Genomic DNA, 57,671 nt, shown 5'->3' with positions numbered 1-57,671 from the left:
CAGCGACCCTTTGAACCCCACATCGCAGTACACGGTAACCTGGCCGCTTTCCGGCACCTCGGATATCTTTTGGGGAAGCTCTCCGATATAAATATGGTGCGCTCCCGGAATGATCCCGGTGCGGTTGACGTTTTTGATGTCCCTCACATCGAGAAGGAAGATGTCAGATGTCTCCCGTCTTCTGGCCAGTTCATGGACTGTCCAGGCAGCAATCTTTCCGATTGGTGCAGCCGAACTCAGCCATGCCGGAAATCCACCGGCAAGGTATCCTGCAAAGTTATCGTAGCCAAGCCGCATGAAGTGCCTGGTTATTTCTCCAAGATTGCAGTTGAAATCATCAACAAGGATTATTGGATCCCCATAATTCAGGAACCAGCCCATGAACTCCGGGAGACCTTCTCTCCAGATTGAGAGGGATCCAGGGATGTGTCCTGTGGCAAAGGATGTCGGGGACCGGATATCCACGATCTGCGCACTGCTCTGGCTTTCCCGAAGCTCCTCAACCCCGAATGGCTTCGGGTCAGGCAGATGGTGGACGACGGGCGCGCCCTCCTGGTTATACTTCTCCATCATCCTGAAGTAGGGAGGGAGGTAGTGGTGCTCGGTCACCTTTCTCCTGATGAACTCCTCGCGGGAAAGTGCCAGGAGAGGGTTGGCCTTCTTCTCATAGCCAATGGTGGAGAACTCGCGGTCGCTGATCTCCGATCCGCAGATCGAGCCGGCTCCATGGGCAGGGAAGATGACGGTCTGGTCGCCAAGCGGAAGGAGTTTTTGTGTGATACTATCGTAGAGCATCGCTGATACCTGGGGCCGTTTCTTCTCGCCAAAGAAATCGGTCCTCCCCGCATCTCCGGCAAAAAGCGTATCGCCGGTAAAGACCCCGGAGGGGAGCTGGGAGACATCGTGGTCGGTCAGCACCACAGATATGCTTTCCATGGTATGTCCGGGTGTTTCGAGTACCTTCAGTTCGATCGGACCAAGGCGGAAACAGTCCCCCTCCTTCACCGGTTTGCCATAGGCAAAGTCCATCTGGTGCCCATGGAGGATCAAAGCACCGCTCCGGGCGGCAAGTTCGAGCGAGCCGATGACGTAGTCCTCGTTCCGGTGGGTCTCGAAGATATATTCGATCCGCGCTTCTTCTTTTCGTGCGAGATCCAGGTACTCATCGACATCGCGCCTTGGATCGACAACGGCAGCATGCCCCCCGGCACTGATGAAGTAGGAGTTGTGAGAGAGCCCTTCCGAAGTAATCTTTTTCAGAATCATGTGTAAATCCCGATCGGCAATAGCGTTTCCGTGAGCGAAATACCTTTGTTCCTGTTGCCGGGGGGAATAGAACTATGATGTTGTCTGCAAGAGATCATGCCGTATATGCCGGGGGATGGAATCTCGTCGCTCATTTTTGACATGGATAATACCCTTTTTGACCTGGTGGGGGCGAAGATGCGGGCCTGTGGCCGGGTTTCGGAGCACTGCAGGGTGGGTTCTGCCGGAGAACTCTTTTCCTTCTTTCTCCGCAAGGCAGGAGGCTTCGAAGACCCGGAAAACATCAGGGACTTTTTAGACCACCACGGGTGCTATAGCGAAGATGTTTTCCAGCATTGCACGGAAATTTATAAGAGAGAGAAGCTTCGTGATCTCGCCCCCTACCCCGGGGTCAGGGAGACGCTCCGGCTGCTTGCAGATGCCGGGTTCCGGATGGCCCTTGTGACCGATGCTCATCTCCCGGACACGTGTGCCCGGCTGAGTCATACCGGTCTTGCAGAATTTTTCGATCCGGTCGTGACCTACGAAGTTACCCGTGCCCATAAACCAAGCACGCTCCCATTTCTCTCCGCGCTCCTGCAGTTGAGGGCAACTGCACGGGAGACTGTTCTCATCGGTGACAGTCCGGTCCGGGACATCGCCCCGGGGGTGATACTCGGGATGACCACGGTCTATGCCCGGTATGGCGACCGGTTCCCCCGCACCGGGCAGGATGGCGGTGCCCACTATGCTATCGATGACTTCCGGGACCTTGCCGGTATCCTGGGCCTTCCCCTTTATGACACCGGGCATGGCCAGGTCGGGTGATACCTACGTGCGGACGCTTCACCATCACTGTGACCATCGGGCTCCCGGAGCGGTTCGGGGTTGCTGGAACAGAGGTCCAGATTGAGCCCCGTTACAACATCGCTCCCTCACAATCGGTCCCGGTCATTTTTTTTGAGGAGGAGGGCGGGCGGCTCATGGCGGAAATGGTCTGGGGTCTTGTCCCCCACTGGGCGCGTGAACCGGCCGTTGTCCGACGCTCCATCAATGCCCGGTGCGAGAGCCTGGCAGAGCGGCCATCGTTCCGGGATCCATTGAAGTATACCCGCTGCCTGGTCCCGGTAAACGGGTTCTATGAGTGGAAAAAGGCCGGAAAAACGGCGTATCCCTATTACATCCACCGGAAGGACAACCGACTCATGGCGATTGCCGGACTGTACGACATCTGGAAGGCCCACGATGGAAGGACGCTTCGGACCTTCACGATTATCACCACAGAGCCAAACAGTCTTGTCTCCTGTTACCATGATCGGATGCCTGCGCTGCTTCGGGAAGAGGATGAGAGCCGGTGGCTTGAACCCGGCCGAATCCCTGCCGGAACACTCCGGGAACTCCTCAAACCCTATCCCGCAGAGTTGCTTGAAGCTTACCGGGTCTCCGGCAGGGTGAACGACCCGTCAGCTGAAGGTGAAGACCTGGTAAGGAGGATCCCTGACGGCACCCTGCTGGTCTGATCTCATCCTGCCAGCTCTCCCAATCGCCTGCGAGCTACTTCGACCTGCCGGTAAAGATGAATCTTTTCCAGTCAACGGCGGTAATTCCCTTTGAACCGAAGAGAAAAGTGCTTCGCCTGGGTTCCAGTCATAATCAAAGTGCCCTCTTTTCCATGCGCCGTGAGAACTTAGTACATCATGTTTCGGATTGGATCCTGAACCTGGTATCCCAGGTCATCGTCAAATTTTCTATTGTTGTCCACAGTATCCACGCTCGCACTGAGGAACTCTGCTCCAGGTACGGAGAATTCGTCACCGCATCCGAGAAACCATAGGCTTCGCCGGTACAGCCGGGAGTGTTATCCTATTGATAGAAGATAGAGAATAACCCCCTCCTGAAAACAGTCTCTCAGGCATACCCTTTTTCCATGTTGGCATGAGGAATCCAGATTTCAGCCCCCTGAATCCGTAAAAATCCTTCCAAGGGCGACTGCGAGCCGGTGCCATCCGTCAGGTTACGGCGAGGTGGAATCCTACCCGGAGCACTTGCGGTAGAAAAGAAACGGCTCAACCATTGCGGCCCGGTCCTCTCAGGGTTCTCCATACAATGGCGTTTTTCAGTTCCGCGCTGTCATTTTATGGGATGAGTCTGACTATCAAAGAAATTTTTACCGCTAACAATAAGTTTTAATTATTTTGATTTCAATTAAAAACCAAATCTTCCGGGTTCCACAACGGCCATCAAGGGACAAGGACAGCTTCTTCGACAATCCAAACTCTGGCCGGACAGGAACCAGGAGCACCTTTCACAGAGGAGCCAGCCATGAAGAATCCAAAGTATCTTATCAGTCTTGATCAGCTCAAACGGCTTGCGCTCAAAGAACGTATCCGCCTTGAAGAGGTTACCCGGAAATTTGCCTTCAGAACGAATGAATACTATGCATCCCTGATCGATTGGGACGAACCTGAGGATCCTATCAGAAAGATCGTGATCCCGGATACCAGGGAGCTGGAAGAGTGGGGAGCCCTTGATGCTTCATCGGAAAAGACCTATACCGTCGCGCCGGGAGTACAACACAAATACCCGCAGACCGCCCTTTTCCTCGTTGTTGATGCGTGCGGCTCGTTCTGCCGGTTCTGCTTCAGGAAACGACTATTTATGAACAGGGCCGATGAAACTGTCCGCGATTATTCCCAGGGAATCGAGTATGTCAGGAAGCATCCCGAAATCACCAATATCCTGCTCACCGGAGGGGACCCGCTTATCCTTGCAACAAGCCGGCTTTCGTCGCTCATTGGACGTCTCCGGTCGATAAAACACGTGAAAATAATCAGAATCGGGAGCAAGATGGTCGCATTCAACCCGTTCCGGATCCTGAATGACCCTCCTCTCCTTGATATGGTACGGACATATTCCACAAAGGAGAAACGAATCTACATCATGGCCCACTTCAACCATCCCCGGGAACTCACCTCCCAGGCAATCGAAGCACTTGACCGCCTCCGTGACGCCGGGGCTATCATCGTCAACCAGACCCCACTCATCCGGGGGATTAACAGCGATCCGAAAGTCCTCACCGAACTTTTCCGCAAGCTTTCATTCATCGGCGTCCCGCCATACTACGTTTTCCAATGCCGGCCGACACTTGGAAACCGGCATTTCGAGCTGCCACTCGAAAAAGCATACGAAATATTCGAACGGGCAAAGATCGGCTGTTCGGGGTTGGCCAAGCGTGCCCGCTTTGTGATGTCGCATGCATCCGGCAAGATCGAGGTTGTCGGTAAATCGTCCGACGCCGTCTACTTCAAGTATCACCAGGCGGCATACCCCCCGGATGCGGGACGATTCATGGTTTTCCGGAGCAATCCATCAGCATTCTGGTTCGATGACTACGAAGAGCTCATCGATGATTTCCGGATCTCCGGCAACGAGGATGAGGACTTACCGGCCTTCCCGTTCGGGGGAAAAATCTCCGATAACTCCCGCGTGACAGGGTAGCTTGGAATCCCCGCTGTTCTATTTACCCTTCCTGAAGTAACCGAAAGGATCGCGGTAACCAAAAAGGAGGAGAGCCGATCGTTGCTCCGGGAAGATCCCTTCAGCGACTGACTTAACATCTTCAACGGAGTAAAATGCTTTCGGGAGATAATGTCTCACGCCAGTGACAACTTCTTCGAGATCCTGGCGCTTTATCACCGAGAGAATAATCTTTACCTTTCCCTTCGATCCCTCTCCGTCTGCGATCGTGACCCCGAAGCTCCGCTGACGCAGGTAAGCGACCAGCGGGGTGACATCCTCTGGGGATATCACCCGGACTATTACGGTCCCCAGGCGAAGGCGCTCCTCGACCTTCATGCCTATGAACGTCCCTGCGGCAAATCCTCCACCGTAGGCAATGTAGGAGGCGATATTGCTGATATTGGACATCACCTGGCCGATGGCGACCAGCCAGATGATCACTTCGAAAAAGCCAATAACGGGGGCGATGTATTTGAAGCCCCGCGCGATAAAGATGACCCGCAATGTCCCAAGGCTAACATCGCAGATTCGGAAAAAAAAGATCATGGAAGGGAGTACCACCCATGCGAAGATGTCAGCAGACACTGGCGGTGCCGTCATAGTATCCTCTTATACATCGTATTGTATGTAAAATCTCTCAATGAAGTTTCTTTTTCCGCCATTACCCGGGCGGAACAGAGGGGATCCGGCCCCATGCCGCACCAGACCCCCGGTGGTGCATCACCTGGGTCAACCGGCTAACAGTGATTGAAAAGTCCGCCTGGCGCACCGGAACTTGGCCCCAGGATGAGAGTCCCTGCACCGATTGGTAAAAGTCTGTCACCCTCTTTTTGAGCCGGTAAAAGACCTCTTCCTCGTCCCGGTGTTCGAAATTGGCATTCAAATATCGTCTTCTCGGCGATCCGGGAATACGCGTCCATCATCCAGGCCATGGTCCGGGCTTTGGTATACATGTCAGGAGCCGGGACGACACCAACTCTCCATGCTCACCTCTTCTTGTCAAGGATGGCCCGGATTGCCTTCTCACGGTCCGTCCGGGTCAGGCCTTGATGGGGATACTGCTCTTCAAAGACTGGTTTTTCCTGCCTGAAGAAGAGGCCGAATGGAATCGGGGCGTCCCTGTTGTAGTCCCATTCCTGCGCCTTGTGGCATGCAGCTTCAAAATCCGTCGGATCGTGACCGGAAAGAGCATACCCCTGCCGGTCGTAGAGCTCGCTTGCGTTGAAGTAGCTTGCACAGACCTGGAGCACATCGATAAATGCGAATCCCCGGTGCCGCAACCCCTGAGAGATGAGGCCCTCCAGTTCCTTCATCCTCCTGCTGGTACCTCGTGCGATGAAGCCTGCCCCGCTGATCAGCATCAGCGATAAAGGGTTGAAGGGAAGTTCCACGGTCCCTCCCGGAGTGGAACGCCCCTTGAAACCGAGCGGCGAGGTGGGAGTATACTGGCCTGTGGTCAGTCCGTATACGCGGTTGTTATGGACGATGACGGTTATATGGGAATTCCGCTTTGCGGCAAAAACGAGGTGATCCAGTCCTTCGGCATAGGCGTCGCCGTCCCCGGCACAGCAGAGAACGGTGAGCTCGGGGTTGGCAAGTTTGATTCCGGTAGCGACAGGGATGGTCCGCCCATGTATGGAGTAGAAGCTGTTGATGTTCAGGTAATCGGCCATCTTGGCATGACACCCGATCCCGGTCACGAGCACGATGGTCTCGAGCGGGACACCATCGTCCACGAGGCCCTGGATGGCGTTGCGGAGGGCAAACTGGATGGTGAAGTTGCCGCACCCCGGGCACCAGGTGTTCTGTGCATCGGTTATCAGCGTCTGGTTCATTATCAGGTCACCTCCGAAAGCCTGCGCTCCAGCTCTTCTATGGCAAATGGCCGGCCATCATACTTCAGGACGGTCGCGTCAACTCCAATCCCGTTCCGGGCGCAGAGCATTACCAGCTGGCCGAGCGCATTCTCCTCAACCGCGATGATTCGCTCTGATCCGGAAAGGGATTCCCTCAGCTGCTCGCCGGGAAAGGGGGAGAGCACTACCGGTTGGACAACACGGAAGCCCAGGGTTCCGGCAACTTCACGACAGCCAGATAGCGTGGAGCCCCAGCACAGGAGGGTGACAGGATTACGATCGCCGCCGAATACTTCCACGGGCGATAGGGTTGCGGTCCGGGCACGAAGAGTCTCTTCCTTTAAAAGCCGCTTCTCGGTCATCCTGGCGGTGAGATCGGCCCGCTCGGTGGTTATTCCTGCTTCATCGTGAACGTAGCTGTTTACCTTAACCATGGAGCCGGGGACCGGGGGATGAAGCATCGGGGAGATCCCGTTTCCGGTAAAGGAATAGCGGCGATAGGGGCTTCCGGCAGGAACATCCGGATCTTCTTCGGCAGGGAGGGGTGGAAATGCCCCATCCAGGAGAGGGGCTGTCCCTTCGCAGAGCGTCTTGTCTGTCAGGATAATGGCCGGGACCTGGCATGTCCAGGCAAGAGAGAGCGCCCGGGCTGACCAGACACAAGCCTGGTTAATATCACCGGGAGCTACCACCAGCCGGGGGAACTCTCCCTGGCCTGCATGGAGCATGAAATGAAGATCGGTCTGACCGGTGTAGGTGGGAAGCCCGGTGCTCGGGCCGGTCCGCTGCCCCATGACCACCACAACCGGTACCTCGTTTGTCCCGGCCATGGAGAAGCTCTCGGTCATCAGGCAAAACCCTCCGCCGGAAGTCCCGACCGCTGCTTTTTTTCCAGCATAGGCTAGACCATGGGCCATCAGGATGACCGCTATCTCGTTCTCCGGATGTACCACGGTCAGGTGATGCTCTCCTGCCATCCCTGCCAGGAAGTGGAGGAGGTTTGAGGTCGGTGTCATCGGGTAGGCAACAAATGCATCGAGGCCTCCGTGCAGGAGACCGAGGCCGATCGCTTCGTTCCCCGAGACAAGGGGGAGGGGCTCTCCAGCCCCCGGCTCTATGGTATGCACCTGTTTCACCGTATCGTATCCTCTCCGGGCAACCGCGATATTTTTGTCAAGCCCCCGCGGGATCTGTCGCGAAAACACCTCCTCCACCACGGTGAACGGTATACCGGTAACACCGGAAAATGCCCCAATCATGCATGAATTTCCCATTACTGCGGGAGCCTGCTCCTCGCGGAGGATGTCCTGCACCGGAACGCCCTGCCCGTCCGCGGTCGCTCTTCCACTATCGAATACCACCACTGTTTCGTCATGCATGAGATCACGATGGAAATTGATGGTGTCCTGGTTCAGGGCAAGCACAATATCGATCCGTTCCCGGCATGCACCGATCGGCATATCGGCCGCCCGCGTGATGGTAAAGTTGTGCCCTCCCTTGATAAGTGACGGGTAATCGAAATACATGTACGAGAAATATCCCATCCGGTTGAGAAGATGAGAGACGAGCAGCCCGGCACTGTTGATGCCATCCCCGGCCCTGCCCCCTGTGAGAACCGACAGGTCAGCCATAACCTCCTCCTGATCCTCTGGTGTCCGGGAAAGCTGATATATATTCCGGGAAATCGGGATATTTCAGAAAAAAAAGTAAATTAATGGTTTATTTTTTCTTAGCAGGAGCGGTGCGCCTGATCAGGTCTGCCTCACCGGGATCTCGTACCTGCACAAGAAAGGTCCCGTAACATGGCTTGGTATAGGGGAATGTGATTGTGTCCCCGTCAAGGCCGATCGAGATGGGAGGAACACCGATTACCGCTTTTCCAAAGATGCGGAAGCCGGGATCAACATCATAGTGTTCCTTGCAGCGGGTCCTGACATATTCCCTGCACTCCTTGAAGCTGGCGCCCTGCAGGATGACTTCGTATTTCAGAGATTCGAGACAACCCATGGGAGCACCTCGTCTATCTTTTTCTTCAGCGGCATTGGGTTATGCACCGCATGTGCCGCGATCTTTTCGCAGGGGAATTCGATGGCATCCGCCATTTCCTGGAAATGTTCTCCGTAGATTAGCCCGACAACCATGGCGCCGGTCAAGGATTGTACTGTTGCCGCATAGCTGATCCCCGCATCGTTATGAATAAAGATAAAATAGTAGTCAAACCGGCTCTTACCGTCAGCAAGGTCTTCAATGAACCGGTCCAGGTCGATATAAGCCCCGGTATAGCGGCGGTCAGGGTCGGATACCTCTGCATTAAGCCGTGCGGCTCGGTTCCCGGCAATAATTGGGACAATCCCTTTTTTCCGGAGGCTGGCTGCAAGGTAGAGGGAGATACTTGTCTGCACCGGTACCTGCGGACAACCGAGGACAAGGACGGCCTGCTTTCCTCCCGCCACGTTCTCTATGCTCATACCGGTATTCTATTGGACATCGGCCTTCAAGTGTTTTTCCGAAGGTGTTTTGCTCTTACGGGCTATCGGTGGCGACTCCACGGACCCTCCAGGGATGGGTGTAGACCGTAAACCGTTCCTCCCGGGAGAAACAGATCAGGGTGATCCCGAGCTCATCGGCGGTCGCAATACCTCGGTCGGTTGACGCCGCCCGGGAGATAACGATCGGGACCCCGGCATTGGCATACTTGATCACCATGTCCCGGGGCTGCCTCCCGGTGCAGCCGATAACGCATTCAGAGAGATCGATCCCGTTCAGCACGCCGTAGCCGATTACTTTGTCGACGGTGTTATGCCTGCCGACATCACTCGCCCGGAAAAGGATCTCGCCGCCGCGGGCCAGGACCGAGCAGTGGACACCTCCTGTCCTTCGCCAGAGGTCGGTCACGATCTCCCGGGTGATGGAAAAGACCTCGGGGATGGTAATACAACAGGGGGACAGGACCGGTTCTGGAGGCCGGCAGATGAATCCCACGGTCCCGGTTGTCTCGATCTCCCGCTCACAGGACACCTCAAGCGGAGCGGATACCCGGATCTCATTTCCCTCGACCGTTACGGCATCGACCGATCGCGAGAGCCCCTGGCAGAGGACGAACCCTGCCCCAAGCTCGCGCAGGTGTTCACCGCTTGCCACCATGTCCAGAAGCCGGGTCCCGTTCAACACGAAGATGAAGTGTTCTTCCCGCACGATGGTATCGTCAATCCCGGCAACCTGTTCGCCCCTGACCTGGAAACCGGTATGCCGCACTGTTCTCATCGCCGAACCTCATCGCAGAACCATTGGAGATAGGGAAGGTAACCCCCAACCACCGGCAGCAGGATCATCTCCGGAAGATCGTAGGAATGAAGCTCGCGTACCCGGCTTATCGTCGCATCACTCTGGTCCCGGGTGGTCTTGATGATGAGAAGCTGCTCAGGATCCTCGCACAGCTCCCCTTTCCACCTGTAGAATGAAGTGACATCAATGATGTTCACGCAGGCTGCGCAGCCTTCCGAGACAAGGGTCCGTGCGATGGCTGCAGCTTCCTCTCTCCCGGCGGTGACAAGGATAACGACCGGTTCCTGCTGCATACTCCCCATACCGTTTCCATTCCACCATTGTGAGGCCGGAGATTTTATTCCTTCGGTCCCGGGGTTTTACGGCAGGTCACCTTAATGTGTGCCGGAAAAGAATACGTACCCGCATGTACGCGAAACGGATGGGGGAGCTCCCCCCCTACCTCTTTGCGCGAATCGATGAACTCAAAGCCGCACAGATAGCCCGGGGCGTTGACGTGATCGACTTCGGTGTCGGGGACCCTGATCTCCCCACCCCCCCACACATCGTTGATGCCCTGTGCCAGGCGGCACAGGATCCCCGTAATCACCACTATCCATCGTATGCCGGGTTGGAGCGATACCGGGTCGCCGTCTCCGGCTGGTATGCCGCACGGTTCGGCGTGAAGCTTGACCCGAAGAAAGAAGTCCTGGCCCTGATGGGCTCAAAGGACGGCATCGCCCACATTCCCGAGGCATTCATCAATCCCGGAGACTATGTCCTTGCCCCAAGCCCAGGATACCCGGTGTACCGGACCTCGACCCTGTTTGCTGAAGGAAAGATCCATGAGATGCGCCTTTTACCGGAACGGAATTTCCTCCCTGACTTCTCTGCGGTCCCGGGGGATATTGTAAGGAAGGCCCGGCTGGTATTCCTCAACTACCCGAACAACCCCACTTCGGCAATCACCCTCCCGGGCTTTTTTGAGGAGGCGGTCGATTTTGCCCTGGACAAAGACCTGATCATCATCCACGACAACGCATATTCCGAGATCGCCTACGATGGCTACCAGGCACCGTCATTCCTTTCGACCCGTGGAGCCATGGAAGTGTCTGTGGAGATGCACTCCCTTTCCAAGACTTACAACATGACCGGGTGGCGGATCGGGATGGCCTGCGGGAATGCCGAGATTGTCGCCGGTCTCTCCAGGGTCAAGACCAATGTGGATTCCGGTGTGTTTGATGCCGTCCAGCACGCTGCTATTGCAGCGCTCTCCGGCCCGCAGGACTGTGTCCGGGAGGCCTGTCGGATCTATGAAGAACGGCGGGATGCCCTGGTTTCCGGGCTCCGGTCGCTCGGGTATATTGTCAGTCCGCCGAAAGCGACCTTCTATGTCTGGATGCCTGTTGATGATTGCATGCAGTTTGCCGCCAGGCTGCTGAACGAGGCCGGGATCGTGGTCACCCCTGGTATCGGATTCGGGAACGGCGGTGACGGTTATGTGCGGTTCGCCCTTACACGGTCAACTGAGCGGATCCGGGAAGCGATTGAACGGCTGGAGAGGCTTTCCCCATGAACCTTCCACCGCACCTAGCCATCCGGGACGATCATCTCTGGATCGGGGAGCACGATACCGTGGAACTTGCCCGGGAATGGGGCACCCCGCTATTCGTTACCGACCAGGACCGGATTGAAGCCTGCTACTCGGCGTACCGCGATGCGGTTTCTGCAGAATATTCCCGGATGAGGATCCTCTATGCAGCCAAGGCAAACGGCAACCTCGCGGTACTCCGGACCCTGGCGGCACTCGGGGCCGGGGCCGATGTCTTCTCGTCCGGAGAACTCCTCCTGGCACTCGCTGCTGGAATGCAGCCGGGAACCCTCCTCTTCAACGGGAGCTCAAAGAGCCGGTCCGACCTCGCCCTGGCTGTTGAGAGAGGAGTCCCTGTCTCGGTGGACTCTCTCGACGAGCTCAGGCAACTCGAAACCGTTGCCGCAGCAGCAGGGAAAACAGCCCGTATCGCGTTCAGGGTCAATCCTGCAATCGATGTTCCCACCCACCCAAAGATAGCTACCGGCCTTGCCACAAGCAAGTTCGGGATAGCCCATCACCTCATCCCCTCCGCGTACATGGAAGCCCTTGCCTGCGCCCATATCGACCCGGTCGGGATCCACTGCCATATCGGATCCCAGATCCTCGATGTGGAACCGTTTGCACGTGCCTGCGAGGTGATGATGGTGATCGTCGGGGAGATCACCGCGTTGGGGGTCCGGCTGGAATTCGTCAACCTTGGCGGGGGGCTCGGCATCCCCTACCACCGCGGGGAGGGGGAGCGATCTCCCAGCCCTGCAGATTATGCCAGTGCTGTTGTACCGCTGTTCAGGCAGGGCATCCGCGAGGCAGGAATAAGCCCGGAGCTCTGGATCGAGCCTGGCAGGTCGCTTGTAGCCGACTCAACCATCCTCCTTACCGGAGTCAACTCGGTCAAACCGGCACACCGGAATTTTGTTAACGTTGATGCAGGGTTCAACCTGCTCGTGAGGCCGGTTATGTACGATTCCTGGCACGAAGTGATTGCGGCAAACAGGGCCGGACAGGAAAGGACGACCATCTGCACCATTGCCGGGCCTATCTGCGAGACCGGTGATATCCTTGCTCATGATCGGCTGCTCCCAAAACTCGCCGCAGGAGATCTTGTCGCTGTGCTCGATGCCGGCGCCTACGGGTTTGCCATGTCCTCCCAGTATAACAGCAGGCCACGATGCCCGGAGCTCATCCTGAAAGGCCGCTCGGCCGCCCTCATGCGGAGGGGAGAGGATATCGGCGACCTGACCCGGACCATGGAGACCCCCCCCTGGCAGGAGCGGGGTTGCTAGCAGGGGACCACTGGCAGTGCAGTTCCACTACGCGCTCGTGGATGACCTGGTAAGCAGGGAAGAGTTCGAGAGGCGTGTCGAAGAAAAGATGCAGGAATGCGGCGACCTCCTTGACGAGGTCACAGCTGCAATGGTCGTGGTATACGATCTCGGCAGAGAGCATGTCAAGGTCCGGGACCTATCGACCGGATCCACCCTCTCGTCATTTTTTGGCAAGGTTATCACCATCTCCCCTCCACGGGAATTTACCCGTAAAGATGGTGATAAGGGGTGGGTAGCTCACATTATCGTCGGCGATGAGACCGGTCAGGCACGGGCGGTCCTCTGGGATGAGAAGGCTGCCGCGGTCGCAGAGATAGAGATCGGTGACGTGCTTGAAATCATCGGAAAACAAGGAGGGCGTCCAGGGGATATCGTGGTGCTTGCCCTCCGGAAATCACCCATCGAGATATCGTGCGGGACTGCAGTCCAGCCCCAGTATCGCCCTGCGGAGCGGACCGATGTTGAGGGGATTGTTCTTCTCCTTGGCGAGCCTCGTACCATCGTCCGCAGGGACGGGTCAACCGGAGGGATAATCGAGGGCTGCTTTTATGACGGTACCAGCACGGCCAGGATCGTGTCCTGGGACCCTGCCCTCCTGGCCGGCGTGCAGGAAGGGGTATGCATCAGAATTGGGGGAGTGTTGCTGAAGCAGCGGACAACGGGAACTGAGTATGTCATCGATGAACGAAGTACGATCTCCCCCGCGTCCTGTACGTATTCCTTCAGGTTCAGTATCCCGGGTGATGTCCGGGAGGGGGGGGTGTTCTCAATCGAGGGGGTTGTTGCATCCGTCCAGCCGCCCCGGGCATTCACCACCCGGGATGGCCGGCCGGGCCATGTCCGGAACCTCGTGATCACCGTATCGGCCACCGATCTCAGGGTGGTCTTCTGGGGTGACCGGGCCCTCATCCCTATCGTTGCTGGTGACCGCATCACCATCTACCAGGGATCCGGCAGGACCGGCCGGGATGGCGGACTCGAACTGCATGTCGGGGCAGGCGGATTTGTCAGGGTGCAGCCCCCTTCCGCAGGCCAGGAGTTCGAGATGGATGGAACCATCATTGTTACCCGGGAAGGCACATTCATCGATGATGGAAGTGAGAGGTTCCTTCTTTCCGGAGAGCACCCCCATGGGCATGAGGTCCGGGTCCGCGGGTTCCGCTCGGGTGATCGGATCACTGCGGTCGTTGTCGAAGAACGGGAGCCGGATCCTGCAGCGGTCCGGGATCGGATATGCACGGTTGCCGGTATGTCCGCAGACAATACTTTCACGCTGCATGGCCGCCAAGATATATGACAGGGAACACCATGCTCTCTCTGTCAGAGGTGACTATACGATGACCAATGGACCGCTGGACCTTGAAGATCTCCCTGGAGTCGGGCCAACGACCGCGGAGAAGCTCCGCGAAGCCGGGTTCGTTACCGTGGAGAGCATTGCTACAGCCTCTCCCGTCGAACTGGCCGAGACTGTCGAGATCGGAGAAACGGTTGCAAAGAAGATGATCAAGTCCGCCCGCGAACTGGTGAATATAGGCGGCTTTCGGACAGGGAAGGACGTGTTCGAGCAGCGAAAGGAGGTCCGGAAGCTCAAGACCCTCGTCCCCGAGCTCGATGAGCTTCTGGGTGGGGGGATGGAGACCCAGGCCATCACTGAACTCTACGGAGAATTTGGCTCGGGGAAGAGCCAGATCGTCCACCAGATGGCGGTCAACGTCCAACTCCCCGAAGAGGAAGGAGGACTCAACGGGAGCGCTATCTATATCGATACCGAGAACACCTTCCGGCCTGAGCGTATCGAGCAGATGGTACTCGGTCTCGGGATCGATGCCGACCCACAGGACTACCTTGCAAACATCCACGTGGCCAGGGCACACACTTCCGATCACCAGATGCTGATGGTTGAGACTGCGCGGGAACGGGCCGCGGAGCTGCGGACCACCGACAAGCCTATCAAGCTCTTCATCATCGACTCACTCACATCGCACTTCCGTGCCGAGTATGCCGGGAGGGGGACGCTTGCCACACGGCAGCAGAAGCTGAACCGCCATCTGCATGATCTCTTCAAGCCTGTGCGATGAGAATAACGCGGTCGGCCTGGTCACCAACCAGGTACTCTCCAATCCAGCGGTATTTTTCGGAGACCCAACCAAGCCCATCGGTGGAAACATCGTCGGTCATACCGCAACGTTCCGTATCTACCTGCGGAAGAGCAAGGGTGGGAAACGGATCGCACGCCTGGTGGACAGCCCGAACCTCCCCGAGGGCGAGGCGCCGTTCATGGTAGAGGAGGCAGGACTCAGATCGTGCTGAAGGGGATCGTAACCGATATCGATGGAACAATAACCGACCGGCACCGGAGGATCCATACCGGTGCCATCTCTGCTTTGCGGGAGTTGTGTGATTACGGTGTAGAAGTGGTGCTTGCCAGCGGCAATACACCCTGCTTTATGGATGCAATTTCGAGAATGATCGGGACCCAGGGAAGCTTCATCGCAGAGAACGGTGGGGTCTACCGTGCTGGATACACCGGAGACCTTTGCATTCTCGGTGACCAATCCGTGGTCAGAGAGGCGCTTGAAACCGTTATCACGTTCTACCAGAAAAAAGACATCAACCTCGATATGTACAGCCCTACCTACCGGTTTGCCGACTGTGCTTTCGCCCGGACAGTCCATCCCGGTGAGGTACGGGAGATCGTGCAGGGTTTCCCGGTGGAAGTCATTGATACCGGTTTTGCAATCCATATCCAGGCCCGTGGTATCAGTAAAGGCCGTGCGTTTCTTTCGCTTACGCGTGATCTCGGGCTCAGCCCTGCTGATTTTCTGGCGGTTGGTGACGCCGAAAACGATATCGAACTTATCAAAAATGCAGGGATTGGAGTGGCTGTCGGGAATGCCCCGGAGGTGTTAGCCGCAGCCGCCACATGGGTCTCGGAGAATAAATATGGCGAAGGATTTATCGAGGCCCTCACCCGGTATAAACCCTATTTTCTTGAGAGATAACGGTCGACGATAATATAGTCCTTGATATCCTTGACCGCCTCAAAGGTGATGAACAGGCGGTCGCCTTCCATCCGGTAACCGGTGGTGTCAAACGACGGGTCGGGATAAATGATGAGATCAACCACCTGACCGGTATCAAAATCGACAACGAGGTTTCGGAGGGTCCCAATCATCTTCCCCTCGTTAGTAACGATCTTCTTCTTGGAAAGGCTGCGGGCTAACACTCTGGCCATGAGAAAACTGTTGAGTTCTAAATATTTAAATATGTTACAAAACGTCCGGATGGTTTGGCAATAACTTTTATCGAAAGCATACATGCGTCACTGAATTGAACGCGAAAGTTTGATAAAATGGCTGATATATCAATGCTGTCAACATCCGAGGATCTAAATTACCACATCTCGGGTTATAAGCCAATACTGTTTCCTTCAACAACATCCACCTCACTGATATCGATAGTCCTCCCCGATCCCACAATCCGGTATGGTCCCCGCGTATGGACCGGATACTCCCCATCAATCGTTGAATAGGGAAGAATGAATGAACCATTCTCACTTTCCTGCCGGTAGGTAAATACCCTCCCGATATTTGTCTCCACGGTTGCTTCGATGATTCCTTCTCCCTTCAGCTGTGCTCCTTTCACATATTCAAATACCTTTACTGTATTGGAAAAATCCGGAGCTGCTCCCTCATCCCGGTTAAAGCCTTCGTATACCAGGCGGAAATGCCGGAGAGCACTCACCTTCTCGACTGGAGAGGATAGCTGTACACTGTGAAGGGCAGCCTCTCTACCTTCGGTAGGTACGGCATTGAATTGAAGGACTTGTTCGTATGCTTTACCAGAATCCATCTGTTCAAGGACAAAAATGACAGGGACCGCCTGCCTGGCTGAAGCTGGAGAATACTCGATATAGAGAACCTTGGCAGGATTGGCCAAAGATCCATCTGAATTATACAGCCGCGATAGCATGGTTCGATAGTAGGGTTGACTGATCAGGGTAACCGGAAGTAGTTCTGATGTCCCATTGGGATCGGGTAGCAGGTAATTCTCAAAATAGTAATGTTTTGTGAGGGATTTATTATATAGAGGGATGGTGGGCTGGAATTTTGTATCAACCATCTTTCTGTCAATAATAATATAGCGGATACCTGTGTTTTCTGCAATCTCGCTGGCTATACTTTCATATTCTGCAAAGAAAAATGCATATGCGACCGGGGTATTGTCCTGGAACGGGTTGGTGACCGGGATCCGTTTACCCAGGAACGTTATCCAGTGCCCACAATCCCACGATGACAGGATTCCATACGCCTCTGGAGGATATTTCCATCCATCGGCAGAATAGGGACCAAGATATGGAACTCCGGGATCCGGTGTGGCCTGTTCGATCCATCCAAGCGTATCAACCCACGGGGAGGGGATCTGCATTTTCTGGGTGTAATCCGTAGCAAGAGAATAATCACTGATAAGAGACATTCCGCAGAACACGATGATGCACACCACTACGATTGATATCCCCCTTCCTTGCCCTGAGAGGTAATTGATCCATCCCCCGGTTGGTGCTATGCTTGATTTTTCATCTTTGTTTCTGCTCCCGACCGATTTTGCTTTCCTTCCGGGCGAGGGGAGATTGTTCCAAGCAAGGGCAGCATCAAGAGCGCAGGCGGAGAAAACGAGAACTACCACCGCACCATAATATGAGAACCGCATATATTGGAACATGAGGAGGCTAACCACTGCTCCCCAGACAAGGGCGAAAAGATGGATCTCGGATTTCCTCTTCCAGGCGGCACGAATGAAGATGACGAAACCGGCCAGTGCCAGAATGATACCGATATTAAAATCTTTCCATGCGTCTGCAAGAGACCATGGTTCCAGCTCGATAATTGAGAACTGTTCACTGGTGCTTCCAAGGAATAAACCCACCGCGGAGGAGGCCATCGGAACGACATCACTTTCTACGGCAACAGCACCAGCAAACCCTATGATTACGGAGAGTATTACAAGTCCGAGAAACCGGATGGGCTTTTTTTCGGATACCAGGGAATAGAGGTAGAGGAGAATGGTTCCTGCCAGCAATATGAGGAACACGTGCACCTGCGCCATTGAATAGGTGGAGAGAGAATATTTTGGAGACGGAATTCCCGTAAGAGCCAGGGACGCAAGTAAACAGAGCATGACGATGCCGTTGATCAGCATAAGATGCTCAGACGATCTTCCCCTGACGGTGTCCAAAATAAACAGGATGAATGAAAAGACGATCAGGATACCAGCAAATATCAATATGGTCGGAACAACAAGGAGACCGGCAGCCAGTGAAAGACCGGCAAGGATTGATGGTATGATCACAGGAACATATGTTCCCGGATCGTGGAAATCAAACCTGGATGTCCCTCGTCCTTTGATTGCATACAAGAGAAACAGGCAGAATAGGGAAGTAAAGAGGATCTCGGCAATATGGTGATCGGCAACCCCAAACGATGATGCATAATAATACTGGCCAGAGATAACCGTGATAAAAATCGCTGCAATGATTCCTGCTTTCCAGCTGGATAGTATCCGGGAGATGCAGAAAACAACGGGTATCATCACCAAACCGATCAGGATCGTAGTCAGCGAAGAGGTGAAGATCAGATCACATCGGTCTGACACCCCTGTGATGAGATACAGGACTGATGCAAGAAATGGAAACATTGGTCCCCAATCGACATGTTTTCCGGTCGGATAGGCGGTCATGGGATCAAACCACGAATAGAGGGGAAAATCGGATGTCATCACCTCAATCTGACGGTAGGTATACCAGACATCAGGATCGCCGGGAATCCTGTATGATGTTAGATCCATCTGAAAGAACGGAAGGAAATGCAGGAAGAATGCAGCAACCATGCAGCATATCAGAATGCCGAGAATGAGTATCCTCTTCTTGTCTAACGTAACCTTCATATCAGGTAAACCGTGCCTGTTGTGAATCGTCTGGTTTGAAAGGATTAAATGCAGGTAGGACAATCAATTTTGCAGATATTCCGAAATATAGTTATCGGGATTTCCTCAAGGAAGTCTCACCAGCGGATTGCTTAAGGCAATCCCGGAGATTCACGCGGTGCTTTTCTTATCATATCCAACATGAAAAAGATATAAATTGATAGCCGAGGACTGTCATTCCACATGCCCAACAAGTACAGGATTCAGGCCCATATCACAATCTGCCTGTTCATCTCTGGTATCTTTTTCTCCATCATCGGGATAGTAATCTCATACTTATCTGTGCAACACTCGTGGGCTGTTTAGCACCAAATGACTTTTTTATGATGAGCCGGGCTGCAGGCAACGCGGGAAAGTCACAGCAACTCCGTCATTGGAGAAACATCAGTAACATCGCTGGGGCTGGATAAGGCTGTCTCTGGATTGCGAGGAAAATCAGGATGAATTATACCCCGGACTCTGCGCCTGCCGCCGCTCAGATCCATTGCCGTTTCCGGAAGTACGCGAGCATGATCACTACAATCGCAATCATGATCCCCAGCACTGCATAGTAGCCGTATTCCCAATGCAGTTCAGGCATGTACCGGAAGTTCATACCATAAACACCGGCCACAAAGGTAAGGGGGATGAAAATGGTTGCAATAAGGGTGAGAACCTTCATGATCTCGTTCATCTTGTACGAGAGGCTGGACAGGTAGATATCGATCATTCCTGAGACCATGTCCCGGAATGTCTCGAGCGTGTCGATCACCTGTATTGCATGGTCATACACATCCCGCAGATAGATGCGGGTATCCTCCCTTATCAGCGGGGAATCAGATCGTTCAAGGGCAAGGATCATCTCGCGAAGCGGCCAGACAGCTTTTCTTAGGAAGACCATGTCCTTCTTCAGGCGGTTGATCCTCGGCAGCGAATCCCTGGTAGCGTTGACAACCAGCTCCTCTTCAAGCGACTCTACCCGTTCTTCGATCTTTTCCATCACAACAAAGTAATTATCAACGATATTGTCGATGAGGGCATAGGCAAGATAATCCGATCCATTCTTTCTCACGCGCCCTCCTTCTTTCCTGATCCGCTCCCGGACCGGGTCGAATACGTCCCCGACGTCTTCTTGGAACGACATGAGATAATTTTTTCCGATGATGAGCGAGACGTGTTCGCCCTTTATTTCCCCAGTCGCTTCAGGGAGCATCAACATCTTGAGGTTGAGGTAGAGGTAGTCTTCCAGGTCTTCCATCTTCGGCCGCTGGTCTGTGTTGAGAAGGTCTTCAAGGATGAGCGGGTGGATAAGAAAATATCGCCCGATCTTCTCGATCACCTCTGTGTTGGCAAGACCATCGATATTGATCCAGGTGACCGTTGACGTATCGCGGTAGGGGAAACATTCCTCGATTGTCATGACTCTCCGCTCTTCAACATGATCTGCATCGTAATCGATGACCGTAATCCGGATCGGCCCGGTCATGGGTTTTCCGTCCAGGTGGAGCGTTCCGGGAGGCAGCCCGGCCTTCTTCGAGAGCTTGTGCCGGTGGCGTGACATGGGTGCTCTTCTGATCATCAGTATGGACAATGGGCCCAGTTAAGGGTTGTGCGAAGTATGGGATGGTTCCCGGCACATCAATCGGACCGGTCCGGATCGCGATCGTGAGTCTCACGGCTGATTACGTTCCGGTTATCAAGGTGCCCGCAAGATGATCCAGTTCATGCCGGCTGACAGCAGGGATCCCCTGATCCATCGTGCCGAGTACCGCTTCTCCACCATCACGAGTCCGGTAGCAAACCCTGATTGCTTCAGCCCGCCATCACAAAATGGGAAGGGCTGCAGATGTATGACTCCCAGAACCAGGAATTCCGGTCGCTGATCCAACAGATCTCCGGGTTGAGGAGCACCTCCGGCCCTTCACCCGGGTCGACAACAATGATACGAAAGTGAATGCCCGCTATAAAGCCATTTTCCTTGAATAACTTATATTATCTCATAATATAGCGATCTATCGGTGTTTCAGTCACCGATTCGACTTTGAGATCTAATCTATCAGGATTTAATTACGACCCAATTAGCTGAACAGTTACCCCTCTTTTTATGGTATTCTGCATACAAATAAGAACAACTGCGGGCGCCAGGCTGCATCTGCAGGAGAACGAGGTCGCATGATTATCCCCCTGGTCCTGTTTATCATTGGCCTTGCCCTTCTCCTGAAGGGTGCCTCTATCGCGGTCCGGGGTGCGGAGGGGCTTGCACTCCGGTTCGGGGTTGCACCGGCGACCATCGGCTTGACAATAATCGCGTTCGGGACCTCGCTTCCTGAGCTGGTGGTGACCACAGAGGCGTTCGCCGGGGGGGATTACGGTATCGGGTTTGGCAATATTGTCGGAAGCAACATAGCCAATATCGGTCTCATTCTCGGCCTGATCGCCCTGTTCCAACCGGCCACGTTCTGCAATACATCGTCACGGAGCACTGGCATCAGGACGAGCCTCATGGTCCTTGGGGCGACTGCTGTTTTTGTTCTGTTCACCATGCGGGGGATGCTCGATACCGTATCAGGCATTGTGTTCCTTGGCGTGTTTCTCGCAATCCTCTTCTCTCTCTGGAGGTCGGATCCCCTGGTTGATTCCATGTCTGATGAACAAGTCCCTTACCCACTCCTCCTCACCGGAGGAGGGCTCGCAGCGGTCATTCTTGGTGCACACATGTTCCTGACCGGCGCCGTGGAGATCGCGCTCGCTTTTGGCATCTCTCCTCTTGTTATCGGACTCTCCATGGTGGCTCTCGGGACTTCGCTTCCTGAACTCGCGACCTCTGTTGTGGCTGCCGTGAAAAAGAGCACGGGTATCGCCATGGGAAATATTCTCGGCAGCAACATTTTCAATCTGCTCTTAATCGGGGGGATCAATGCCCTTGGCCGCAAAGTCCCGATTCCTTTGGACTGGAGTCCTGTGGTTCTCTGCCTCTTCTCCATTGGCATTATCCCGCTCCTCAGTAGACGCTCCTCGGTCACACGGATTGCCGGTGGTACCCTCCTGGGGGGATATGTCGTCTATATCGCATTCCTCTTCCTGGGATGAACAACGATCACCTATGCCGGGAGCTCCCTGGCATGCATCAGCAACAGGGTACTGAGGCTGCAGATCACCCAGGTTACAACAACCTGGAATCTCTCACACTCCTTTCCTTGCTTCTTTCAGGCAGGTTTCGAAGGTGCAGTAAACGACGATAGGAATGCCAGAAAGCCAGCCAGAAAGATGAGGACCGCGGGAGTCACCTCCGAGAGTGGACCACGGGCGGTGTCCCATGGGGCTTAAAGAAATTGGCAAGCCCGGGGGGATACCGATCCGGAAAGAAGTGGCGGATACGATCGGCCAATACAAAGAGGCACCGTGGAGACTTTCCCATGGTTAAGGCAGGACAAAACCGCTGTTGTCACCTATAAACAGTCAGGCATCGCAGTTGCAGGTTGTGTTCTCACAGAAAGTGCAGGATATTGCTCCATTTGTGAATCATCAAATGTTCAGGCTTGAATTAATTGCTGCGATGAACATTTATGGAGGGTATTAATATTGGCACTCAAGAAGACCTGTCCATCAGTAGGGGCGTGGGTGAACCATGCGATGGCCCGCCTGTACCCCTACAACAAACCCGTAGGCATCTGAATAGTTGGTGTTCCTCCCTATATTCTTATGCCTACTCCCTCATGTAAAAATCGCAAAAAACACCTGCTTTCGAACATGAGCGGGTTTCGTCTACCAGTCCATCCAGATCCGGGAGTACCTGCAGCCTACATTCAATGCACCCACCCACTGGCCGATCGATCTGGATAACCGTTGAACGGCCAACCGGCGGGATGATCGTACGGGCATGGCAAATTGCACCTGATGTGACTTCGCACACAGGGGGTGTCCCACACCGGGAGAGATGCTTCGGGTGTGGATCAGGAATGCACACAGTCACCTGGTGCGATCCTGCCAGCGCCGCACCATATCGGAATATGCCAGACCGCTCCTTCATGTAGCTGGCCGGGATGTAAAGGGGACGTCTGTCGGCAAGCAACCCGGTTTCGAGGTCAGGTGGCATATAAAGCCTCGTCCCGGGAATAAGAAACCCAAGGACGGTGCATAGTCTGCCCTTTCGAAGGGGCAGGCCCCGTTTCTTTTTTTTATTTCCAGATCGAGGCCATGGAACTGTTAGGCTGCTACAACTGGATGGCAAAAAACTGATGCTTTCCGGGCATTGTCCGGAGCTTGGCGTTGAGATACGCGGTATGCGGGGGAGTTCCCCTGCCATGAGAATTCTTTTCGCGCTCCAGGAGCAATACGACTACTATGGAATTCAACCTCATCTTATCAGTCCTCATTATCATCTTCCTCGTGTTCAGCCTGATACTCGTGGCCAGGAGGATGAAGGCGCTGCTCGGCACACCGCTTGGAAAGGGGATCGGCCTTGCACTCGGCCTCGCTGTCGGGCTTGCTCTCTGGCTGCCGCTGGGTTATCTTGCCGGAGACAAGAGTGCTGGCATCATCCTCGGCAGCATCATTGGAATTGCCACCGGTATTGGCCTTGAGCTCTGGTCGAGAAGGCAGGAAAAAGCCATCTCCAGGTAGACGAACCGCCATGTGGTCAGGAGATCCCGGCCAGGGGACCATTAACTGATTCCCAGGCATGGACCGCCTTGGGAGCACCCATGAGGAGTCGCCGGATGGTATGGTGGATAACGGCAGATGTGTCGGGATCGAGCTGATCCCTGACCGTGACGAGCAGGCCGATGAGCGGGAGGTGGTATTCTTCCTCCATCAGGTCGATGGCCCCAAAAGCCCTGAGCAGGGATACGACCGAGTTCTGGTTTACCGGGGCGAGCTCCAGCAGGATTTCCCTAAAAAGTTGCCTCCCTTCCTCGGTCTGGAGTGAGATCTTCCGGTTAGCGGCAAAGGATCCATAAAGAGCCCGGTGATCGTTGACCTGGTTCACTCTGAACCAGGGTAACCCCGCTGCCCTGCGAATCAGTGCCACGGAGTCTGGGGCCGAGCAATTCCCGACCACCGCCAGGAACGCCTCCCACGAGACGGGATGGGCAGACGCCTGCCGCCCAGCTGCTTCCATCACTTCCAGCCGGTCCGGAGCGGTGCTCTGCAGGTAAAGGGAGAAGGCATGCAGGCGGTCGGTGGCCACCTTCCCCGTATCGAATTGCGAGCGCACCAGATCGTGAATTTCCGGTGTATCGAGGGTCGCAAGGAGGGAGAGGCAGATATTCCGGATCTGCCGCTCCTTGATCGCCGGAACCTGTACCTCCATCGGGGCGGTGAGCGGAACCTCCGGTTGAAGTGATTCGTAGATCTTCCGGATCTCTTTTCCGTATCGGATGGCGAGGGCAGTCTCAATGCCACGCCGGGCATCATAGAGGGCTCGGTACCGGTGGGCATATACAGGGGAATCGACCGTGTCATACAGGGTCAGGGGTAGTCCTCCCAGGGCAAGGAATCGATCCCGGTTGGAGAGAAGGCGGAAATACAAGTCGAGATATTCTCCTGAGGGAGTTCGTGCGGGACTATCGACCAGGCCGATGATCTCCTGTTCGGTAAGCCGGTATAAGGCAATGAATCGGTTCACCGCATCGCTATCGACTTCGGCCTGGAGGCGGAGCGCGGCCGGGTCGACATCATTTTTCACCTTGCCGTAGAACGAGTATTCCCGGTTCAGGGAAAGGAACGCTGGCTCATCTACGTCTTCGAATGTAATTTCTGCCTCTCGGCCCTCCAGGCGGACGAGGGTCTCGGCACAATCACGGCCATCTCTATTAACCAGCGCTGCCCGGAAGGGCAGAGGCCAGGGAGCAGCGTTCCCGGGAACTACCTGGCGCAGGTTCATCCGGAACCTCCGGTGCTCCCGATCATACTCCCCTGACACCGTAACAACGGGAAACCCGGTCTGCTTCAGCCAGACCCGGGCCATAGTGGAGAAGTCCTGACCGGAAACCTCCTCCATTGCAACAATCCACTGCTGCCAGGTGGCATTCCCGTGCCGGTACTGGGTGTGGTATCTGTCGAGCCCCCGGGCAAACTGCTCCCTTCCCATGAGAGTCTCGATCATACGGACAAATTCCGCCGCCTTGACATAGGTGATGCCGGTAATCAGGTCGTTTGGATCGTTGAAGCCATCAGGCTCGATAGGAAGCGATGCCGCCCCGGCATCGAGCGCGAAGGTGCCAGTTGATGGTGCGAATAGGCCGAGCACGGTCCCGAGCCGGGAATAGTCCTCGCCAAAGAGCCTGGCATGGTACCGGTTCTCCATGAATGCCGTCACCGCCTCGTTGAGCCAGAGCTCAAACGGCGTCATGCCGGTAACTTCAGACCCGTTCAGGTTGTGGTAGAACTCATGTACTTTGACCCTTACCATGTATTCGAACGCCGGATCGGTCATCTGTGGATAGGGCATGATCCGGTTCATGGTAATTGTAGTGTTCCCTACATTTTCCATGCCGCCGAAGTCGGAGTTCTGCATACCGATCTCACGGTACACGGTGCCGGTATACCGGTATCCAGGAACGATCGCATCGGCCAGTTCGCGGAGTCTTTCCCGGACCTTCCCAAGTTTTATTGCATCTCCCTGTTCATCCTTCAGCCGGTCACGCTCCCTGACTAGGGAATGTATTTCCTCTTTTTCCCTGGTCTGGTGGAAGCTTCCCGGTCCAGTAAAGAGGTACACCCAGAGGATCGCATCGGCAAGCACCTGCAGTGCACAGCCTGCAATCACAGGGTCCGATCCCACCGGGACAAGGAGCTCCAGCCCAAACTGCTCACCGTCCGGGTACTCGAACTCCCGGGTGAAGGTTTCGTATGTACCGACACAGAGGAAGAAGAGGTAGGGTGCCATCGGGGTGATGGTGTTATCGTAGGTGATGCTCACCCGTCCCGGACCGGACCTGTGGCGTGGAATGGAGACGTCCCCGTTCGAGAGAAGGTTCGTGTAGCGTTCATCGGCAATGATAGTGGTGGTGTAGGTGCATTTCGCAGTCATATCATCGATGCAGGGAACAATCCGCTGGAATCCCCATTGCTGGCACTGCGAGATCTGGGTCGGCGGGGCCCCTTCTGGTGTGCGATCGTAGTAGAGCCCTTCGAGAAGATGATCGCTCGGGTGGCAGACGGTCTCGGTCCTGATGGAAAAACGGCTATGTGGGGAGAGTTCCCGGTCGAACCGAATGCAGAGAAGGTTTCTATTGAGCTGGTATTCCGTGGTCACTGCTGCAGTATCACAGGATACCGCAAGGATCTCGAGGTTGTTTGCATTCAGCGCGACCTCCCGGACGGGCTTGTCGAGCACCTCGGCAGTGAGGACCGATGTTGCTTTCGTATACTTATCATGGATATCAAAGACGAGATCCATGTGGATGACCCGTACCGTCAGTTCGCCGAAATCTTCGGGATAATATCGGAAAAGGCGTGATCCTTCCTGTAAAGCCATTATCAACCACCAAGTACCCTCCCGCCGGACCGGTAGGGGGCATATACATCTCCTATAGTGTAACTGAAAGGATAAGGAATACTGTCCCGGGCCTTCACTGGTCGGCTACAAGGGGCAACAAAGATATGCTCTCATACCAATGGCTGACTTGTGGAGTTGTGTGAAGCCATGGTTAAAAAACTACCCGTCGAACAATACCGGAACCGGTTTGACGCCTCGCTCCTCGATTGCCGGAGCACCCGCGAACTGAAACCGCTGGAAGAGATCATCGGCCAGAAACGGGCTCTCTTTGCCCTTACCTTGGGGCTGAATATCGAAGAAAGGGGGTTCAATGTCTACGCTTCCGGCATGTACGGTACCGGGAGGAAATCCGCCGTGAAAAAGTTCCTCGATGAACTGGCAACGAAAAAACCGCGGGGCAACGACTGGATTTATGTTAACAACTTCAAGAACCCCTATGAGCCAAATGCCATCCGGTTACCTACGGGAATGGGGAAACAGTTCAAGGAGGACATGGCTACGTTCATAGAAGAGGCAAAACGGTTCGTCCCCAAGGTTTTCGAGAGCGAGGATTACGCGAACCGCCGCGATGCAGTCATCAGCGGTATCGAAGACCAGAAAGCCCGGTTACTCACCCACATCGATGAAGTGGCCCGGGGGAAGGGCTTCCTCATCCAGCCCGGGCCCCAGGGCCTGCTCACCATCCCCCTGAAGAAGAGCGGCGAGCCCTACCAGCAGGAGGAGTATGTCGAACTGCCTCCCGAGACCCAGGCGGCTTACCAGAAGAGCAAGGAGGAGCTGATGGTGGAGCTCCGGAACACATTCCGGCAGCTGCGGGACCTCGACCAGGAAGGCGGTGAAGCGATTGAAAACCTCAACCGCCAGGTTGCGCTTGCCGCGATCGGTCGCCGCATCGCCGCTCTCACCGATAAGTACCAAAAGATCGATGAGATTGGGGCCTACATCGAGGCCGTGCAGAAGGACATCGTGGAAAACCTCCCCCAGTTCATGCCCGAGCCTGTCCAGCAGCAGCTGCCGCCCCAGTTCACAAATCCCCTGATCCGGGAGCTTGCTTTCCGCAAGTATGAGGTCAACGTCATCGTTGACAACTCCGGCAATGATGGTGCACCGGTAATCTATGAGCAGAACCCTTCCTATCAGAACCTCTTTGGCAAGATCGAGAAGGAGGTTCAGTATGGGATAGTGACCACGGATTTCACCATGATCCGGCCGGGTTCGATCCACAATGCAAACGGGGGGTTCCTGGTGGTGATGGTGGAAGATCTCTTCCGAAACCCCTTCTCCTGGGACGGCCTCAAGACTGCGCTCAAGACCGGTGAAGTCAGCGTGGAAGAACCGGGCGAGCGGATGGGGTTCATCTCCACCAAAGGGATCAAACCCGAGCCAATCCCCCTCTCCACAAAGGTGGTCATCATCGGGACTCCCCAGATCTACCAGATCCTGTCCACACAGGACCCCGACTTCTCCGAGCTGTTCAAGGTCCGGGCGGATTTTGACACTACCATGGACAGGAACCAAGAAAATATCAAGAACTACGCTTCCTTCATCTGCAGCCTCTGCGAGGAGGGGGGCCTCCACCACCTGGACGCCTCGGCGGTTGCCAAGGTAATCGAGTACGGATCCCGGCTGGCAGAAGACCAGAACAAGCTGACCACCAGGTTCTCGCATGTGGCCGATATCATCCGGGAAGCGAGTTACTATGCAGGACAGGACGGATCCGAGTCTACCCGGGACCAGCATATCGTGAAAGCCATCGAGGCGAAGACCTATCGCTCGAACCTGATCCAGGAGAAGATCCAGGAATACATTACCCGGGGGGTCTTCCTGATCGAGACCGAAGGAGAAAAGGTCGGCCAGGTAAACGGTCTCTCGGTGATCGGGCTTGGGGACATCGCGTTCGGCCGACCATCCCGGGTGACGGCCACGGTCGGGACCGGTCGGGGCGGGGTCATGGACATTGAGCGTGAAGCAGCCATGGGCGGGCCGATCCATACAAAGGGGGTACTAATCCTCTCCGGCTTCCTGAATGCCAGGTATGCCCAAGACAAGCCGCTCTCCCTATCAGCAAGGCTCGTCTTTGAACAGAGTTACGAAGGTGTCGAAGGTGACAGTGCATCGAGCACGGAGCTCTATGCCATTCTCTCCGCGCTTTCCGGCCTCCCGATCAATCAGGCCATCGCTGTAACCGGGTCGGTGAACCAGGCCGGCGAGGTACAGGCCATCGGAGGAGTCAACGAGAAGCTCGAGGGATTCTTCGAGGTCTGCAAGGCGAAAGGGCTCACCGGGAAGCAGGGTGCCATGATCCCGGCAAGCAATGTCCAGAACCTGATGCTCAAGGAAGAGATACTCGAAGCAGCGCAGGCAGGAAAGTTTACCATCTATCCGGTCACGACCATCGACGAGGGCATCGAAGTGCTTACAGGGGTGAAGGCCGGGACGAGGCAGCCTGATGGCAGTTTCCCACAGGGGACCGTCAACGATCTGGTCGACCGGCGGTTGAAAGAGATGGCAGAAACCATGAAGGAGTACCGGGCAGAGGCTCTTTGAACGGATTTCTTTTCTTTTCCGTATCCTCCAAGATAACAAGAAACTGGCTGAAGGTTCCCGGACCCGCTGAAGTTCGCGGAACCATTTTCCTGGAAAAAGCGGACAGAACAGAAAAAGAAGGATTATTTCTTTACAGCGAGTCTGTGCTTGTCAGGATCGACGGTATAGCTTTTCGGATATTTAAGGAGGTCAAGAGCATTGATCTCCATATCAATTAGTTCGCGGTAGGTGAAGCTCTCGAACTCCTCCTCTCCCTTCTGCCCATAGTAGCATGCGACACCGTTTTCCATCTTCCTGGTAGCAATAATGTCCTTCATATGATGAGGGTATGGAGCCACCTCTCTTATGAACGTTTCTCACAGAAGGGCTGCCGGATACCCGGCTGGTCCTTTTGTTTTCGGGTTCATCCTCCCAGGAGCGACTGATCCTTTTACTGCTATCCAAACCCGGCATCAAGGATCATCATAACCAGGAATCCCGCGAGGAAACCACCCGTCGCCGAAGCCTCAAACCCATGGTGGAGCGACTCGGGGATGACCTCCTCGATCACCACAAAGATCATTGCTCCGGCGGCAAAGGCCATGGCAAATGGCAGCAGGGTTTGCATGGTGAGCACGACCGCCGCACCGAGAACCGCCGCTGCCGGTTCCACAACCGCTGAGAGCTGCCCATACCAGAAGCTTTTGACAGGGGATATCCCCTCCCGTCGCAGTGGCAAGGAGATGGCCAGACCTTCCGGGAAGTTCTGGATGCCGATCCCGATTGTGAGCGCAATCGCACCGGCAATGGTGGTCGCTGGGATACCTGCGGCAACCGCCCCGAAGGCCACCCCGATCGCCAGACCTTCGGGGATGTTATGGATGGTGATGGCTAACACGAGCAGCGTTGTCCGGTGAAGGGATGAGGGAAGACCTTCAGCTTCCTCCACCGGGAACCCTATATGGAGGTGAGGGATGATCCGGTCGAGCGCCATCAGGGCGATCCAGCCAGCAGCAAACCCTACCGCTGCCGGGAGCCAGGGAATGAATCCGAGCCTCTCTGAAAGCTCAAGGGCGGGAATAAGCAGGGACCAGAAACTGGCGGCGATCATCACCCCGCCCGCAAACCCGAGCATCATGTCCAGGAGCCGCTGGTTGAAACCGCGGGTGAAGAAGACCATCGATGCACCGAGCGCAGTCACTGCCCAGGTGAAGCAGCCGGCGAGTAGGGCCTGAACGGTGTGATTCAGGGATAGGAAAAGATCTATCATGGCTCCTCCTGCTTATGGTCTTGACGGCATCGACTCGTCAGAACAGAATAGGACATCCGCATGTTTATGCTTACGTCCTGATCCTCACCGAACAGCCCGGGAAAAACTGGTGTGGTCTGGTCCGATATCCTCATCAAAGGAAGACGAACAGAGACGTCGATTCTCCCTATGCATGGAATCGTATCTTTCCGGGGGACGCCGATTGTTCCAAGAATAACGGGGGCGGGTTTGGTGGAATCATAAGTATACAGGTGAATAGATGTTGGAAATCACAGAACTTTGCAGGTGGTCCGGCCAGCAACCAGCAATCCGCCGGAAACACTTTCCCCTCCCCTGTTGCAGGGATACAGGACGATGACCAGCTTGGATCTCCATGACAGCCTGGCCTATCATGAAGTCCAGCAGTTCCGCCAAATCTGGATAGTCCTAACCGTGGAGTTCCTGGCGGTTTTGGCATGGTACAGCTTTATTGTCCAGATCCTGCTCGATGAGCCGTTCGGCGCGAACCCGGCCCCTGATATCCTGGTACTGATCATTCTTGCGATTTTCGGAATTGCCTTTCCCCTCTGGTTCTGGGTGATGAGTCTCGAAATCCAGGTTACCAGAACGGCCCTCAAGTTCCGTTTCTTCCCCTTCCACCGTTCCTGGCGGGAAATCCCGTTCGATTCAATCGCCCATGTTAAAGCGGTGGTCTACCGGCCCCTCTGGGAATATGGTGGATGGGGAATTCGGTGCGGCACAAAGGGCATGGCCTACAATGTTTCAGGGGATTGGGGGGTACGCGTGACGCTGAAAAACGGTAAGTCATTCCTCCTCGGATCCTTGCGGGCAGAGGAGCTCGAACTGGTGCTCCAGTCAAAGATACACCAGAGAGAGATATGAGAGCCCCATCGCCGATATTCCGAACGGACGGGCGTGGTTTTCCAAAGCGTTTCCCAATCCCGGGAGCCGGAAAGCGGACATTGCTGCAACTGCCGGCCGGAAAAGAGATTAGGCCCCGGACCTACCGGGCCGCAGACATGAACGGTGCCGTGAAGGTCATCTGCATCCAGCCGGTTACTTTGAGAGAGGGAAAACCGGGTTTGTTACCTGTAAAGAGGTTGCTGGAGGATTCATTTCTTCACAACAACATTCCTAAAGTTATTTCCCATAGAGTGAATTCTATGGTTAAAATTGTGAGAGCATAGCAACATGCCAGCCTGGTTTTTCTCATTTCATGGTGTACGGAAGACCTAGAATGAAAATATATAAATATATTAAAACTCTTCGATATATAATGAGGTAATCAAGGTGGCAGACTTACCTATTGCTGCAGTTGTACGAATTGCAAAGAAGAGTGGAGCGGAGCGGGTTGGCCATGATGGAGCCGAAGCTTTGCTGAAAGAGGCAGAAAACTATATTGCCCATCTCACGAGGGAGGCAACAAAGCTCGCCATGCACGCAGGACGAAAAACACTCAAGGAAGAGGATGTGTATCTCGCAGCACGATCGGCGTGAGATACCTTCCCTTTTTCATTCATTTCTCAGGCCGGGTCGCCTGGATTGCGGGACCGGGGTAGAAAAGAAGCTATAAGTAGTTTCAGGATCATTTCCAGCTGGTGCTTCAATGCCATCGTTTAAATGTATTGCCAAGAACTGTTCGTTCGAGACCTCTGCTCCAACCGAAGCCGAACTGATGAAAAAGATTGCCGAACATGCAAAAACCGTCCATAATATGGATCCCATTCCAGCGGACATCCTTGCCAAGGTGAAGGCAGCGATAAAACCGTAATGAAAATCTCCTCGCTGTTTTTTCGATTGTCATTTATTCTTTCGGTGGTTCCCTGTTGTGTGTTGGGGGAATTGGGTTAGATCTCCTTGAAAGGGATTAAGTCCCTGGATGTCCAATCCCGCTTTTTTTCGCGGTAACGGTACGAATATGATACAGGAAGTATGTGTGAAGAAACGATGTGCACCATCGCGCAGCCCTGGGATTGCCGGTTAAAGGGTATGGTAAACACGCGGGCGCGACAACAACAGAACGGTGCCACGTTCTGCTGGGTGGGCAAGTTACCCCAAACAGCGTCCATCCTCATGATGTTCATTAGCTAGCGGCAGCAAGGAGATACTCCAACACTCTCCCCGGGCTTTGATACAAATCCTTGCCTGAAGGGAATTCCCTGTCCGGTTCGGTCGCAAACAAGGAAACCCCGCTTCCAGTATTACTCTCATATGCCGTAAACCGGGGAGATGTTCATCAAGTTCCATGCTCCCCAGGCGCCCATCAAGGGCTTGAATTGAATAAAAAAAAAGAGGTGGATCGTTCAGATAGGACCCCCATGAGGCCGTTTGCATCAGGGCAGGCATGGCAACGGGCAGAATATTGAATTTCTCTATGAATACTGTTCCCGGAAATGAAATCAGATTACATGAAATGGGAAAAAATGGTTAAGGTTTTGTCGCATGAGGGGTTCGTGATACCGCTAATTCCCATTTCATGGAGCCACCTTGATTGATGGTCAGAATTGACTTTATCTTAAGGCTTAAATATTTTTCTATTAATCTTGAGTGCCGAATAGATACGCATGAGACTTTTTTACTTGAACAGGGAGCTAGGTGCCCATTGATGGATCAGCGCTACAGAGAATTCCGGGGGGACATAGCCACTGCGGTCCCGATTTTGTTGACAATAAGGCAAAATAGTTTTCTGGCGAGTTTTGATCTGTTTGCCGGAGGCTGAAGAGAAGTGAACAGGCAATGAGATTGGCGGCTCATGCCTGAATGGGTCTCATCACCGCCCGGGAGGGATTCAGCCGTTTGGGTTCACCACCCGTCCCATGAAGAGGATATTCCCGGTATCACTGTCCTGGATGAAGAATAAAAAAGGATGATCGGCCCGGAATACAGGAATCGGCTCATAGCCCATATGATAGGCTAGCGGTAAAATTGCTTCTGGCGAATTGGATTAAGTCGCCTAATTTTATAGAACGACGAAAAAAGTAACGAAGTTAGGATTCTGCCGGGTTTCCGTCACTAATTGTGATTATGACGTCATTGTACTAGGATCTTGCGGTTGAGCCTGGACAGTTACAAAAAAAAGTTCACGCCGCCTCATCGGTGGCGAGCGTCACGTCTGCGATGTTGTGCTGGCGGAGCGCCAGTTTCTTGGCCTTAAAGATATTCTTGCCTTCCTTTCCTATCGCGATCCCCCGGTCCTCAGGCCTGACTTCGATATGAGCAACCCGGCCGTCATCGCTCTCATCGAACTCGATGGCTGTCACCTGGGCAGGGAGGAAACAGTTCTTCAGGAACTGCTCGGGACTGGTGGAATATTCGACCACTTCAATCTTTTTGCTCATGACTTCCATGGCCTTCTTGATGGAAGCTCCCTTCTTCCCTATGGCAAGGCCCATCTCACCGGGATTCACCACGAAGATGAGCCTGTTGTTCCGATCATCGATGATACAATCCCTGCTCCCCGCCCCGGTAAGCCGCTCGAACTGCGAGATGAGGTTCATGCAGTCCTCAGTCAGAACGAACTCTGACATGGCGTTCACACCCTCTTTAAGGACAGAATGTCGGATTCTCCGGGGCTCACGACTGCAAGTGCGCTCACCATGAACGGTTTTCCGCAAGCCTTCCCGAGCTGGACTCCGGAACCCTCAAAGGTATAAACAAAGAGGTCGTTCTGTGCAAAGAGCGATTCTCGGAATTTTTCCGGGCAATTATTGGCCACGACAATCATCTGTGCCTTGCCCTCATTGATGCATTGTTCGGTTTGGTTCTGGCCAAGAATGACCTTACCGGTCTTTATAGCCCTTCTCAAAGATACGTTAAAATCCATTACGATTCTCCTGATTTCAAAGGTTTTGCGATAAGTTTGACGTCCCCGGTTCCCAGCTGGATGGGCTGGCCCACGATAACGTTCTCAGTAACTCCGGAGAGTTCATCGACCTCGTTTGCCACTGCTGCATCGAGAAGGTGATTCACGGTCACTTCGAAGGCAGCCCGTGAGAGGACACTCTCCTTCTCACCGGCAATCCCGTGGCGCCCGATCTGCTTGACCTCGCCATCCATGCACATCATGTCAGCGACCAGCATGATATGCCTCACATCGACAAGGATACCCTGTTCGGAGAGAGTGGAGAGAGCCTCGTAGATGATGGAGTTGCGTGCTGCTTCAATCCCAAGAACCTGGGATATCTCGCTGATGTTGTTGGTGCGGGTACGGGTCGTGTCGACGCCCTCGACATCAAACACGTCTTTTAGGTTGGAGCCTTCAGTATAAAGGATATACTCTCCGCTTTCCTTCCTGACCACCACCCGTTCGATGTCATCTATGCCCTGGACGATCACGTTTCTCACATGTTCTGCCAGTTGAAAGAGGTTCTGGTAGCTTTCCTGATCCTTGGGCACGAAGTTGATGGTTGCCGATTTTTCATCGCTCTCAAACTCGAAGTCGCGGTAGTGCCGCCGTTCACGGATCTTCCTGGGCGCAGCTTCGATAATAGCTGCCGGTAAGATCTTCCGCTTCTCGCAGACCGCGGTGTTCAGGTGAACCACGATCTGCATATTCTCCATGTCGGTCGTGATATCCCCGAACTCGTGGAGTGGGGCTGCCTCGATCTGCCAGCTGACTTCCCGTGCCCGGTCCCTGTCGCCTGAAAAATCGGGTTCAAGGTAGATAGTCATCGTCGGCGTGCTCGGCTCTTTCCTGGCATCCATGATCTCGATGAGACGCGGAAGACCGAGGGTGACGTTAATCTCCGCCACGCCTGCGTAGTGGAAGGTCCGCATGGTCATCTGGGTACCAGGTTCCCCGATCGATTGGGCGGCGATGATACCGACCGCTTCGCAGGCCTCGATCCTGGTTTTCTGGTACTCGCTGATCACCTGGTTCATGATCCTCTCAAACTGGTCGGGAGAGACTTCCTTTTCAGCGAGGTATATCTTCATCTGGTCCCGGGTCTTTACCGGGAGGTCGGCAGCATCGATCTGCCGTGTATACTCTTCCCTCATCGTCAGACCTCCTCCTTGAGGATACTCTCGACAATGCCTTTCACGTCCACGGGATCGCCGAAGCTGCTCTTCATGGGATCGGTCCCGTCCTCGCCATACCTGAACTGGATGATCCGGCCTCCGGTGGTCCTTACCGTCCCATCGTAGGCTACCTTGAGATCCTGGAGGGCGTTAATCATCCGCCGCTGCAGGTACCCGCTCTGCGAGGTTCTGACTGCCGTATCAACGAGACCTTCCCGGCCACCGATAGCATGGAAGAAGAACTCGGTTGGGTTGAGACCTTCCTTGTAGCTGTGCTGGATGAACCCATGGGCATCCGAACCGCGGTCTCCTTTCTGGAAGTGGGGGAGAGTCCGTTCATCGTAGCCCCGCATGATCCGCTCCCCGCGCACAGATTGCTGACCAACACACCCGGTCATCTGCGTGAGGTTCAGCATCGATCCCCTGGCCCCCGAGATCGCCATCACCACTGCGCTGTTGTTGAGTCCTAGATGCCGACCGGCGATCTCGCCAGTGCGGTCACGGGCCTTTCCGAGCACCTGCATGATCTGCATCTCAAGGGTCTCTTCAGGTGTGCGGCCGGGCATTGGTTCAAGCTGCCCGTCCTCATATATCTTGATACGGCGCTGCACATCGAGGACTGCAGCATTCAGTACTTCCTCGATCTGTCCATGCTCGGTGCGGGAAAGGTCTTCATCATCGATACCAAACGAGAACCCATTAAACATTATCGACCGGATGGCCAAGTGGGCGATGTTGTCGATAAACTCGGCGGCACGCTTCATGCCGTACTGGCGGATGATGCGGTGCACGATCTGGCCATCGAAGGCCCCAATTGCCTTCTTGTCTATGTTCCCTGATTCCAGGTTTCCGTCGATGATCCGCACATAGGCGTCCCGCTCGCAGAGTTCCCGCTTGCAGACATCGCAATTCTGGCAGGAGCTGGCCTTGAAGACCATGTTCAGCTCCTTGGGGAGCACCATGGAGAAGACCTGCTTGTTGCTCCATTTCTGCTTGCCATCCCTGACAAGCCCCGGTTCTGGGAGCGATGTGATATTGATATCCTTCAGGAGGTACATTACCTCGTTTTTGGAGAACCAGCGGGTCTGGTTGGTGAGCAGGAAGATACCGGAGACATGGTCGTGGATGCCCCCGATGATTGGTCCACCAAAACGGGGGGAGAGGATGTTTTCTTCGACGGCAACAAGTATGGCTGCCTCGGCACGGGCCTCCTCGGTCTGGGGGATGTGCAGGTTCATCTCGTCTCCGTCAAAATCCGCGTTGTAGGGCGGGCAGACCGCGGGATTCAAGCGAAACGTCCGGCCATCCATCACCCTGACCCGGTGGGCCATGATACTCATCCGGTGCAATGACGGTTGCCGGTTGAAGAGCACGATATCCTCGTCCCTGATCTGCCGTTCGACCGTCCAGCCGGGTTCCAATTGCTCGGCGATGGTCTCAAGATTTCCCTCGGCAAGGCGGAGTCTCCGCTTGTCCGGCCGGATCACGTAGTTCGCGCCGCAGGGCTGGCTGAGGGTCGCTCGTGACGGCCCGTTCAGTACCATCTGGCGGAGTTCATCGATGTTGTAAGGAGTGACCTGGACTGGTATGGACATCTCGTTTGCAACGGCCAGCGGGATGCCCACTTCAATCACACTCAGATTCGGGTCCGGTGAGATTACCGTGCGGGCCGAGAAGTTGACACGCTTTCCCGAGAGCGAGCCCCTGAACCGCCCGTCCTTGCCCTTGAGTCGCTGGGACAGCGTCTTGAGCGGTCTGCCACTCCGGTGGCGGGCGGGGGGACACCCTGCAACTTCGTTGTCGAGGTAGGTGGTCACGTGATACTGGAGCAGTTCCCATAGATCCTCAATGATGAGCTGGGGGGCTCCGGCATCCTGATTCTCCTTGAACCGCTGGTTGATGCGGATGATGTCTACCAGCTTGTGGGTAAGGTCATCCTCGGACCGTTGCCCATTCTCGAGAATAATCGAGGGCCGCATGGTCACAGGGGGGACCGGCAGCACGGTCAATACCGTCCATTCGGGGCGGGCAACATCGGGATTGATTCCCAGGTGCCGGAGGTCTTCATCCGGTATCTTCTCGAGCCGGGCCCGGATGTCAGCGGGAGTGAGCTTGTGTTCCACCTTCCGGCCCTCTTCCATCATGATCTCGGAGAAGGTAGTCGGTTTCTCGAAGTTAATCTTGAGCTGTTGCTCGCCGCAGTGAGGACAGAGTCGTTCCTTCTTGATGTCCTTTTCGGAAAGGATGTCTCCGGTCTGTTCTTCCTCGGTCCCCACTACCTTCTCAATCTCTTCAGGAGAGAGGAGGAGCCTGCTGCAGTTCCTGCAGGTGGCGCGGAGGAGTTTCCTGATCAGCCTGGTGTATCCCACATGGATGACCGGTTTTGCAAGCTCGATATGGCCGAAGTGTCCGGGGCATTCGCTGGCCTTCTGGTCACAGGTCTTGCACCGCAACCCCGGGTCGATGACCCCGAGGTTCAGATCCATCAGGCCCTGGGGATAGGGAAACCCATCGTCATCGTAGGTGTCAGCCCAGATGATCTTCCGAACACTCATGGTGCGGATTTCCTTGGGGGAAAGTAACCCGAACTCGATCTTTCCGATTCGTTTTGGGCTTGGCATAGTGCTTGTCTCCCTCCTAAACCACGTCCTCGAGTTTCATCCTCGGCGCGATCCCCATACTCTTCATCTCGTCGAGGAGGAGCTTGAAGGCATAAGACATCTCGACAGGGTAGATATCGGTTTCGCTTCCGCAGGACAGGCAACGGGTACTGTTTGCTTTCCGGTCAAGCATGGCAACCATACCACACCGCGCACAGACGTATTCCTGGACTTTGTCCGATTCATCGAGAAGTCGTTCCTTGAGGGCCATGGCCGCACCATGGCCGATCATTACGTCACGTTCCATCTCGCCGAACCTGAGCCCTCCTTCCCGTGCCCTGCCCTCGGTTGGCTGGCGGGTCAGGACCTGCACCGGGCCACGCGAACGGGCATGCATCTTGCTCGAGACCATGTGGTAGAGCTTCTGGTAATAGATGACTCCGATGTAGATGTCAGCGGCGAACCGTTTCCCTGTTATCCCGTCATACATCACTTCGCGGCCGGTGTGGGAGAATCCAAGCTCCTTGAGCGAGTTCCTGAAGTTCGCTTCCTGGGCACCCGAGAACGCGGTGGCATTGATCCGGTGGCCTTCCAGCGACCCGACCTTGCCGCCGATCATCTCGAGCATGTGGCCGATGGTCATCCGGCTTGGTATGGCATGGGGGTTGATCACCAGGTCGGGTGTCACTCCCGATTCCGTGAACGGCATGTCTTCCTGGGCTGCAATGAGACCGATGACTCCCTTCTGCCCATGGCGGGACGCGAACTTGTCTCCCACCTCCGGTACCCTGAGGTCGCGGGTCCGGACCTTGACCAGGCGGGAGCTGTTCTCACCTTCGGTGATGATGACCGTGTCTACGATACCCCGCTCGTTGCTCCGCATGGTCACTGAAGTGTCGCGTCGCTTCTCCACCGTGATGAGGTCGCTGGTAGGCTCTTCGAGGAACCGCGGGGGCGACGTCTTGCCGATCAGGACATCCTTTTCATTGACTACCGTCTCCGGGTTGATAATTCCATCATCATCGAGGTTCTTGTAGCTCTCGGCGCCGTGGGCTCCGGTCACTTCTTCGTCCGGTATCTCGATCCGGTCGACCTGGCCGCCGGGATACCGGCGTTCCTCGCCCTCGTAGGTCCTGAAAAAGTGGGAACGGCCGAGACCACGGTCGATCGATGCCCCGTTAAAAATCAGAGCGTCTTCGATATTGTAGCCTTCAAAGGAGAGGATTGCCACCACGAAGTTCTGGCCGGCGGGTCGGTCATCCGACCCGATTAGGTCCGAAGTCTGAGTATGGACGATGGGGCGCTGAATGTAGTGGAGCAGGTGCGCACGGGTATCAGGACGGAGTTTCATGTTCGCGGTCCCAAACCCAAGTGCCTGCTTGACCATCCCGGCTCCCATGGTAACACGGGGGCTTGCATTATGCTCAGGGAACGGAACGTGAGCGGCACCGATGCCGAGTATCAGGGAGGAATCGATTTCCAGGTGGGTATGGCTTGGGGTGATGTCTCCGGTATTGATAGCGATGTACAGATCCTCCTCCTCTTCGGCATCAACGAATTCAATCATGCCCTTGCGGATGAAATAGTCGAAATCGATCTCCTTTTTCTCCAGTTTTTCAATCTCCTCGGGAGTTATCAACGGCTTGCCGTTCTGCAGGACGATGAGCGGTCTCCGGGCCCTGCCGCGATCAGTATGGATGATCACGTCGTTATTGAATTCCTTATAGGAGACGTTCACCTCAATGGAGAGCGCCCCCTGGCGGCGCATGTTCCGGAGTTGACCGACAAATTCCTGTGGATTGTCAACAAGCCCTATCAGGGCTCCATCGACAAAGACCCGTGCCTTCTTCATCGGGCCTCACCCCTGATGTGTTCGACCCCTAGGTTATAGAGCATCCGTACCACTTCGTCGTCGTCGGGGACACCCCTGCTGATCTCGACCATCTGAGCAAAGTTCTTGACCAGCCCGCAATTCGGCCCTTCAGGGGTCTCGCTCGGGCAGATACGGCCCCACTGGGTGGGGTGCAGATCGCGAGCCTCGAAGTGCGGCTGCGACCGGGAGAGCGGGGAGATCACTCTCCTGAGGTGGGAGAGAACGCTCATGTGATCGATGCGGTCGAGCAGCTGGGAGACACCAGTCCTGCCTCCGACCCAGTTCCCGGTTGCCAGCGGATGCAGGAGTCGCTCGGTCAGCACGTCGGCACGAACCGCGGTTCCAATGGAAAGGTCACGGTGGCGCATGCTCGCCCGCTCCAGCTGGTACTTGATATCGCGGGTCAGCCGGTTCAGGGAGATCCGGAAGAGATCTTCCATGAGGTCTCCGGCAAGTTTCAGCCGCTTGTTCGAATAGTGGTCCTTGTCATCGATACGGCGCTTGTTCAGAACCAGGTCGAAACAGGCTTCGGCCATCCTGCCAAGGAAGTGGGCCTTGGCCAGGCGAACCTCATCGACCGCGTCCTGGTAACCTTCGTCCCCTTCCTTGAGGGTGACCGGCATAAGGTAGTTTAGGTGCGGCAGCAGGTAGTTGTCCAGCACGAACTCCGCCCGCTTCCGCTGGTAGTCACGGGTCTGGTTTGGGGCAAGCTTCTTGCCGACATACATGATGCCGCTCTCGACATCGTTGCACTCGCTCTCTTCAAGGTTCTGCATCATGAAGGTGAGGATATCCTCATCAGTTGATACACCGTTGACGATCTCCCGGTCGCTTACCATCCCGAGAGCCCGCATCAGATCGACGAAACGGAGGTGTCCGGCAACCGACGGAAATGATACCTCGAGCAGGTTCTTACGGTTCCGCTCGACAACCACGAGCGCACGGTATCCACGGAACTGGGAGAAGACCTTAGCCACATAGATGCGCTCGTTGTAGCGCTCGGTATACTCGGTCATGATCTTGTTCGAGGCAAGATCCTCGAGGGTCATCAAGACTCGCTCCGTTCCGTTCACGATAAAATAGCCGCCGGGATCAAACGGGTCTTCGCCATGGGCGATGCGTTCCTGGTCGTTCATCCCGGAGAGGTTGCAGGATACCGAGCCGACCATGATGGGAAGCTGCCCGATAGTGGTGACCACCGGTTCCTGCCGGTCTTCACCGTGGACTAGAGTCAGCTCAAGCATGATGGGCGCCGCGTAGGTAAGGTTGCGAAGACGTGCCTCGCTCGGGAAAAGATCCCCCTGGGACCCGTCAGCCTCCCGCACCAGGGGTTTCTTGACCTCGATCTTTCCAAGCTCGACCCAGACCGGTTCGGTGCTCTTTCCCCGGATCTCGATGTCGGTCTCGATGATCCGCTGCTCGTTGACCACTTTCTGGAGATTGGTTTTGATAAAATTGTTGTATGAGTCAAGTTGGTGGCGCGCAACATGCTCACGGGAAAAATATGCCCTGGATAATACGCTCCTGTCTATCAGAATGATCAGCCTCCGCCTTACTTTTTCGGCCGCCTGACAACCAGGCGGAAGGATTCTGCTCTTCCGGCCGTCTGGCTTTTACGGATGATGCGCACGACGTCTCCCGGTTTTGCCCCAATGGCCCTGACCGCGGGATCATCATGATACATTTTTGGCAATTGCTCGTTTGTGATATTGTAGAGAGAGAGTAACCCGGCTACCTCTTCCTCATTCATGATCTGGTGATCGGGCACCATGGTGTGGGCCAGTACATCCAATCTGGTGCTCATACACATCCCCCCTTCATAAGAGAATTCATACTTTTTTGATACCTCACCGTTTTCAGATTCCTCACCGCGAAAAGTCACTGGCACCGCGGCAGCGGGCCTGGAGGGATTTGAACCCCCGGCCACCTGGTTAAAAGCCAGGCGCTCTACCTAACTGAGCTACAAGCCCACCCTGGCGCACTGTACAGCATTATTACAATGCGAGAAAACTATATAAATATATTTTTATATGATTCTTTTTTTCACCGGGAGCGCGGATCGGATGTAGAAGACCCCTTTCCCTTCTTCGAACTTCCCTGGAGAGGTACTTATTTAACCAAAAAATTTAATAACACTGGTATAATTCATGGAAGATATTACCTCGTGGCTGAAAAAGAATCTCTCTTCATTCCATCCTGATGAGCGCATGGCGCTCTCTGCCACGAGGCACCTGACCGGTCTCGAACGGTCCCGGCTCTTTTCTCCCGAGATCGAAAAGATGAGAACCGCAGAAGGACGCTGGTACGAGGCCCTCATCTACGAGATGTTCCGCTCGATGGCATCGGAAACAGATGGGATAAGGCAGCTTGCACTGAAGGGGATGGATGTTCCCCGGCAGGCGCGCCAGAAGATCCGGCTTGGCCAAAACGGGCTCTTCTACTCCCGGTGCGGAGACATCACGGTCCGGGGAAATGGCCAGGATCTCGCCGAGTTCGACCTTCTGTTCATCGATTGCCATGACCAGGTGGCCTTTGCCGAAGTGGTCACCTCAGCATCGGATATGAAGGAATTCGAGAAGGAGATCGCCTACAAGCGTAGACTGCTCGGATACCTGTTCGACCAGGAGGATGTCTCGTTCCTTCTGGTCTCCTCATTTGACGTGACCAATTACGTGGTGGGAAGAAGACTCCTCAAGACCCCAAAGACGGTATATATCCAGACTTCATCCTGCGAGGAACTCAAGTCCTGCCTCCATCGGGATCGGCAGAAAGTGAGGTTCCAGCGCCAACCGCCCCACAAGAGACTGGTGCTTGCCCCCGAAATCCAGCTCCGCAAGGAATTCTGCTACGAGACTTACCACGAAGAAGAACGGGCACGGGTGTTTGACCGGGTCTCATCTCCCGATGGAGGACTTCCGGATATCACCAACGGGACCGGCCAGCTCGTCAAGAAGATCCTCTACGGCGGGCTCTATCCATCCGCAATCCGCTCGATGTGCCGGGATCACCGGTTCCTTTTCCAGGGGCGGGAGATAAAGTATTATGAGATTATGAACCTGTACTCCAAGGCGATCCTTGCCACCGATCTCCCAGGTTACGATGCAATCGTGTACCTGCGCCCGAGGCGCAAGCAGGAATATCTCAAGATGGTCCAGAACGGCGACGGTAACTTCAAGTTCGAGCGGTTCACGCCGGCCAGGGTCGGGTTTTATCTCTGGCTCGAGTCCATCTCACCGTCGCTCGGGGCGCGGATAACACGGAACCTTGTCGATGCATTTTCCCCGGATGGTTCAAAAAAGTGCGGGGGGAATGATCCGTATCGGATATCAGTCGGGCAGGACGGTCAGCGCTTCGCCTCCCAAATGCGCCCATGAAGTAGGCAATACCTTAGATTTCCGATGCTTCTTCGGCCAGGCCATCAGGTCGTTCCAGGAGCTGCCTTTCTGGCCCGGGAGCGCGGGGTCAATACCGCCCCCATATTTTTCTGACAGGTCCCGAATGGGTTGCTAACCAGGGATAACCCCTGCCGGGGATTATCCCGGTGATGAGCCGGCTTCTCCGGTTGTCATATCCAGCCCCTCATCTTCATGGCCCCGACAACCCTCGCAATGGCGATTGAGTATGCCGCCTCCCTCAAAGGTGTATTGTTCTTTTCCGCAAGATCATAGACCGCGCGGTAGGCATCGACCATCTTTTTCTCAAGCTTCCTGTGGACCGTTTCCTCTTCCCACCGGTCCAGGGAGAAGTTCTGGACCATCTCGAAGTACGATACGATAACTCCGCCCCCGTTTGTGAGGAAGTCTGGTAGCACGGTTATGGATCTCTCGAAGAGAATCTCGTCAGCTTCATTGTTTACCGGATCGTTTGCAAACTCTGCTACCATGCGTGCACGGATATTGGGAGCGTTCCTGCGGTTGATAACATTCTCGAGTGCCGCAAGGATGAGAATATCCACCGGAAGTTCGAGCAACTCTTCGTTTGTGATGTTCTTGGCTCCGGGAAAGTGCTGCACTGCCCCGGTCGCAGCCTTGTGGACCATCAGATCCCTGATCGAGAGCCCCTTGGGATTATATACTCCCCCGCAGCTGTCGCTCACCGCCACTATCTTTGCGCCGAAGACCTCCTGGCCGAGGAGTGCGCCAAACGAGCCCACGTTCCCGAACCCCTGCACGGCTACGCCAGCTCCGGCGATGTCTATCCCCAGATCCTTTGCGGCCTCGCGGACCACGAACCACCCGCCCCTGGCGGTGGCATCGGACCTGCCCTCGGACCCGCCCAGGGCAACAGGCTTTCCAGTGAAGGATCCAAATGCCGGCTTCCCTGCAATCTTCGAGTACTCGTCCGTCATCCAGGCCATGACCGTGGGATTTGTGTAGACGTCGGGAGCAGGGATATCCCGATCGGGGCCCAGGAATGGAAACATCTCCTGCACGTATCCGCGGCTGAGCCGCTCAAGCTCGTGGACCGAGAGCTCTTTTGGGTTGCAGATGACTCCTCCCTTGGCACCGCCAAGGGGGAGGTTGTGGAGGGCGCACTTCCAGGTCATCAGGGCTGCAAGCCCACGTATGGTGTCGATGGTCTCGTCGGGGTGGAACCGGATACCTCCTTTTGTTGGGCCGAGCGCATCGTTGTACTGGACACGGAATCCCTGGAACACCCGCGTGCTGCCATCATCCATTCTCACCGGGATCGAGGCGTGGACTTCCCTTCGCGGTATCTTCAGCATCGCCTCCGCATTAGCATCCATGGCAAGGCAGGCTGAGGAGGAGCTGAGGTGCTTTTTTACCATATCAAAAAGGTTCCCTTCGGTCATTCGTCACTCCTTTTACGTGAGGTATGCAGGCTTTTCTTATATAGGTGGTGGGTGAGCGGGTCGGCACGACCGGTGACCCGGTGATTGATCCTGGTTACTGTGCCATCATCTTGCACGACAACAGTACTCCGCAGGTCATTATAGGTTGAGCCTGAAGGCGGTAGTGGATATCGGCAAACCTTCCTGACCCTTGATGGTGGAGAGATAGGATAGGTCTATTATGCGAATTTACAGGTTGGACAGGCTCAGAATGCGTTGTGGTAACACTGGTTATCCTTTCACACCGTAGTTGGGAAAACGGGGGATACCTGGCCGCTTCCCGCAGTCGAGTATCCACCGGTGCGACCGATCATGTCCCGGAACAGTCCTGATTTCAGGATCGAGATTATCCCGATTGTTGCAGGGTCCTCGAGGTAGGACAGGGGAATCACCAGATTGTATGATTCATACCCCAGGGGAGTCCAGGAAAGGGCCGATATCTCCGCTGTTTTCTTCCGACATACACCCGTATCGGCGCTGCCATTTTGTATGGCGGTGATGACACCTTCTTCGCTCCTGACCTGGTTTTCATACCCGGGCACCACCTGTGGCGTAATGCCCGAGGATAGGAGGATCTCATCAGTAAGCGTCCGGGCAGTGGTGCCCCGTGGCCTGTTTATGAAACGAACCCCGATGAGATCATCGAGAACAATCCCACTCCGGGAAGCAAGCCCCAGCTCAGCCTCGGCAACGGTCACTCTCACAAAGGTTGTATTATCTACAGGATCGAAGAGATTGGATGCAACCCATGACCCGATCCGCGGCAGGGCAACTGATGCAGCATGGCATCTCTTTTCCCGCAGGGTAAGCAGTGCCCTTGAATCCAAGGTATTACAGCAATGGAGGGAGAAACCCCGTGTGGTAAGGAGATCCCCGAGGGTGTGGATACACTCATCCCTGGTTCCGCATACCAGGAGGTTCCTGTCGAGATGTGCCGGTGGTATTGTCAGCTGCACGGGGACTTCTTCTCCGGCTTCATAACCTTCGTACGAAGCGGGAATCTGGATGAAGCCATCTGATCTTACCAGGGACATATGGATACCGTTTCCCCGTGAATGAGGCATGACAGAGACACGGTTTCCGACCCGGGCTGCTGAAACATGTACGAACTCTTCGTAGCCGAGGTCGGAGGCGATTCGCTGGGCGAGTTCTGCCCGTATAGTGAAAATCGGGTAGGGTGCAAGCCCCCACCACTCCAGGAGCCGTGCGACGAATTCCTTTATCACGCAGGCTGCCGCAATAGGAAATCCCGGTACACCGAATACGGGTTTTTTCTCGACGGACCCAAGCATCACCGGTGTTCCCGGCTTCATTCCCACGCCATGAAAGAGAAGAGTCCCGCACGATGAAATCACCTGGTCCGCATAATCCCTTGTACCAGCCGAAGATCCTCCGAAGAGGAGTACCAGGTCATGATCCCTGATCGCCCGGGACATGATGGCAGTGATCGATTCTGGCTCGTCCCGGGTAATGGGATAACGGTGACAGGATGCACCCATCCCGGAAAAGTAGTGATGTGCAAAGAGGGTATTGCTCTCTACGGCAGCCCCGGGCTTTGGCCTGACCCCTGGAGGAACCAGTTCGTCACCGATGGGAATGAGGCCGATGGATACCGAACTCACCAACAGGCTCGGAATCCCATAGGTTGCCAGTGCCCCGACGTCAAAGGGCCGTACAATATGGCCGCGGGGAAGGACCAGTTCCCCTTTCCGGATATCCTCTCCGGCAGGCCTTATGAATTGTCCTGGAAAGGCCGATTTCCGTACCTTGCATGTTCCATCACTGACCCAGACATCCTCGATCATGATGACCGCGTCAAAACCCTGCGGAATGACCTGTCCGGTGTTAACCCGCTGGAAGTGTTCGAGGGTCACAGGATGCCGGTCCATCGCCCCGGCGGTATCCGCACTCCGCACGGCGATTCCGTCCATGGAGGACAGGTTCACTTCCGGTACCGAGAATGGTGCATAGACCGGTTCGGCAGTCACCCTTCCGACTGCCTGCTCAAGGGATACCCGTTCCGTCACCCCCGGAGCAGGAAATGTTTCTTTCAGGATGCGGATTGCATCATCGAACGAGGTTAGAGAGAAGTACCGGCGTTTCATGCGCATCTCCAGGGATAAACATGATTCTCCACTGTCTGCCTCTGGTCTTGTAAATCACAATTTATTAATTTCATTTTGTAATTAATTATGTTACTCAAGTTGTCAGCTTCTGGAGAATTGGTAAACCTTGAACATTTATTAAAAAGAATAACGTAACTTCATGGATCATGGCCAATCGTCCTCGCATTGAAGTTATCGGTGATTCACCTCCCTTCCTTACCCTCGAATACGAAGTTCTTGCCTACGAGAGCGGGAACCTGGTTCAGCGGACCGTAACCGTCTGCCAGGAAGAGCCTGTCCGGCTCATCGTGAACGGCCATGAACTTGCGACACAGATGGTGAGCCCGGCTGATCTTGCAGAATTTGCCTGCGGATACGTGATCAGCGAAGGAATTATTCGTCATGCGAATCAGATCGGAGCCATCAGGATCTCTTTGCCCGAGCTTGCAGTTACGGTCACCGGCTTAAATGGGGAGATCCCCTTGCAGAACCGCGAATTGCGGACATCGGGAGGTCTCGGTATGGCTGTTGATGCATCTGAGTTACGAAACAAGATCACATCAACCACACTGGTGTCCCGGGATACTATCTTTTCTGCGATGAGCTGTTTAAACGATCACGCTGTCCTCTGGAAACAGACGGGAGGGACGCATTGCACGGTCCTCTTCGATGCCGGCGGGAACGTGGTGGCTCACGCCGAGGATATTGGGCGTCATAATTCTGTTGATAAGGTGATCGGGAAAGCCATCCTCGCCGGGATCGATCTCGACCGGACATTTATCACCTGTTCGGGGAGGATGCCCGCCGGCATGGTAAGCAAATTCTGGCGTTCCGGAATCCCCATCGTGATAACCAACAATGCCCCCTCAGCGGCAGGAATCGATCTTGCCAGACGTGTAAATCTCACCCTGGCAGGCTTTGTGAGGCCTCCCCGGATGGTCATCTATAGCGGCCCGGAGAGGATTCGGTTCTGATCGCCCCGGGGCTCCTCTACCGTGGAAGTGTCGCCGGAGAAAACAGGGTATTTTCCAGCGATTCTGTCACACCTTCCGTAGAGAGGCTGACAGGTTTTTATGGTGAAGACCCATTCCTTTCCAGGACGAAAAATTGTTACCCGGTCCCGTCAAGGGCTTCCAGGTATCCCCTAACAATGACGATTTCACCACGCAGACCCTGCAGCGGCTTTTCTGCCCGGTCCTGATCGGTTAGCGTACCACACCGACCGGCATCAGATCCGGCAGACCGCTCACCGTTTCCTCTTCCTTCAGAAGGTGCGACCATGGTAGTGCGATGTCATCGGCATTTCTCGTAATACGCAAGGCTCCCGCATCCCGCGCAAATACCCCCTTCCATCAGGTCTTCGGCTATCTGCTCACCGCAGGAAGGGCAGGTTGCCGAGCGCCATTTCTTTTTGTGGGTTACTTTCATCCTGATACGATCAAACGAGAGGATGTCCCTCCCGGAGGTGAGGATCTCGTCTACCAGCTGCCGCTTCATGGTCCCGGCGTTGAAATCAGGACTGTTGTCGAACCAGAGCGCCACAACCGGGTATTTTTCAAGTTTTTTCCGGTCGATATATACCCGCACCCCATCTGCGTACTCTTTCGCAGAAAAAGGGGTCAGGGTCAGGGCGAACTTGCCAATGGGGAGAACCCGGAGCCGGTGATTCCCGATCGTTGCATGCATGATAACCTGTGGCGGGTCCGGAAGGCACTTGTGCGTTTCACAGGTGACATAAATCCTATCGGTAGGTTTCTTTCCCAGCAATTCAAGGGCATAGTCCACCATGAAGACCCCGATCAGGAGACCGGGGGCAGCGTAGGTATGGAAATCGATGCATTTATTGAAAAATTCCCGCAATTCCGGTTTTATTCCTGCAGCAACGAGGCGCTCGGATACTTCTACCTGGGAATATTCTGGAACCAATTGCATGAGGAAATATCAATCAAAACGGCTAAATAGGTTGCTATTGTTAAATTCGTCAGATTAATGGTTGAATCAGGCAAACCATCATAAAGATCTCCCATATCGTTCCCCATGAGGATTTCCCGTCCGGAGTCGTTCTTGTAAACAGGATACATGGATATGTGCTGTCCGGTCCGGGAAACGAGATATCAGAATCAGGCTGGTTATCATCAGAAATGGGCTGATCAGTGTGAAGTAGGTCCACATCGAAGGAAGAGTTGATTGAATAGCCCGGACAGGAACAGTATATCACATGACCATTCTCACCGATATCCTAGCCACCCTCCCAGGAGACGCGCCCGTGCGAAATGTCATCGTGGGTGCTCACTGGACCATGGTGTGCAGCCGTTACTGTGGGCTCGCCAGTACCATCGCACCCTCCAGCCCGCATATGCACCACGACGCCCCGGTGCGCAATGCCGGGCGTCTTCATAAGAAAAGTGCCCGTGAACTGGCTTCGTATGCCCTCTCAGATAACCTGTTGGAAGCGGGTATCGGTATCGCAGCCATCAACTCGCTCCTGCCCATAGATGAAAAAAATGCTGTCGATATCAATGCATCGCAGATACTGGCAGAACGGGGGCGTGGGAAAAGCGTGGCCCTGGTAGGCCATTTTCCCTTTATCCCGCAGCTCCGGAAATCAGTCAGTACTCTCTGGGTAATCGAGCAAAAACCGTTCGGAGACGATTACCCTGCACATTCCGCCCCTGACCTCATTCCAAAGGCCGACGTTGTCGCCCTTACCGGAAGTGCCCTGATCAATCACACCCTCGATGACCTGCTGGCCCTGTGCCGCGCGGATGCACTGGTTATGGTCCTTGGACCGAGCACCCCGCTCTCACCTGTGCTCTTTGAGTATGGGGCTGGAATCATTGCCGGCTCGCGCGTAGTTGATGAACGTTGCGTAATGCAGTTCGTCTCGCAGGGGGCAAACTTCCAGCAGATTGAAGGTGTTCGCAAAGTGGCGCTTTCCGCATTTTAAAATAGCGCGATGATGTTATTTTCAGGGATTTGTCATGAAAACCCGGGACGTCAGGTTCCCAGGGATTTCCTCATTGAGAAAGATCGGGTCCTTCAACAATCTGGCAACCGGCTTAAACCAACAATTCGAGACCAGCAGAAACAGAAATTAATCCAACCTCCCGTGGATTCGGTAAACATGAGGATTTTGGAAGAGTATCTTTCTCCTTGTACATCTCGCCATTTGTGAGGAGGTGCCAGACGAATTTGAGGATCTTCCGAGCCAGCTACACAACGGCTTCCTTATAGCTTAAATGATCTTCTGGAGATGGCCCGGGCGGATCAATTTTATCGATCAATGCAATATTTCCTAATGAGACGGCTGTGTTTTTCAGCATAAAATTCTGTAAACACTACCTTCTCATCTTCCTCCTGGCGAAGTTACTCGATATTCAGGACAGGCCCCCCCGCTATTTTCATTCTGCGTGCATGTGTCTCACCCAGGGGTTCATGTTGTTTTTTTTTTGGCAGGATTTCCAAATATTTAAGGTGCACGGGTGGCTATGTGCACAAGGGTACCGCAATGGAAATCGTGAAAATACCCCGGATGGACAAAGGCGATTATGATCGGCTCATCGAAGAAGGTTATGTCTGCCGCATCGCCTTCCAGGGCGAAAAATATCCCTATATCGCACCTTTTCTCTATGTGTATGACGGAAGGTTCCTCTACTTCCTCTCGACAAAGTATGGTAAGAAGATCGAATACTTCCGTAAAAGCCCTTACGTCGCCGTGGAAATTGAGAAGTACTCGCGCGATCTCTCGTTTTTTACCTTTGTCAGCCTCCAGGGTTACCTCGATGAGGTAACCGATTCTATCGAGAAGAAGATCATCCGCGATGAATTCGTGAACCTGATCAAGGAGCGCCACCTCTCGAAAAATATCCTCGCTGCTCTCGGGCACTCCCCACAAGACCCTCCCGAGGCCATCGCGCTCGAGGAGAGGTCGCTGGTATGGAAGCTGACCGGGGTCAAGGACCTGATTGCGTTGAAAAATATCTGATCTTTTTCCACATCCACGGCCCGGAATCCCGGATATAATCTGATCAGGCACTATGAGAGATTTGGTATTTGGAGGAGAGCCTCGTATCGATACGGGGGTGGGGGGTGGTTGCGACCGGCACAACCAAGGGTTCGGGGATCAATGTATACCCGGGGAAAACGAGGAAGAGTGTCCCTGGCGGCTCCGATAGCCGGGTTTCTTTGCGGGCGCAGCCACGCTTGGATAAATATCGGGGCGAGGCAGAAAACATGTGGGCACTGAAACGGCCATGCTTCTGCAGCGGCTCTTGGTTCTCCTGGACATCATCCTGCCTGTCGGCCGGGGGTGGGAAGATCGGTATGCATTTGTCGTTTTGTGAAGACACAATACATGATATGGCTGAGCGCAACCCACGGCCGGTGGAAAAGACGACGCCGGCCATGGCCCAGTATTGGTCGATCAAAGAGCAGCATCAGGACGCAATCCTGTTCTTCCATATCGGTGACTTCTACGAGACCTTCTGCGAGGATGCGGAGACCGTATCCCGGGAGCTAGATATTGCGCTCACCTCCCGGTCACGGGACAGTTCGGGCGCTAGGATCCCCCTCGCAGGCGTCCCCTGCCATGCGGCAGAAGGCTATATCTCCCGGCTGATCGCTAAGGGCTACCGCGTGGCGGTCTGCGACCAGATCGAGGATGCCAGGCATGTGAAAGGGATTGTGAAGCGCGAGGTAGTGCGGGTCGTAACCCCCGGCACGACCATTGATGAAGACTTGCTCTCCTCCCCACAGGCCCGTTTCCTGATGGCTGTTGTTCCCGGTGACCGAAAAACCGAACTGGGCCTTTCATTCCTCGATCTCTCCACCGGCCAGTTCCTGGTTACCGCCTGCAGCAGGGACCGGGGGAACGGGGATCTGGTCTCTGAGATACGACGATACCAGCCTGCAGAATGCCTCCTTCCCGCCGCCCTCGCCGATGAACTTGGAGATATCGTGCGTACCTGCGGGGTCGTGGTCACAATAACCGGAGCATCTCCGGGCACGGACGAGGCATCATCTTTTTTAAAAGAGCAGTTCGGTGGAGAGGAGCTGGGGCGGTCCGGGGTCCTGGGGTGCCCGGCAGCGGTGAGGGCTGGCGCCATCGCACTCCGGTACGCGAAAGAGATGCAACGGAAAGAACTCTCGCATATCAGGTCCCTGTCCTTCCACCGGTTATCCGAGGGCTGTGTGATCGATGGTATCACTCAGCGGAACCTCGAGATTATCAGGAGTATCAGGGGGAGGGCCGGAGACCCGACCCTCCTCTCCATCCTTGATTTGACTGGAACCCCGATGGGGAGCAGGCTCCTCCGGCAGTGGCTTACGACCCCGCTCCTATCGGTAGAGAGGATCAATGACCGGCTTGATGGTGTTGAATTTTTTACGAAAAATACACCGGTCCGTGCAAAAATCCGGGCGATAATCGCAAAAACTGCAGACATCGATCGGATTGCAGGGAGGATCTCCTGCCGGACCGCGTCGCCGCGGGACCTTATCTCCCTTGCCCGATCCCTTTCCACGGTCCCTGCACTCAAGGACGCCCTTTCCGAAAGCGAATTGCCCCGGCTCGTTTCCGGAGCACTTGGAAATCTCGGCGATCCCGGGGCCATGACTGACCTTATCGGGCGGGCGATCACTGACAATCCGCCGGTCTCTCCCCATAGCGGGGGAGTCTTTCGGGACGGCTACGATTCTCACCTTGACATGCTCAGATCACGATCCGCACGGGGAAAGGAGTGGATTGTCGCCCTGCAGCAGCAGGAACGGGAGCGGACCGGGATCCGGTCGCTCAAGGTTGCGTACAATTCCGTGTTTGGGTACTACATCGAGGTGACCAGGCCGAATCTCCACCTGGTCCCGAAAGAGTACGAACGGAAGCAAACAACATCGACCGGAGAACGGTTCACCCTTCCTGCACTCCGGGAGCAGGAAGCGGTAATCGTTACCACAGAGGAGGGCCTCCTTGCCCTTGAACAGGAACTCTATGCCAAGCTCCTCGATACCCTGGCAGAGGCCATGCCCCTGTTCCAGGCCATCTCGCAAGGCATGGCGGTACTTGATATCATCTCATCGCTGGCAGAAGTTGCGGTGCACCATCGCTACACCCGGCCGGTAGTGGACAAGTCTCTCGATATCCTGATCCGGGAGGGCCGGCACCCGGTCGTGGAACAGTCGCCTGGGGTATCCTTTGTTCCCAATGACACCCTCCTCTCCGCTGGCGGCGATCAGATACTGATTATCACCGGTGCGAATATGGCCGGGAAGTCCACGTATATGAGGGCCGTGGCCCACATCGTTGTCATGGCCCAGGCAGGCTCTTTTGTGCCTGCCGCCCATGCCCGGATCGGCCTCGTGGACAGAATTTTTACCCGGGTAGGCGCCTTCGACGACCTCGCCAGCGGACAGAGCACCTTCATGCTGGAGATGCTCGAACTTGCCAATATCCTGAACAACGTATCCAGCAGGAGTCTGGTCATCCTCGACGAGATTGGGCGGGGTACGAGCACGCTTGACGGCTACTGTATCGCGCGATCGGTTCTCGAATTTTTGCATGGGAAAAAACAAACCGGACCCCGTACGCTTTTTGCCACGCATTTCCATGAGATTATCACCGCCGAATCTGATCTGAAGAGGGTGAAAAATTGTCATTTCGCCGTCAGAGACACCGGATCAGATGTGGTCTTCCTCCACACTCTCCTTCCCGGGGCAACCGACCGGAGCTACGGAATACACGTCGCCACTCTTGCAGGAGTTCCGACAGACGTGACCGGGCGTGCCGCCGCCATCCTCGATGAACTGGTCAAGGGCGGGGGGCATCCGGGTGAACGGGTGAAGCGGTATACACAGATGTTGCTGGTTGATGCGCCGCAGGCAACCCCTGATCCTGTCATCGCCGATCTCAACGATCTCGATCCGGACAGCATGACACCCCGCCAGGCCCTTGAAGTGCTCTATGAGCTTCACAGGAAAGCCGGTGGGCGTAAAGGGGCGGATCGCGGTGGATGAGTCCCGGTGCAGTATCCGGCAGCTCGATGAGGCCACGATCAGCAGGATCGCTGCCGGCGAAGTGGTGGAACGACCGGCATCAGTGGTAAAAGAGCTTTGCGAGAATGCGCTGGATGCTGGTGCTTCAGCTGTCAGAATAAGGATCATTACCCATGGAGGGCGGATTTCTGCCATAACCGTCACTGATGACGGTTGCGGGATGAACCGCGATGAGGCCCGGTTGGCTTTTTCCCGCCACGCAACGAGCAAGATAAAAGAGATCGACGATCTCTGCACCTGTAAGACACTGGGGTTCCGTGGTGAGGCATTGGCAAGTATTGCTGCAGTCTCCCGCGTCACGCTGACCACCAGGGAGAGGGGAAAACCGGCAGTTGCCGGCACAAGGCTTGTAAACGAAGGCGGAACGATTACCGGCGAACAGGAGGCCGGGTGCCCTGTGGGAACGAGTATTACCGTTGAGGATATCTTCTACAATACTCCGGCGAGGAGGAAATTCCAGCGGTCACAGGCAGCTGAAATCGCACAAATATCCCATGTCGTTGAGCGGTTAACAATCACCCACCCGCATATCGCATTCAGCCTCATCGTTGACGAGCGGGAGAAGATCTCGGTCCCCAGGGGCGGCTGCCTGTATGACGCAATCGTCTCGTTGTTCGGCCTCGAACTTGCCGAAGCACTCATACCTGTTACAGCCGAGGGTGAACACGCAGGCGTTCGCGGGTACCTAGCGGCCCCGGCCCAGTCCCGAAAGGATCACTCCCGTATCTTTCTCTCGGTAAATTCCAGGCCAGTCTCGTCACGGCTCCTCGTATCCGCTGTGCGGGAAGCCTATGGTACGCTGCTTCCTTCTGACCGGTATCCCGTGGCATTTCTCGATATCGTGATCCCTGGGACCGATGTTGATGTAAATGTCCATCCCGCGAAAAGGGAAGTCAGGTTCGCGCACGAGCGGGATATCGCGTCTGAAATTACCGCACTCCTCAACAATGTACTTCTGGCCAGCTGCCTCATTCCCGCGAAGGACGCCGGGACAACTGCCCGGGCAGCCACGAACATCCCAAGCACTCCCGTCCGGTACCAGCCTTCGGATTCCGGTGTGGCGGGTGTACAGGAGCCCCGTCTGCGTGAACAGCTCCTGACCGGGAGGCAGTTACGGTTGACCGAGCGGGGCTATGCGGACCACCCGGGTCATGATCATGAAGAGGGAAGGCTGCCTGACCTCCGGGTTATCGGGCAACTGTCGAATCTCTATATCCTCTGCAGCACACCCGAAGATGATCTCCTCCTGATCGACCAGCATGCTGCGCATGAACGGATCCTCTACGAACAAATCGGTAGCTGGCCCACATTCCGGGATCGCGCACAGGAGTTGATCGAGCCGGTGATCATCAGGCTGTCTCCTCGCGAGGCTGAACTCTTCGCTGCCGCCATACCGGTATAACCAGGAAGGTTTTACGGTCGAGCCCTTCGGACCGAAGGCCTGGGCAATACGATCCGTCCCGGTCATCCTTGGGAGGACGGCCGATCCGGTAATGGTGAAGGAAATCGTATCCGATCTGATCGAACCCGGGATTTCGCGGGGGGTCGACAGCGTGGAACGGTTGAGGAGGATTGTTGCCTGCCGGGGAGCGGTGAAGGCCGGTGCGGTGTGCACACCCGATCAGTGCGAACAGCTGATCCGTCAGCTCCGGAAAATGCAAAACCCGTTTACCTGTCCCCACGGCCGGCCGACCATGGTGGTGTTCACCAAAAAGAAGCTTGATGGGCTCTTTGAGCGGATTTGAGCGGGTTTCCTGAACCTGGAGGTTCAGAAAACTTATAAAGTCCTGGTGTCATTGGTAACGTGGCAAAGGATATTCAACCGGAACAGAGGGTATGTATGATTTCGGGAAGATGTATATCAATTCTTCTGGCACTCCTGCTGGTGCTCCTTCCAGGAACGGTCGCAGCGGAAGACTATGCCACGACCTGGGGGGTCTTTTCCACAGCGACGACGATATCGGCGATAGGGACCGGCAATGAGACAGTCTCCATCGAATATATCACCTACGATGATGGGTTGGCGAAAAAAACCGAATGGGTTTCCTCACAGACCCTGGACAACCCTTCCGCACTCTCGTGGAGTTCAAAGCTGAACCTCGGCCTCCAAGGTGATTCATTCTGGTGGGATTTCCAGGATACCGGGCTTACGAGAACCTGGGAAAAAACCGAGACAATCCTCCCGTTTGTAGCTCCGGAGATCCAGAAACCGACTCCTTCTCCGATAACCTCGAAATATCCCCTGACACCAACAGCTTCTCTAATAACCATGAAAAAATTGTTATTTTTCTGAAACAAACAATACCCCTCCTTTCCCTGATCGTCACTCCTCGGTGCGGGATTCCAGATCCATTGTTCCCCGGAAGCTACCGTACAGAATAGTCCTGCAGGGGAAGGGGTTGTACATTCCCTGGTACTGACGCTCACCAGGGTCCGGTGCTTGTCGGTGATCTTGATCTGGCGAAACAGGAACCCCTCCACTGGAATCCTGCCGGGGATCAAATATCCGGGTAAAGAATATGAGTGGATACCGCTGTAAAAGATCTCTCCGACGAAAATACAATTTGTAAAAAATCCTTGATTTCGTCGTTTTGCAATATACTCCACATATTGCCTCCAGCGGCAATTCCGATTATGGAATGAAGTAACTATCTCTCCGATTTTTCCCTGGCATAGAATCCCTCAAAAGAGCAGATCTTATCTCCACATTTCATGACTTTCTTCAAAAATTATGTGATAATTTTTTGATTTTCCAGATGTGTGGACACCGGTTCCCATGGAAGTAGGAATTTCGGGAATCACGGGCTGGATTGGAGACCGTATAGGGCTTATTTTTGTCTATATCAATACAGAGAAATTCATCAGCAGATAACTATCTCCCTGTTCTCCCTCATAGGAAACTTCATTTGGATTTGAAATGGCTAACTACCATCTTCCCGCTGGCATTTTTTTGGGAAAGGATCAGGCAAATGTTTATCCATTATTTTTTTAAGAATCGTACTGGCGTGGTATACGAGGAGGCCCTTCCCCTCATTGAAGAAACCCTGGACCGGGAAAAACCACGCCACTGCTGATGGACTACGGTTGGTACCGCGGAACCACCATAGAAAATCCAAACCGGCGGAACAGGCACTATGTCCGGCAGGCACCCTTTGAAGGGTCGAATCAACAGGTCCGGGGAAACATTCTCCGGCTGATGGTGGTGAGCGGGGATATAACGGTTGAGGATCTCTGCCGGAACCTTGATCTGCCCGTGTAAGCGGGCAGGGTGGTGCTATGCCAGCTTGGGGAAGAGGGATTCATCCCCCGGGAAGGAGGCGAGGTACGAATTGGTTGATCCTGATGAGGAACAACCCCCATTAAGGGGGGGTATCCTGCATGAGTGTTACCAGAACGGAGAGATTCCGGACTATCACCCCTGTAAGCGGATCCCTCTGTTCCCTGGATTCACCTGGCAGAAGGGGTTCCGGACTATCCTCTCAGGAAATAGCCGATCAGGATGAGCAGGAGCCCGGTGTAGAACATGATCGCCCAGGGCCACGAGAAGCCCGGATCGATGGTGGCGAACCCCTTGAGATCCTGCAGCAGCACAAGGAAAAACCCTGCCACGAAGCAGAGCAGGCTGAGCTGTTTCTTTGTCGTTTTCTCCATGCTGTATCTCCGTTGTTCTTCTCCTTAAAAAGAGGGTATGGCGTGCTCCCATATATTCTTTCAGGGAAATTATCCACGATTTGCTGGGAATCTGACGAAGAAAAGGGAGAAAAGGCGGGAGTGCGGGACCTAAGGATTGAATACCGTACCGGGCTGGCCAGTTCGATGGATGCACCTGACCACATCGTCACGGATATGTGCTGAATAGATTTTCTATACGCAGGGTGTGGCATGCACGGCGACCTTTCCAGTCCCGCAACCGATGTCCACCATCACATCACCGTTCCTCAGGCCGAGTCTCTGGAGCAAAGCGGTCATGATCTCATCCCTGGTGGGGCCTCCGGTAAGGGTCATCCCTCCTTTAACCGGATTGTGGCAGAACAATATAACATGTCCCCGGGGCGTGATACCGCTTCAGAGGCGAATGAGTTCCTCCCCTTTGCGATAAAGGGAGACCACCCTG

At 54.9% G+C, this 57,671-nt stretch carries 51 protein-coding genes, 1 tRNA gene and 1 pseudogene (2 of these 53 running past the window's edge); 23 read left to right on the top strand and 30 right to left on the bottom strand.

What is annotated here, in order from left to right; all coding sequences use genetic code 11:
* Positions 1-1,266 carry the 5' portion of an MBL fold metallo-hydrolase gene (locus tag IPI71_06910; protein QQR70406.1) on the bottom strand. 105 nt of this gene lie to the left of the window's left edge, so only the first 1,266 of its 1,371 coding nucleotides appear in the window; it begins with the start codon at positions 1,264-1,266; its stop codon lies beyond the left edge, outside the window.
* Positions 1,267-1,371: 105 nt separating this feature from the next.
* Here IPI71_06910 and IPI71_06905 point away from each other — a divergent pair, with 105 nt between their 5' ends.
* The 3 genes from IPI71_06905 (at position 1,372) to IPI71_06895 (ending at position 4,743) form a co-directional block, all read left to right on the top strand.
* Complete coding sequence (locus IPI71_06905; protein QQR70405.1) at positions 1,372-2,073, top strand: HAD family hydrolase; 702 nt, start codon at positions 1,372-1,374, stop codon at positions 2,071-2,073.
* Complete coding sequence (locus IPI71_06900; protein ID QQR71979.1) at positions 2,073-2,765, top strand: SOS response-associated peptidase; 693 nt, start codon at positions 2,073-2,075, stop codon at positions 2,763-2,765. Before IPI71_06905 ends, IPI71_06900 begins: the two co-directional genes overlap by 1 nt.
* Positions 2,766-3,567: 802 nt before the next feature.
* On the top strand, positions 3,568-4,743 hold the full coding sequence (locus IPI71_06895; protein QQR70404.1) for a KamA family radical SAM protein: 1,176 nt from the start codon (positions 3,568-3,570) through the stop codon (positions 4,741-4,743).
* 18 nt (positions 4,744-4,761) lie between these two features.
* Here the strand turns inward: IPI71_06895 and IPI71_06890 are convergent, their stop codons facing one another.
* The 7 genes from IPI71_06890 to IPI71_06860 form a co-directional block, all read right to left on the bottom strand.
* Complete coding sequence (locus IPI71_06890; GenBank protein ID QQR70403.1) at positions 4,762-5,364, bottom strand: DUF2179 domain-containing protein; 603 nt, start codon at positions 5,362-5,364, stop codon at positions 4,762-4,764.
* Between the two features lie 386 nt (positions 5,365-5,750).
* Positions 5,751-6,599, bottom strand: a complete 849-nt coding sequence (locus IPI71_06885; protein QQR70402.1) for a 2-oxoacid:ferredoxin oxidoreductase subunit beta — start codon at positions 6,597-6,599, stop codon at positions 5,751-5,753.
* A 2-nt stretch (positions 6,600-6,601) separates the two neighbouring features.
* Positions 6,602-8,251, bottom strand: coding sequence for a 2-oxoacid:acceptor oxidoreductase family protein (locus IPI71_06880; protein ID QQR70401.1), 1,650 nt, complete (start codon positions 8,249-8,251; stop codon positions 6,602-6,604).
* An 88-nt stretch (positions 8,252-8,339) separates the two neighbouring features.
* A complete protein-coding gene (locus tag IPI71_06875; protein QQR70400.1) occupies positions 8,340-8,627 on the bottom strand; it encodes a DUF1894 domain-containing protein in 288 nt (95 codons plus the stop codon).
* Complete coding sequence (locus tag IPI71_06870) at positions 8,606-9,088, bottom strand: DUF1890 domain-containing protein (protein QQR70399.1); 483 nt, start codon at positions 9,086-9,088, stop codon at positions 8,606-8,608. Before IPI71_06870 ends, IPI71_06875 begins: the two co-directional genes overlap by 22 nt.
* A gap of 55 nt (positions 9,089-9,143) precedes the next feature.
* Positions 9,144-9,884, bottom strand: a complete 741-nt coding sequence (gene fdhD / locus IPI71_06865; GenBank protein QQR70398.1) for a formate dehydrogenase accessory sulfurtransferase FdhD — start codon at positions 9,882-9,884, stop codon at positions 9,144-9,146.
* The gene (locus IPI71_06860) at positions 9,881-10,207 is read right to left on the bottom strand and encodes a divalent-cation tolerance protein CutA (protein QQR70397.1); all 327 of its coding nucleotides are present in this window, start codon (positions 10,205-10,207) and stop codon (positions 9,881-9,883) included. The genes fdhD (IPI71_06865) and IPI71_06860 overlap by 4 nt, the downstream gene beginning before the upstream one ends.
* A 104-nt stretch (positions 10,208-10,311) precedes the next feature.
* Here IPI71_06860 and IPI71_06855 point away from each other — a divergent pair, with 104 nt between their 5' ends.
* The 5 genes and pseudogenes from IPI71_06855 (at position 10,312) to IPI71_06835 (ending at position 15,805) form a co-directional block, all read left to right on the top strand.
* Positions 10,312-11,460 (top strand): LL-diaminopimelate aminotransferase, encoded by a 1,149-nt coding sequence (locus IPI71_06855; protein QQR70396.1) that lies wholly within the window; start codon positions 10,312-10,314, stop codon positions 11,458-11,460.
* The gene (lysA, locus tag IPI71_06850) at positions 11,457-12,761 is read left to right on the top strand and encodes a diaminopimelate decarboxylase (protein ID QQR70395.1); all 1,305 of its coding nucleotides are present in this window, start codon (positions 11,457-11,459) and stop codon (positions 12,759-12,761) included. Before IPI71_06855 ends, lysA begins: the two co-directional genes overlap by 4 nt.
* A 16-nt stretch (positions 12,762-12,777) precedes the next feature.
* Entirely contained in the window at positions 12,778-14,100 is a 1,323-nt protein-coding gene (locus IPI71_06845) for a nucleic acid-binding protein (GenBank protein QQR70394.1), read from the top strand.
* 40 nt (positions 14,101-14,140) lie between these two features.
* Positions 14,141-15,113 (top strand): annotated as a pseudogene (gene radA, locus IPI71_06840) (DNA repair and recombination protein RadA).
* Positions 15,107-15,805, top strand: a complete 699-nt coding sequence (locus tag IPI71_06835) for a phosphoglycolate phosphatase (GenBank protein QQR70393.1) — start codon at positions 15,107-15,109, stop codon at positions 15,803-15,805. The pseudogene radA and the gene IPI71_06835 overlap by 7 nt, the downstream one beginning before the upstream one ends.
* Here IPI71_06835 and IPI71_06830 read toward each other — a convergent pair.
* The 3 genes from IPI71_06830 to corA form a co-directional block, all read right to left on the bottom strand.
* Positions 15,787-16,038 carry a PRC-barrel domain-containing protein gene (locus IPI71_06830; protein QQR70392.1) on the bottom strand — a complete coding sequence of 84 codons (252 nt, stop codon included), beginning with the start codon at positions 16,036-16,038 and terminating at the stop codon, positions 15,787-15,789. The two genes, IPI71_06835 and IPI71_06830, sit on opposite strands and share 19 nt — an antisense overlap.
* A gap of 173 nt (positions 16,039-16,211) precedes the next feature.
* Complete coding sequence (locus IPI71_06825) at positions 16,212-18,746, bottom strand: oligosaccharyl transferase, archaeosortase A system-associated (GenBank protein ID QQR70391.1); 2,535 nt, start codon at positions 18,744-18,746, stop codon at positions 16,212-16,214.
* Between the two features lie 514 nt (positions 18,747-19,260).
* A complete protein-coding gene (corA, locus tag IPI71_06820; GenBank protein QQR71978.1) occupies positions 19,261-20,325 on the bottom strand; it encodes a magnesium/cobalt transporter CorA in 1,065 nt (354 codons plus the stop codon).
* 611 nt (positions 20,326-20,936) lie between these two features.
* On the opposite strand from corA, the gene IPI71_06815 reads away from it, so the two are divergent.
* Together IPI71_06815 and IPI71_06810 are read left to right on the top strand one after the other, a co-directional pair.
* Positions 20,937-21,854 carry a sodium:calcium antiporter gene (locus IPI71_06815; GenBank protein ID QQR70390.1) on the top strand — a complete coding sequence of 306 codons (918 nt, stop codon included), beginning with the start codon at positions 20,937-20,939 and terminating at the stop codon, positions 21,852-21,854.
* A gap of 1,254 nt (positions 21,855-23,108) precedes the next feature.
* Complete coding sequence (locus IPI71_06810; GenBank protein QQR70389.1) at positions 23,109-23,387, top strand: hypothetical protein; 279 nt, start codon at positions 23,109-23,111, stop codon at positions 23,385-23,387.
* A 16-nt stretch (positions 23,388-23,403) separates the two neighbouring features.
* Here IPI71_06810 and IPI71_06805 read toward each other — a convergent pair whose 3' ends face one another.
* Positions 23,404-26,244: a M1 family metallopeptidase gene (locus IPI71_06805; GenBank protein QQR70388.1), complete on the bottom strand. Its 2,841-nt coding sequence runs from the start codon at positions 26,242-26,244 to the stop codon at positions 23,404-23,406.
* A gap of 168 nt (positions 26,245-26,412) precedes the next feature.
* On the opposite strand from IPI71_06805, the gene IPI71_06800 reads away from it, so the two are divergent.
* Positions 26,413-28,812 (top strand): AAA family ATPase, encoded by a 2,400-nt coding sequence (locus IPI71_06800; protein ID QQR70387.1) that lies wholly within the window; start codon positions 26,413-26,415, stop codon positions 28,810-28,812.
* Positions 28,813-28,934: 122 nt separating this feature from the next.
* Here IPI71_06800 and IPI71_06795 read toward each other — a convergent pair whose 3' ends face one another.
* Both IPI71_06795 and IPI71_06790 read right to left on the bottom strand, forming a co-directional pair.
* Positions 28,935-29,129, bottom strand: a complete 195-nt coding sequence (locus IPI71_06795; protein ID QQR70386.1) for a hypothetical protein — start codon at positions 29,127-29,129, stop codon at positions 28,935-28,937.
* A gap of 119 nt (positions 29,130-29,248) precedes the next feature.
* Positions 29,249-30,061 (bottom strand): ZIP family metal transporter, encoded by an 813-nt coding sequence (locus IPI71_06790; GenBank protein QQR70385.1) that lies wholly within the window; start codon positions 30,059-30,061, stop codon positions 29,249-29,251.
* Positions 30,062-30,415: 354 nt separating this feature from the next.
* Between IPI71_06790 and IPI71_06785 the strand changes: the two genes are divergently transcribed.
* The 3 genes from IPI71_06785 to IPI71_06775 all read left to right on the top strand — a co-directional run bounded on the left by IPI71_06785 (position 30,416) and on the right by IPI71_06775 (position 31,832).
* Entirely contained in the window at positions 30,416-30,943 is a 528-nt protein-coding gene (locus IPI71_06785) for a hypothetical protein (GenBank protein ID QQR70384.1), read from the top strand.
* 408 nt (positions 30,944-31,351) lie between these two features.
* On the top strand, positions 31,352-31,558 hold the full coding sequence (locus tag IPI71_06780) for an NFYB/HAP3 family transcription factor subunit (protein ID QQR70383.1): 207 nt from the start codon (positions 31,352-31,354) through the stop codon (positions 31,556-31,558).
* A 109-nt stretch (positions 31,559-31,667) separates the two neighbouring features.
* Positions 31,668-31,832, top strand: coding sequence for a DUF1059 domain-containing protein (locus IPI71_06775; GenBank protein ID QQR70382.1), 165 nt, complete (start codon positions 31,668-31,670; stop codon positions 31,830-31,832).
* 1,017 nt (positions 31,833-32,849) lie between these two features.
* Here IPI71_06775 and IPI71_06770 read toward each other — a convergent pair.
* The 9 genes from IPI71_06770 to IPI71_06730 form a co-directional block, all read right to left on the bottom strand.
* Positions 32,850-32,966 (bottom strand): hypothetical protein, encoded by a 117-nt coding sequence (locus tag IPI71_06770; GenBank protein ID QQR70381.1) that lies wholly within the window; start codon positions 32,964-32,966, stop codon positions 32,850-32,852.
* A 175-nt stretch (positions 32,967-33,141) separates the two neighbouring features.
* Positions 33,142-33,588 carry a NusA-like transcription termination signal-binding factor gene (locus IPI71_06765; GenBank protein QQR70380.1) on the bottom strand — a complete coding sequence of 149 codons (447 nt, stop codon included), beginning with the start codon at positions 33,586-33,588 and terminating at the stop codon, positions 33,142-33,144.
* Positions 33,589-33,593: 5 nt separating this feature from the next.
* On the bottom strand, positions 33,594-33,884 hold the full coding sequence (locus IPI71_06760; GenBank protein QQR70379.1) for a 50S ribosomal protein L30e: 291 nt from the start codon (positions 33,882-33,884) through the stop codon (positions 33,594-33,596).
* A complete protein-coding gene (gene rpoA2 / locus IPI71_06755; GenBank protein ID QQR70378.1) occupies positions 33,884-35,059 on the bottom strand; it encodes a DNA-directed RNA polymerase subunit A'' in 1,176 nt (391 codons plus the stop codon). Before rpoA2 ends, IPI71_06760 begins: the two co-directional genes overlap by 1 nt.
* A gap of 2 nt (positions 35,060-35,061) precedes the next feature.
* Complete coding sequence (locus tag IPI71_06750; GenBank protein QQR70377.1) at positions 35,062-37,701, bottom strand: DNA-directed RNA polymerase subunit A'; 2,640 nt, start codon at positions 37,699-37,701, stop codon at positions 35,062-35,064.
* 16 nt (positions 37,702-37,717) lie between these two features.
* On the bottom strand, positions 37,718-39,532 hold the full coding sequence (gene rpoB / locus IPI71_06745) for a DNA-directed RNA polymerase subunit B (protein QQR70376.1): 1,815 nt from the start codon (positions 39,530-39,532) through the stop codon (positions 37,718-37,720).
* On the bottom strand, positions 39,529-41,088 hold the full coding sequence (locus tag IPI71_06740; GenBank protein QQR71977.1) for a DNA-directed RNA polymerase subunit B'': 1,560 nt from the start codon (positions 41,086-41,088) through the stop codon (positions 39,529-39,531). The genes rpoB and IPI71_06740 overlap by 4 nt, the downstream gene beginning before the upstream one ends.
* A 17-nt stretch (positions 41,089-41,105) precedes the next feature.
* Positions 41,106-41,357, bottom strand: coding sequence for a DNA-directed RNA polymerase subunit H (locus IPI71_06735; GenBank protein ID QQR70375.1), 252 nt, complete (start codon positions 41,355-41,357; stop codon positions 41,106-41,108).
* Positions 41,358-41,449: 92 nt separating this feature from the next.
* A tRNA-Lys gene (locus tag IPI71_06730) sits at positions 41,450-41,523 on the bottom strand.
* Between the two features lie 177 nt (positions 41,524-41,700).
* Between IPI71_06730 and IPI71_06725 the strand changes: the two genes are divergently transcribed.
* Positions 41,701-42,927 (top strand): hypothetical protein, encoded by a 1,227-nt coding sequence (locus IPI71_06725; protein QQR70374.1) that lies wholly within the window; start codon positions 41,701-41,703, stop codon positions 42,925-42,927.
* 191 nt (positions 42,928-43,118) lie between these two features.
* On the opposite strand, the gene IPI71_06720 is transcribed toward IPI71_06725, so the two are convergent.
* The gene (locus IPI71_06720; GenBank protein ID QQR70373.1) at positions 43,119-44,366 is read right to left on the bottom strand and encodes a Glu/Leu/Phe/Val dehydrogenase; all 1,248 of its coding nucleotides are present in this window, start codon (positions 44,364-44,366) and stop codon (positions 43,119-43,121) included.
* Between the two features lie 278 nt (positions 44,367-44,644).
* On the bottom strand, positions 44,645-46,516 hold the full coding sequence (locus IPI71_06715; GenBank protein QQR70372.1) for a hypothetical protein: 1,872 nt from the start codon (positions 46,514-46,516) through the stop codon (positions 44,645-44,647).
* A 161-nt stretch (positions 46,517-46,677) separates the two neighbouring features.
* On the opposite strand from IPI71_06715, the gene fdhD (IPI71_06710) reads away from it, so the two are divergent.
* A complete protein-coding gene (gene fdhD / locus IPI71_06710; protein QQR70371.1) occupies positions 46,678-47,484 on the top strand; it encodes a formate dehydrogenase accessory sulfurtransferase FdhD in 807 nt (268 codons plus the stop codon).
* Between the two features lie 136 nt (positions 47,485-47,620).
* On the opposite strand, the gene IPI71_06705 is transcribed toward fdhD (IPI71_06710), so the two are convergent.
* Positions 47,621-47,791, bottom strand: coding sequence for a hypothetical protein (locus IPI71_06705; protein ID QQR70370.1), 171 nt, complete (start codon positions 47,789-47,791; stop codon positions 47,621-47,623).
* Positions 47,792-47,803: 12 nt separating this feature from the next.
* Positions 47,804-48,442, bottom strand: coding sequence for a formylmethanofuran dehydrogenase subunit E family protein (locus IPI71_06700; protein ID QQR70369.1), 639 nt, complete (start codon positions 48,440-48,442; stop codon positions 47,804-47,806).
* 286 nt (positions 48,443-48,728) lie between these two features.
* Here IPI71_06700 and IPI71_06695 point away from each other — a divergent pair, with 286 nt between their 5' ends.
* The 7 genes from IPI71_06695 to IPI71_06665 all read left to right on the top strand — a co-directional run bounded on the left by IPI71_06695 (position 48,729) and on the right by IPI71_06665 (position 56,816).
* Positions 48,729-49,457: a DUF364 domain-containing protein gene (locus IPI71_06695; protein QQR70368.1), complete on the top strand. Its 729-nt coding sequence runs from the start codon at positions 48,729-48,731 to the stop codon at positions 49,455-49,457.
* A gap of 561 nt (positions 49,458-50,018) precedes the next feature.
* A complete protein-coding gene (locus tag IPI71_06690) occupies positions 50,019-50,495 on the top strand; it encodes a pyridoxamine 5'-phosphate oxidase family protein (protein QQR71976.1) in 477 nt (158 codons plus the stop codon).
* Between the two features lie 374 nt (positions 50,496-50,869).
* Positions 50,870-53,518, top strand: coding sequence for a DNA mismatch repair protein MutS (mutS, locus tag IPI71_06685; protein QQR70367.1), 2,649 nt, complete (start codon positions 50,870-50,872; stop codon positions 53,516-53,518).
* Entirely contained in the window at positions 53,487-54,959 is a 1,473-nt protein-coding gene (mutL, locus tag IPI71_06680; GenBank protein QQR70366.1) for a DNA mismatch repair endonuclease MutL, read from the top strand. Before mutS ends, mutL begins: the two co-directional genes overlap by 32 nt.
* Positions 54,928-55,302, top strand: a complete 375-nt coding sequence (locus IPI71_06675) for a hypothetical protein (GenBank protein ID QQR71975.1) — start codon at positions 54,928-54,930, stop codon at positions 55,300-55,302. The genes mutL and IPI71_06675 overlap by 32 nt, the downstream gene beginning before the upstream one ends.
* 140 nt (positions 55,303-55,442) lie before the next feature.
* The gene (locus IPI71_06670) at positions 55,443-55,850 is read left to right on the top strand and encodes a hypothetical protein (GenBank protein QQR70365.1); all 408 of its coding nucleotides are present in this window, start codon (positions 55,443-55,445) and stop codon (positions 55,848-55,850) included.
* Between the two features lie 780 nt (positions 55,851-56,630).
* A complete protein-coding gene (locus tag IPI71_06665) occupies positions 56,631-56,816 on the top strand; it encodes a hypothetical protein (protein ID QQR70364.1) in 186 nt (61 codons plus the stop codon).
* 212 nt (positions 56,817-57,028) lie between these two features.
* Here the strand turns inward: IPI71_06665 and IPI71_06660 are convergent, their stop codons facing one another.
* The 3 genes from IPI71_06660 to cobA form a co-directional block, all read right to left on the bottom strand.
* Positions 57,029-57,208, bottom strand: a complete 180-nt coding sequence (locus IPI71_06660) for a hypothetical protein (GenBank protein ID QQR70363.1) — start codon at positions 57,206-57,208, stop codon at positions 57,029-57,031.
* Between the two features lie 213 nt (positions 57,209-57,421).
* Entirely contained in the window at positions 57,422-57,562 is a 141-nt protein-coding gene (locus IPI71_06655) for a class I SAM-dependent methyltransferase (protein ID QQR70362.1), read from the bottom strand.
* Positions 57,563-57,622: 60 nt separating this feature from the next.
* A protein-coding gene (gene cobA / locus IPI71_06650; protein QQR70361.1) for a uroporphyrinogen-III C-methyltransferase crosses the window boundary here: on the bottom strand, positions 57,623-57,671 show its 3' end. It continues 701 nt past the right edge of the window; the window shows 49 of its 750 coding nt (coding positions 702-750); the start codon falls outside the window, past its right edge — the gene reads right to left on this strand; its stop codon occupies positions 57,623-57,625.

It is taken from the genome of Methanolinea sp. (assembly GCA_016699325.1).
Taxonomy (GTDB): domain Archaea; phylum Halobacteriota; class Methanomicrobia; order Methanomicrobiales; family Methanospirillaceae; genus UBA9949.
The sequence above is the reverse complement of the archived record's forward strand: the minus strand, read 5'-3'. Positions and strand labels throughout refer to the sequence as shown.

What these genes read in the sequence shown, in the direction of transcription:
- IPI71_06905 (QQR70405.1), top strand. Translation starts at nt 1,372, where the DNA reads ATGCCGGGGGATGGAATCTCGTCGCTCATTTTTGACATGGATAATACC.
- IPI71_06895 (QQR70404.1), top strand. Translation starts at nt 3,568, where the DNA reads ATGAAGAATCCAAAGTATCTTATCAGTCTTGATCAGCTCAAACGGCTT.
- IPI71_06890 (QQR70403.1), bottom strand. Translation starts at nt 5,364, where the DNA reads ATGACGGCACCGCCAGTGTCTGCTGACATCTTCGCATGGGTGGTACTC.
- IPI71_06885 (QQR70402.1), bottom strand. Translation starts at nt 6,599, where the DNA reads ATGAACCAGACGCTGATAACCGATGCACAGAACACCTGGTGCCCGGGG.
- IPI71_06880 (QQR70401.1), bottom strand. Translation starts at nt 8,251, where the DNA reads ATGGCTGACCTGTCGGTTCTCACAGGGGGCAGGGCCGGGGATGGCATC.
- IPI71_06875 (QQR70400.1), bottom strand. Translation starts at nt 8,627, where the DNA reads ATGGGTTGTCTCGAATCTCTGAAATACGAAGTCATCCTGCAGGGCGCC.
- IPI71_06870 (QQR70399.1), bottom strand. Translation starts at nt 9,088, where the DNA reads ATGAGCATAGAGAACGTGGCGGGAGGAAAGCAGGCCGTCCTTGTCCTC.
- fdhD (QQR70398.1), bottom strand. Translation starts at nt 9,884, where the DNA reads ATGAGAACAGTGCGGCATACCGGTTTCCAGGTCAGGGGCGAACAGGTT.
- IPI71_06860 (QQR70397.1), bottom strand. Translation starts at nt 10,207, where the DNA reads ATGGGGAGTATGCAGCAGGAACCGGTCGTTATCCTTGTCACCGCCGGG.
- IPI71_06855 (QQR70396.1), top strand. Translation starts at nt 10,312, where the DNA reads ATGTACGCGAAACGGATGGGGGAGCTCCCCCCCTACCTCTTTGCGCGA.
- lysA (QQR70395.1), top strand. Translation starts at nt 11,457, where the DNA reads ATGAACCTTCCACCGCACCTAGCCATCCGGGACGATCATCTCTGGATC.
- IPI71_06830 (QQR70392.1), bottom strand. Translation starts at nt 16,038, where the DNA reads ATGGCCAGAGTGTTAGCCCGCAGCCTTTCCAAGAAGAAGATCGTTACT.
- IPI71_06825 (QQR70391.1), bottom strand. Translation starts at nt 18,746, where the DNA reads ATGAAGGTTACGTTAGACAAGAAGAGGATACTCATTCTCGGCATTCTG.
- corA (QQR71978.1), bottom strand. Translation starts at nt 20,325, where the DNA reads ATGTCACGCCACCGGCACAAGCTCTCGAAGAAGGCCGGGCTGCCTCCC.
- IPI71_06815 (QQR70390.1), top strand. Translation starts at nt 20,937, where the DNA reads ATGATTATCCCCCTGGTCCTGTTTATCATTGGCCTTGCCCTTCTCCTG.
- IPI71_06810 (QQR70389.1), top strand. Translation starts at nt 23,109, where the DNA reads ATGGAATTCAACCTCATCTTATCAGTCCTCATTATCATCTTCCTCGTG.
- IPI71_06805 (QQR70388.1), bottom strand. Translation starts at nt 26,244, where the DNA reads ATGGCTTTACAGGAAGGATCACGCCTTTTCCGATATTATCCCGAAGAT.
- IPI71_06800 (QQR70387.1), top strand. Translation starts at nt 26,413, where the DNA reads ATGGTTAAAAAACTACCCGTCGAACAATACCGGAACCGGTTTGACGCC.
- IPI71_06795 (QQR70386.1), bottom strand. Translation starts at nt 29,129, where the DNA reads ATGAAGGACATTATTGCTACCAGGAAGATGGAAAACGGTGTCGCATGC.
- IPI71_06790 (QQR70385.1), bottom strand. Translation starts at nt 30,061, where the DNA reads ATGATAGATCTTTTCCTATCCCTGAATCACACCGTTCAGGCCCTACTC.
- IPI71_06785 (QQR70384.1), top strand. Translation starts at nt 30,416, where the DNA reads ATGACCAGCTTGGATCTCCATGACAGCCTGGCCTATCATGAAGTCCAG.
- IPI71_06775 (QQR70382.1), top strand. Translation starts at nt 31,668, where the DNA reads ATGCCATCGTTTAAATGTATTGCCAAGAACTGTTCGTTCGAGACCTCT.
- IPI71_06770 (QQR70381.1), bottom strand. Translation starts at nt 32,966, where the DNA reads ATGGGCTATGAGCCGATTCCTGTATTCCGGGCCGATCATCCTTTTTTA.
- IPI71_06765 (QQR70380.1), bottom strand. Translation starts at nt 33,588, where the DNA reads ATGTCAGAGTTCGTTCTGACTGAGGACTGCATGAACCTCATCTCGCAG.
- IPI71_06760 (QQR70379.1), bottom strand. Translation starts at nt 33,884, where the DNA reads ATGGATTTTAACGTATCTTTGAGAAGGGCTATAAAGACCGGTAAGGTC.
- rpoA2 (QQR70378.1), bottom strand. Translation starts at nt 35,059, where the DNA reads ATGAGGGAAGAGTATACACGGCAGATCGATGCTGCCGACCTCCCGGTA.
- IPI71_06750 (QQR70377.1), bottom strand. Translation starts at nt 37,701, where the DNA reads ATGCCAAGCCCAAAACGAATCGGAAAGATCGAGTTCGGGTTACTTTCC.
- rpoB (QQR70376.1), bottom strand. Translation starts at nt 39,532, where the DNA reads ATGAAGAAGGCACGGGTCTTTGTCGATGGAGCCCTGATAGGGCTTGTT.
- IPI71_06735 (QQR70375.1), bottom strand. Translation starts at nt 41,357, where the DNA reads ATGAGCACCAGATTGGATGTACTGGCCCACACCATGGTGCCCGATCAC.
- IPI71_06725 (QQR70374.1), top strand. Translation starts at nt 41,701, where the DNA reads ATGGAAGATATTACCTCGTGGCTGAAAAAGAATCTCTCTTCATTCCAT.
- IPI71_06720 (QQR70373.1), bottom strand. Translation starts at nt 44,366, where the DNA reads ATGACCGAAGGGAACCTTTTTGATATGGTAAAAAAGCACCTCAGCTCC.
- IPI71_06715 (QQR70372.1), bottom strand. Translation starts at nt 46,516, where the DNA reads ATGCGCATGAAACGCCGGTACTTCTCTCTAACCTCGTTCGATGATGCA.
- fdhD (QQR70371.1), top strand. Translation starts at nt 46,678, where the DNA reads ATGGCCAATCGTCCTCGCATTGAAGTTATCGGTGATTCACCTCCCTTC.
- IPI71_06705 (QQR70370.1), bottom strand. Translation starts at nt 47,791, where the DNA reads ATGGTCGCACCTTCTGAAGGAAGAGGAAACGGTGAGCGGTCTGCCGGA.
- IPI71_06700 (QQR70369.1), bottom strand. Translation starts at nt 48,442, where the DNA reads ATGCAATTGGTTCCAGAATATTCCCAGGTAGAAGTATCCGAGCGCCTC.
- IPI71_06695 (QQR70368.1), top strand. Translation starts at nt 48,729, where the DNA reads ATGACCATTCTCACCGATATCCTAGCCACCCTCCCAGGAGACGCGCCC.
- IPI71_06690 (QQR71976.1), top strand. Translation starts at nt 50,019, where the DNA reads ATGGAAATCGTGAAAATACCCCGGATGGACAAAGGCGATTATGATCGG.
- mutS (QQR70367.1), top strand. Translation starts at nt 50,870, where the DNA reads ATGGCTGAGCGCAACCCACGGCCGGTGGAAAAGACGACGCCGGCCATG.
- IPI71_06665 (QQR70364.1), top strand. Translation starts at nt 56,631, where the DNA reads ATGGACTACGGTTGGTACCGCGGAACCACCATAGAAAATCCAAACCGG.
- IPI71_06660 (QQR70363.1), bottom strand. Translation starts at nt 57,208, where the DNA reads ATGGAGAAAACGACAAAGAAACAGCTCAGCCTGCTCTGCTTCGTGGCA.
- IPI71_06655 (QQR70362.1), bottom strand. Translation starts at nt 57,562, where the DNA reads ATGACCCTTACCGGAGGCCCCACCAGGGATGAGATCATGACCGCTTTG.